The following is a 57,671-nucleotide window of genomic DNA, read 5'->3' as shown; positions in this document are numbered from 1 at the left end:
TCAATATTATGCGTCGTAAACATTGTCGCAATCCCCAAAACCAGAATCAGCATATAAACCGGCATAATATAGCTGCTTGCCTCTTTTGTATCTTTTGCAAAGACAGAAATCAGAACAATGATTCCGGAATACAGGAATGCGATCGCGATCAGCAAAAATGCCATCATCAGCACCTGCCCGACTTCCAGACTCAGTCCCAGCCCCTCACTTCCATAAGCCCCCATCATCTGTGGCAGAAAGCCTACCATAACCGCAACATATACAACCGAACTGATTCCTGAAATGATCATCAGCGCAAATACTTTTCCGAGTACGATCGAGCTTCTTTTGATCGGCGCTACCAGCATACTTGCCATGGTACCACGCTCTTTTTCACCTGCCACCATATCGGTTCCAAGTCCCATTGCTCCCGCAAAAAGTAAGATCGTCACAAAATACGGAAGCATCATGCCAAGTGCTTTGCCGCCGGCTTTCTGTTCATCCTGGATTACCATGTCCGGATTGTCTGAATTCACCGTAAATACTGTCAAAGACTGCATATCTCCGACACGCTCTGACAACAGTGCCTGCCGGTAAACCTCCAGACATCCGCCTGCCACACCTTCATAGGCAGCCTGCGAATACTCTTCGGACGGATTGTAATAAACTTTGATCTGAGGAATCTCATCCCCTGTCTTATAAACTTCTATCTGCTCCAGAAAATCCTGCGGAAAAGCAATCCACAAATCGGCTGATCCATCTCTGATTTCCTCTGTCACTTTCTGTTCGTCATCCACCGTGCGCAGATCCATCTTCTCATTATACGCCTTCAAGTACTGCTCCACACCCTCCGGGGCATTCTGCAGATAAACAATGGGCGCATGAGATTTGACATCATTCTCCAAATTTTTCGAAAAACTGGTCATTACATTCATTACGACCACCATGATGATCGCCGGCAGAAGAAATACAGAAAATAACATCTTTCTGTCTGTCAGCACTCTGGATAATTCTTTTTTACAGATCAATCGAATCTCACGCATCTTCCCCGCCTCCTTTTACCTGACTGTACAATTCAAAAAACGCATCCTCCAGATCTTCTGTCTGTGTCTCTCTTAAGATATCCTCCAGATGCCCTTCCATCACTTTCCTTCCGTCAATGATCACTCCGATCCGGTCACACAGCTTCTCTGCCTCTGACATGATATGTGTAGAAATAATGACCAGCTTTCCCTCCTCTTTCAGGCGCTTCAGATAGTCTGTCACACTCCTTGCCGTCACGACATCCAGACCGTTTGTCGGTTCATCAAAAATAACAATATCCGGATCATGTACCAGGCTGACTGCAATTGCAGCCTTCTGCCCCATTCCGGTTGACAGCTCTTTCATCTTTTTGTGCGCAAAATCCTTGATCCCAAAATAAGTAAACAGTTCCTCTTTTCGTTCTTTGAGCTTCTCCGGCTTCACTCCATGGATCTTCCCGAAAAAGTCAAACATATAATCCGGGGAAAACTGTGGATCCAGCTTGATATCTCCGGTCAGAAATCCGATCTTTTCCCGCACTTTCTCCGGCTCTTTGCGCACCTCATGCCCATCTACATAAATCTCGCCCTTTGTCGGCTTGATGATCGTGGAAATACAGCGCAGCGTAGTCGTCTTCCCTGCTCCATTGGGTCCCAAAAGGCCATAAATCTCACCTTTTTTCGCAGTCAGCGTAAGAGCATTGACTGCCGTCTTGATCGGATTTGTGGTTCTGGATTCTTTCATCTGCTTTTTATTCAACTTATACGTCTTTGTCAGATTCTTAATCTCAATCATACTTTTCCTCCCGGCTGTGTCTGGTGTGCTGTACACCTGTCGTATTATTGTATTATCTTCTTAATACAGCTATTATATTTCTTTTCCCTGTACCCGTCAATAGATTTTTTATAATCTGCCCTTTCCTTACAAGATAAAATCTATTACAATAAATGCAAAAAGATAGATAGGAGATTTCATCTGTATGAGAGAAAGTATTTTATTATTCCATATATCAGACAAAGAAGTAAAAAAGAAAGTGGAACGTGCACTGCTTCCGCTTCGTGTGCGTCTCCGCCACATTACACTCAAAGATTACAGCCAGCCTCTCGGTGTACTTGCAGGGCTGCCGGACATGACACCTTCTGAAGAAATTTATGACGGAGAAGAGCTCTCCGATACAATGATCGTATTCTGCGGACTTTCCAACCAGAAGCTGGATCAGGCGCTTCTTGCTTTGAAAAAAAGCGGTGCGGGACCGTTTCCGTACAAAGCGATCCTCACACCGACCAATCAGCACTGGCTCGCAAAAGACTGTCTTGCAGAATTAAAACGCGAGCATGAATATATGACCGCCCGGGGAAATGCATGATCTCCCCGGGCTTTTTTCTAAGACGCAAACTGGCTTTCATACAGATTTTTATAAAATCCGCCTTTTTCTAACAACTCCTCATGGCTGCCCTGTTCAATAATATTTCCATCCTTCATCACAAGGATCACATCTGCCTCCCGAATAGTAGAAAGCCGATGTGCCACAATAAAGCTGGTACGTCCCCTCATCATACTCTGAAACGCTTCCTGAATCTTCATTTCTGTACGGGTATCGATCGAAGAGGTTGCCTCGTCCAGAATCAACATATCCGGAATTCTGAGCATAACTCTGGCAATACACAAAAGCTGCTTCTGCCCCTGTGACAGGTTTCCGCCCTCTTCTTGAATCAGCGTATCATACCCCTGCTCCATTCTCCGGATAAACCCATGCGCATGAGCCGCCTTTGCCGCCGCAATGATTTCTTCCCTTGTGGCATCTTCTTTTCCATACGCAATATTCTCTGCGATCGTTCCTGCTTTCAGCCAGGTCTCCTGCAGAACCATTCCAAAGTTGGCCCGCAAACTGTCTCTTGTAATATTCTGAATTCCGGTATTGCCGACACGGATCTCTCCACTTTGAATATCATAAAAACGCATCAGAAGATTGATCAGCGTCGTCTTTCCGCATCCCGTCGGTCCTACAATCGCAATTTTCTGACCCGGCTTTACATTCAGGTTCAGATCCTGTAAAAGCTTAATCTCCGGATTATAAGAAAAACTGACATGTTCCAGTGTCATACTGCCGTCTGGATTTTTCAGTTCGATCGCCGATGCCGCATCCGGCTCTTCCGGTTGTTCCTCAATAAAGTCAAATACCCGCCGTGCGCATGCCAGTGCATTCTGAAGCTCTGTGACCACACTTGAGATTTCGTTAAACGGCTTTGTATACTGGTTTGCATAGCTTAAAAAGCAAGACAGCTGCCCCACCGTGATCCCGCCTCCGATTGCGGTAAACGCACCTGCAATACTAACCCCTGTATACACCAGTCCGTTGACAAACCGGGTACTCGGATTCGTAATGGACGAAAAGAAAATCGCCTGCAGGCTGACTTTCTGGAGCTTTTTGTTGATCGTATCAAACCTCTCCACTGCCCGGTCACCGTATCCAAATGCCTGCACAACCTTCTGATTTCCCACCATTTCATCGACAAGGGATGTCATCTGTGCTCTGGTCTCTGACTGTGCTTTAAAAAACACATAAGTTCTCTTCGCAATAAAGCTTGCCACAAACAAAGATACCGGCGTGATCAGGATTACAACCAACGCAATCTTCACATTGATCAGGAGCATAAATACCAGGGTTCCCAAAATCGTCACCACACCGGTAAAGAACTGAGTAAATCCCATGAGGAGTCCATCCGAAAACTGCTCCACATCGGTGATGATCCGACTGATGGTCTCTCCATATGCATGGCTGTCTACATATTTCAGAGGAAGCTTCTGCAGCTTTGCAAATGCCTTTGTACGGACATCCTTAACTACCCGATACGTAATGTGGTTGTTGCACAGATTCATCAGCCACTGCGCAGCGCTTGTTATAACAATAATCCCTGCCAGCCTGAACAGAATCCTGCCGATCGCGTCAAAATCCACACTTCCTTTTCCAATAATCAGATCCACAGCATTACCGATCAGAATCGGAGCATACAATGTCAGCAACGCAGAAATACCCGCAAATACGAATGATAGCATCAAAAAATGCAGATAGGGCCGAATCAGCCAGAGTATCTTTTTCCATACACTTTTTTTCTTTTTATGCATACTGAACCCCCTCCTCTTTCGAAAACTGAGACCGACAGATTTCCTGATAGACACCGCACGCTCCAAGCAGCTCTTCATGATTGCCGTATCCCACCATCTTTCCGTCATCCAATACCAGGATCTTATCGGCATGCATGACAGAGGATGCTCTCTGCGATACCAGAAATACGGTCATATTTTCCGTATCCTGGGACAATGCTTTTCGAAGTGCCGCATCTGTAGCGAAATCAAGCGCAGATGCACTGTCATCCAGAATCAGGATCTGTGGATTTTTCACCAGTGCTCTTGCGATCGTCAGCCTCTGTCTCTGCCCTCCCGACAGGTTTTTTCCGCCTTCGCTGACAGGAGCATTCAGCCTTCCCGGCTTCTCCTCCACAAACTCCAAAGCCTGTGCGGTTTTTAATGCCGCATACATCTCCTGTTCGGATGCCTGCTCATTTCCCATTTGAAGATTACTCTTTATAGTACCGGAAAACAGCACTGCCTTCTGCGGAACCACTCCAATCTGTTTTCGCAGAGCCTCTGTCCGGTATTTTGAAATCTCCAGTCCATCGATTTCGGCTTTTCCCTCTGTCACATCATAAAACCGGGGAATGAGATTGACCAGAGTTGTCTTGCCGGAACCTGTCCCTCCAATGATTCCAATCGTCTCTCCTGCTTTCGCGGTAAAAGAAATATCCTCCAGCGCCGACTCCTGACTGCCCGGATAGCAGAATGTCACGTGTTCCATCTTTACTTTCACGGCTTCCACTTTCGCCTCTGCTTTCTCCCACTCTCCGTCCACAAGCTCGGATTTGAGTGCAAACACCTCATTCAGGCGGGCTGCAGATGCTACTGCTTTTGTAAAGGAAACAATCAGATTCGCCAGAGCCACCAGCGCCAGAAGAATCTGGGACATATAATTGACCAGGGCGATTACCTCTCCCTGTGTCAGCAGCCCTTCATATACCTGTCCGCCCCCATACCAGACAACCGCAATAATCCCGGCGTTGACGATAATATATGTCATCGGATTCAACAGCGCTGAAATCCGTCCGGTCAGAAACTGTAGCTTCATCAGTATCTCACTCTTTGTATCAAACTCTTCCTGCTCTTTCTTCTGTGTACAAAACGCACGGATCACACGGATTCCCGCCAGATTTTCTCTGGTAGAGACAAGCACCTGATCCAGTGCTTTCTGTACTTTTTTATACAGCGGGATCGTCACGATCATAATACCGTAGATCACAAGCGCCAGAAGCGGAACTGTCACGACAAAGATCAATGCGGTCTTTACATTGATCGTAAATGCCATGACCATTGCACCTACCACAATAAACGGCGATCGCAGGAACAGACGAAGCACCAGATTGACACCGGACTGTACCTGATTGATATCACTTGTGATCCTGACAACCAGCGTGGCGCTGCCAGCCTTATCTACTGCCGCATAAGAAAGCTGTTCAATGTGGCAGAACAGATCATGCCGAAGTTCTGTTCCGAAACCGACAGCTGCTTTTGCCGCAAAATACTGCGCCAGCAGGGAACACAAAAGTCCCATTACACCAAACGCCACCAGCAATGCCGCCATCTTCCAGATATACGGGATATCCCGGTTCTGAATTCCGATATCAACAATTCTTGCAGTGACTAATGGCACAATCAATTCAAATACCGCCTCTAAAAGTTTAAACAGCGGTCCGATAATACTTTCCTTTTTATAGTTTTTCAAATAAGGAATCAATTTTCTCAACTTTTCATCCTCCTTGTTCTATGGTTACTGTTCACAGCAATCTAAATTTTAGCAGATTTCAGGTTCTGTTGACAAGGTGCAAATCTTCTTTGACAGTCTGGCGTGAAGCAACTATAATAGGTCTATCATCAGAATCGGAGGAATCCTGTTATGTGGACAAGAAAACATCTGAAACATCAGGCAAAAAAATCACTAAAGAGCAACTATCAGAAAATGGTATCTGTCTGTTTTCTGATCGCATTTTTAACGACCTCATTTGCATCTTCCACTTTTATTTTCCGGCAGTTTCGCCCGGGACTGCAAACAATTTTTGTTCAGACACATCTGAATTTTCCAGATGCCTCCAATTCCTCGATCGCAACAGACACGCTGCAGCACGTATTTCAGATTTCGTTTTCCGGTGCACCACTGGCAACTCTGTTCGAACACATCCTCAATATATATACCAGTGGAAGATCTTTTATCTTTGCCACTTTAAAGACTGTCAACGAGGCCTTCCTTGATCCGTTTTCCACCTCGTTTTTTCTGCTTCTCCTGGGGGTATTGCTCTCTTTTCTCTACACTGTCTTCATTCAAAACGTGCTGCTTGTCGGAGAAGCCCGTTTCTTTCTGGAGGCACGCACTTATCAGCAGACAACGATCAGTAAGCTTTTCTTTCTTTACAAAGTGAACTTCTTTTCCCACCCTGCATGGATCATGACCTGCCGTTGTGTTTTTCAGACTTTCTGGAACCTGACGTTCATCGGCGGCATCATCAAAAAGTACGAATACAGCATGATTCCTTATATACTGGCTGAGAACCCGACGATGGGACGAAAGGATGCATTCTTTTTATCCAGACAGCTGATGCGCGGAAACAAATGGCGGATGTTTCTTCTGCATCTGTCTTTTATCGGATGGAGCATTCTTTCTCTCCTTACATTCGGTATTCTGGATTTTCTGTTTGTCAATCCTTATCAGACAGCCACCGATGCTGAATTATATATGACCCTGCGAAAAAATTATATCCGGTCCCGCGCTCCCCGTTACGAACTGTTTAATGATCCACTTCTGGAACAGGAGCTTTCTGATGACGAGCTACTGATCCGCAAAGCGCTTTATGACGATTCCGAAGGACCTTATACAAAGATTGCCTATTTTGAACCACATCAGTATCCGGCCTTTCTGTTTTCTGTCCAGCCGCCGGTCCGTGCTGTGCATCAGCCTCTGGCTCCGACCGGTTTCTATCACTCGCTGACACTGGCCTCGCTGTTCTTTCTGTTTTCCATTCTTGGATGGATTCTGGAAACACTGAGCTATCTCACAATGGAAGGGGTCTTTTTGAACCGTAGTATTCTGCTTGGTCCATGGATTCCTCTTTATGGAATTTGCGGTGTTCTCAGCGTAACGATGCTGCACCGATTTGCAAAAAATCCGATTCTGGCATTCTGTATGAACGGGTTATTATACTCTGTGATTGGATACCTTTCAGATTTTACAGTCCAGATGATCTGGCACGCAGACCTGCACAAAATTTCTCAATACTTTCGTCCATCTCTGCTGCCTCCGTTTTTTGCGGATGCCGTGTTCCTGGGACTGATCGGATGCACCTGCCAGTATTTCATCGCACCAAAATGGAAACAGGTTACCAGAAAAATCCCGCTCTGGTTCCTGCTTTGCGTATGTGTTCTGCTGGGAATGCTGATGTTGCTGGATGTCTTCTTTGCCTTTTATCGATAATCCACAACTTCTGCGTGGAATAACGTTGCTTTTTTGTACGAAAAATAATATAATTTACTCATCACAATTATTTAACGAAAGGGATATGACTATGAAGAAAAGAGTTGTCGTTGCACTGGGACACCGTGCTCTTGGAACTACATTGCCGGAGCAGAAAGTCGCAGTAAAAAATACATCAAAAGTAATCGCAGATTTGATCGAAGCCGGATTTCAGGTTGCGATCACCCACAGCAATGCTCCACAGGTAGGGATGATCCACACTGCCATGAATGAATTCGGACAGCGTCATGAAAATTATACAGCTGCACCGATGTCTGTATGTTCTGCCATGAGCCAGGGCTATATCGGATACGATCTCCAGAACGGAATCCGGGAAGAACTGATGAACCGCGGAATCTACCGTACAGTCAGCACTGTATTGACACAGGTTATCGTAGATCCTTATGACGAGGCTTTCTATACACCAACCAAAGTTCTCGGACGTTACATGAGCGCAGAAGAAGCCAACGAAGAGCGTAAAAAAGGAAATTATGTGATCGAAGAAGCCGGAAAAGGATTCCGACGAGTCGTTTCCGCTCCGCATCCTGTGAAGATCGTGGAACTGGATGCAGTCAACGCACTTCTGGATGCTGATCAGGTCGTAATCGCTGCCGGTGGAGGCGGAATCCCTGTACTGGAACAGGATAATCACTTAAAAGGCGCCAGCGCAGTCATTGAAAAAGACCTGACTGCCGGAAAACTTGCAGAAGGTGTGGATGCCGATCAGTTGATCATCCTGACAAGTGTAGAGCAGGTATGTATCAATCTCGGAAAAGACAACGAAGAAAAACTGGGAGAAATCTCAGCTGCACAGGCAAAAGAATATATGGAACAGGGACATTTCGGAGTCTACAACATGCTCCCGAAATTCCAGGCTGCCGTTGAATTTGTAGAAGAAAGGGAAGGACGTACCGCTCTGATCACATCTTATGACAAGATCAATGATGCACTCAAGGGTAAGACCGGAACTACGATTCATGCTTAAGTAAAATAACCCCCAGGAGAATCATGTTGATTGAGATTCTCCTGGGGGTTTTGATTTTGAGACTCATCTTCTCCCAGATATTATCTTCCACACAGTCGGAAAATATGTTTTCATAAATAATTCCATAAAATAACAAAATACTACTACCACAACAGGTATGAACAGAAATATAATTCCACCTACATACATACTATTTCCAAAAAGCAAATTGGTTAGTTTATTAATAAAAAGTGCCATTATCTGATGAACTGCGTAAATAACAAATGTATTTTTCATCCATCCCGGAGCTTGTGCCAACTCTATTGCTGAAATGAAGTACCATAAAAAAGCAGCCCCACACATTTTATATATATAAATCCATCCATTCTCCCCGTAGACAAAAGATAATACAAAGCTGAAACACATACCAATCCCCAAAATCACTACAGGTAAATACTTCTTCTTTGGCATTATAATTTCTGTCCAGTGAATTCCAATATAGCCACCTGTCAAATAGTAGAAACTCCATCCCAAAATGTCACCTGTTTTCACTGGAATATAAGATACAAGTACTCCGGAAAAATTGATAACCAGAACCAGTATTACTACAAATAATCCCACCCATTTCTGCCGCAAAACCCCATAAATAATGGGACTCATAAATGAAAACAAAATCAAATATAACATAAACCAAAATACTGGATTATATTTGTAACAGAATACTGCATTTATGAATTCCTGTAACGAAAACGGTACTGCGGTATCGAACAATTGTCCAAAATACGGAATTCGCCGTGCTACAAAATGCAAAATATAGTATAAAAAATTCCATATCAAAAACGGAATGACAAGGCTAAACACTCTTTGTTTCAGTTTTTCTGTAACTTTTTTCCATGTCAAATTCCTATAAAACAGATATCCTGAACACATAAAAAATCCCGGAACTGCCAGACAGGCAATTCTCTCAACCAAAAACCAGATTGCATGATTAATCCACGCTACTGGTTCTATAAAAATATGCATATTCTGTGCATGAATGCACACAACAAGAATGCATAAAGTAAAATTGTACCATAAAACGTTATTCTTAAACTTTTCTTCTTTCATTTTTCTATCCCAGAATTATTCTCACTACTGCTGATATGAAGAAAGATCTATTTCTTCAATTTCATAGTTATCTTTCAGACTTGCTATCTCCTGTGTGTAGAATGAATCGAAATAGGCATATCCATTTGAAAATTTCATAGTTCCTATATCAAATTGTAAGTCTCCATCTTTCGTTAATATCAAATCTTCACAGGCAATGCGAATATAACAGTTCTGGTAATCTTCTTTCGGACCAAACACGTGCATTCCCGTCACGTTAAAAGAATACGTGATATACATCTTATTCTTAGTTTCCCACAAGGATGTAATCCCGTCTTTCATATGGCAAAAATATGACTTCTCTAATTGTAGCTCACTAATTGAATCAAACCGTTCCATTGTACCAGCCAGTTCATTCCCTTTGTAAAAGGACGTACTTAATTTACCGGTTTTTAAATTAGCTTCTACCATATCTTTTGCCTGATTCATTATTTTCTTTAAATCTTCTTCTGGCAAATCTTCAAACTTTTGCACATAGGAGTCTACTTTTTCCACCTTATATTCTTTGCTTGTATTCTCAAATACATATCCCTGCTCTTCCAATTCGCTTGGAATTGTTGCGGTCACAGTAACCGTGTCTCCTTTTTGTATATCACTTGTTTTATCTGCCTGAAAGCTTATTTCTGACAAAATCTTGTCTTTAGACATATTTCTGATTTGTACTGCGGCATCTGGTGATGCACCTGTAAATTCTACAATCACATCCTTAAATAACTCTTCTTGACTGATAACAATTGCTGTCTGCAATCCACTGACTTCCTTTTTTATTTCACTAAATTTAAATTGAACAAAATCGCTACGCGATGGCCTGCCGAGGCTGTGGCATAGCGATTTTCTGTTTTCTATAACAAAACAGTGGAAAGCAAGTCCTAAAAGTAGTATTGTTAAATCACCACAAAATAACAATCAAACAGGATCGACCTCTCCACTGCCTATGAAAAGAATACCACCCTTCCACTTGGTTGGCAAGCGGTTTTATGACCCCAATGCTCCTCCGTATAAAGCAGTGTTTCTGATAACTACTGATTTTATATGGAGGATTTTATTATGTATGAAAAATATTTAGAACAGCTTGAGGAAGCCGGGAAAATCCGTAACCTCAAAGATCGTTCCATCAGTTGCTATAAAAACTATGTTTCTTACTTTCTGAAATATCAGAATAAGAATCCCAAAGAACTTACCTGTCAGGATGTCAGGGTTTTTTTGCTTGCGAAAAAAGAGGAAGGACTGAAAGCCACAACTCTGAATCTTTACAATTCTGCCATCCGTTTTTTCTATCGAAATGTCCTGCATATCCTTTGGGATGACATCACAGTTCCACGTATGATCCTAGAACATAAGCTTCCTACTGTACTGACTGCCTCTGAGATTGACCGCCTGTTAGATGCTGTTGATGATATCAAATATAAGGCTATGTTCGCAGTCATGTATTCCTCAGGTATGAGAGTTTCTGAAGTGATCCATCTTCATTATGACGATATCTCCCGTTCAAATATGCAGATCCATGTCCGGGATACCAAGAATAGAATGGACCGTTATACCATTCTCTCCAAACGTTGTCTGGATATCCTTACACAATACTGGTTTGAGAAAGGTCGTCCCCGTGGCATCCTGTTTCCGAATAAATTTACCGGTAATTATCTAACAGTCAGTACTCTGGAACAGGTAATGCGACGGGCAGTAGCTGATACAGAACTTCCAAAGGCAGCAACCCCTCACTGTCTCCGCCATAGCTTTGCAACCCATCTGATGGAACAGGGCATAGAACGGCATAACATTCAAGCACTGCTTGGACACCGTGATCCGAAATCTACGGAAGTTTATCTTCATGTCAGCAACAAATCCCTCATGGGCATTCAAAGCCCTTTTGACAGGAAAGATGGTGCTGACCATGAATAAACCCACTGTCCAGGATATTTTTCGACATTTTTATACAGCATACCTTGAAAAGTATTCTCCATCCCCGGAACAGGCAAAAACTGCCCGGAACATCTTGAACTGTAAAACAGGAGCTTATGGTGCAAATATCAGTGTATGTGAAGACTGTGGTGCTGTCCAGATCCATTATAATTCCTGCCGTAACCGCTGTTGTCCCATGTGTCAGGCAGTCCCAAAGGAAATGTGGATGGATGCCCGCAGGGAAGATGTACTTGATGCACCTTATTTCCATCTGGTGTTTACAGTCCCTGATATTCTGAACCCAGTCATTTACAGTAATCAGAAACTGTTATATGACACGCTCTATCATGCAGCCTCTGCTACCATTCAAGAACTTACATCAGACCCAAAGCACCTTGGAGCTTCCGTTGGTTATATCTGCATCCTTCATACATGGGGCTCTGAAATGAACTTCCACCCTCACATTCATATGATACTGCTCGGCGGTGGACTGACACCGAAAAATGAGTGGAAAGATAATGGTACGGAGTTTTTTCTCCCTATATGGGCTATCTCCAAAGTATTTCGTGGGAAATATATGGATGAACTGAAAAATCTCTGGAATACAGATCAGCTTGAGTTTCATGGAACAGCAGAAAAATACCGTAATCATTATGAATTCAAAGAACTTATAGATTCCTGTTACGACACAGAATGGGTTCCTTACTGTAAGAAAACTTTTAACGGTGCACAATCTGTGATTGATTACCTTGGAAAGTATACCCATAGGATCGCTATCAGCAATCACCGCATCATCCATATGGATGATGAAAATGTTACTTTTTCTGTTAAGGATTACCGGAAAGAAGGACAATGGAAGGAACTGACCATTTCCGGCATTGAATTTATACGGCGTTTTCTGATGCATGTGCCCCCCAGACGTTTTGTCAGGATCCGGCATTATGGACTTCTATGTTCCCGCAGCAAACACAAAAAACTCACTTTATGCCGGAATCTTCTCGGATGCAAAAAATATCTTTCAAAGCTCAGGGATAAGGAAATGCCGGAAATACTGAAACAGCTATACAGGATAAACATCTGTGTATGTAAATCCTGCGGTGGACATCTTGGAAAACCACAACTGAGAATACCGCAAAGGTGTTAAAATCCAAATCTTTTATATGTTTTTTAAGCCTCAAAATCCTGAGGTTTTATTGTTGTATCTATTTATCTGAAAATCCTTGATTTCTGTAGCGTCTGCATAGGAAATCCTGTATAATCATGGATAAGAACAAAAGATTAAAAGTCCATAGGTAGTATCTACTCGGACGCTCACTTTGTTCAATTAGGTCAAATCGAAAATGGAGTAAACGAAGGGGCAGTTCACTGAAATGTCAAAACTGCTTTTTCGTTTACCCCATCATCGATTCTAACCTAAAGAATTTAATACCTAATTCTTTTGCTTTTTCCTCATCAATTATTGATTTTACTGTTATTTTATCTCCATTTTTTAAATTATCTGCCGGCTGCACCTGAAAATTAACACAATTTTCTGCCTGATCTATCTTCGATAATCCATCTACCGCACTTCCCAAATCTTCTATATTTTCTATATCCTTATCTTTCACCTCAATATTCAATTCTTTTGCAAGCAAAGTTTCCATCTTGTCATAATCAACTGTGACCTCAGCTTTTCCTTTCCCATCAATTCCGGAAACTTTCACCTCTACACAATCGTTTAGATCAACCGTTTTCCCACAACCTCCTATTACGAATGCACTTAAAATAATTCCTGAAATAAGCCCCGCTCTTTTCACTATTTTTTTCATACCCTTTTCTCCTTTTGTATTATTGTATTTTTATGATTACATCCTCTTAGACGTATCATTCTTTTCCGAGGTTTTATAATTTCCCATCTTTTTTATATTATTATTTAGCATATATTGCTTAATAATACAAATTTAGCATACATAGTTAAAAAAAGCAATACAGGAACAAAAATAGCTGTGAGGCATACTCCACAGCTATTTTTGTTCCCGTATTGTTTTTTTCGTCACCTCTAATATTCTGAGCAATAATTTTTTCTCTTGCACTGTACAATCAGATAACAACTTTTCAAAATCTTTGTCTAAATAGGACGAGGATATCGCCGAAAGACTGTCACAAAGAAGTGCATCAATCCCTATTTCTAAAACATTGCAAATCTTTATCAGTGTTTTGAGCGAAGGACTATGTGTGCCATTTTCCAGATGGGAAATAGAACTTGTGGCAGAATCAATTTTTTCGCTCAATTCCTCTTGCGTCATGTGTTTTTTTATACGTGCTTCTTTTAGTCGCTCCCCCAATTTGGTATAATCAAGTTCATTCTTCAATATCAATCCTCCTGCAAATGTTCTGTTGTTATTCTACAGCACATTATGCTATTATTTTAATATCTTATACAGCATAACATGCAGTATACTAACATTAAAATAATTTACTTTTTAAAACCTGTTGCCAACATCTATCGTCATCATTATAGAACGGAGGTAATAGGAATGAAGGATGACTATTTTACAATACTTTTTGCAAAATTAGTAGAAAGCGGACAACTAGATTCCGAAACCGCAAAAAAGCTCTTACAACAAATTTTAAAAATCCTTAATGAAGAAAATGAAACACCTGACAAACGTTAACAGAAATACACTATGCTATGGGAAGGAGAACTTATGAACTGTTATAAATGCGGAGAAAAGGTAAACGATGAAATCACTCTATGTCCAAACTGTGGTACATATTTACAAGCCACTCCTGAATTGATCCAACAGGCTATTTCTAATGATCAGTCTGCTATTGAATCACTTTATCATATCGCATACAGCAACGTATATTACACTGTACATGCTATGATAAAAGATCCGGACACTGTTCTTGACCTGGTCCAGGACAGTTTTATCAAAGGATTCAACAATTTATCACAATTAAAAAATCCTGAAAAGTATTGTTCCTGGATGAAAAGAATTGCACATAATCATACAATTGACTATTTAAGAAAAACAAAATCTGTTGCTTTCTCTTCTATCACTTATTCCAATTCTGATGAAATATTGGATTTTGAAGATGATAGAATTGAAAATATTCCAGAAATAGCCATTGATCAAAAAGAAACAGCTCGTCTGATAGACAACATTCTCAATTCTCTATCAGAAGAACAACGAGTTCCAATCGCCTTGTATTACTATGAGCAAATGTCCATAAAAGAGATTGCCCACTTGCTCAATTGTTCAGAAAACACCGTGAAATCGAGGCTTGCTTACGGACGAAAAAAAATTGAACTGCAAGTCAGAGAACTGGAAAAAAGAGGAACTAAGCTTTATGGTCTTGCACCACTTCCATTTTTCCTCTGCCTTTTCAAAAATGCAGCTACTCCAATACCACCCACGCTTTCTAGTGAGATCTGGCAGGCATTATCAATGGCAGATAAACCAACCGCCCTCAACAATGTAAAACCAACCACCGCATCTCTAACTGCTACTAAAGGCTTCATCACCAAAATCATTTTGGGAATTACAGCAGCTGTTACCATAGGTGGTGGTCTCTTTGCATCTTTTCAAAATAAGGAAACTCCATATGATTGGGAAAAGTATGTAAATGAGACAATGATTCCCTCTTATGGAACAATAGATGACGGAACCTATCAAATTGATACTATGGAACATGAGCGTTTTTTAACATGGGAAAAAGAAATACACGGTCTTTTGAACTACAGTATTTTGGACTTTGATCATGATGGAGAAAATGAACTTCTTGCCGTTTTTCTGGAACCATATGCAAATAATAACAGTGGAGTACAAACTCCTCAGAAGCAGCTTATACTTCGTATGTACGAACATGAGGATGGTACTATAAAAAATACTGCTGAGTATAAAACATTTGCTGACCCTGTTGATATCGGCGGTAGTATTACGGAAAATGGAGTATTTTTAAAAGAAGATAAAGATAAAACATATATTTGCATTAGTATTTACCGATATCAGTATAGAACAGCCTGGACAATTGCAGAAACTCACATTTTAACATATGATCGCTCATTCCAAGAATACACCGGAACTCAGGAACCTATCTGCTTCATAGGGGATAAAGCGAGTACTCCCACCGGGGATGTTTATTCCGAATCCCAACTCGCCGAGATGAAAAATGTAGTAGACCAAATGGCTCGCAAACTTGAGGATATCGGTCTTACAAACTCGGCCAAACAGATGCATGAAACATTTATGCAAAGATTGGATCTGACAGATGCATCCGATGATTTGCTTGTATATATCACCGGTCGTGATGACCGTGCTTATAAATACTATGGCCCTTACGAAGGAAATGAGTCCATAGCCTCTGAAGATGTGGAATATTACACCGCAATTTTTACTTACTCTGGTCACTAACAACCGCACACCGGCTAAACCATAGTCGGTGTGCCTAAAAATAATTTTTCTTATCCTTATTCCACCTCTTGTCTGCCCATTATTTTATTGGAATCGGATGATAAAAACAATATTTAGAAGCAATAGAAAACCCCAGATGAAGAAATTCATCTGATTTCTCCATCCAGGGTTTCACATTTCTCTATTTCAAATTTTGACTTCTTCTGTTTTTCTTACAATCTGCAGCATCCCGCTTTTTAACAACACCGGACGCAGTGCATTATACAGAACTGCCACCAGAATCGTAGATACAACTGCATTCACAAATGTGGTTGCTGTACTCCATTTTGCAAGTACTTCTGCCATCTGCTGCGGCTGTCCTAAAATATACTGTTTGTAAAAATATCCTACCAATGGGTCCGCGATCACGTTAAATCCCAGTCCTGCAACGGATGCAAGGACACTCCAGCGAAATACATATTTCTTATCTGTACTTTCATTAATTTTCCCGATACGATGTGCCACAAGTCCTACGATCAGACCAATACAGAGCTTCAACACAAATGTCTTTGGTGCTCCTACGATATAAATCGGATCCAGAACATCTGCGATCGTCATCCCAATTGCGCCGGCCAGTCCGCCGTACCAACCGCCTAAGAGCAATGCTCCCAGAACACAAAATGCATTCCCGATATGAAGGGATGTAGCATCTCCACCCGGCATCGGGATCTTAATCTGCAAAAATGTAAATGATACAAAGCAAAGTGCTGCCAAAAGTGCTGTCTGTGCCAGTTTTACTACTGTCTGCTTTCTCTTTTCCATCGTTTTCCCTCTTTTCATTTTTGATGGTCTTATCCTACCACCAAAGTGGATAGATGAAAATGTCCAGTTATTGTATTTTTAACCAGTCCAGTTTGATTATTTCTGATTTGCCGGCTCTACCGCAACAGATTTTCCTTTGATTTTCGTATGATTCATTGCATTGAGTACATCTCGTGCATATTCTCTCGGAACTTCTACAAATGTATACTTATCAAACATATCGATCGTTCCGATCAGTTTTCCCGGAATTCCGCTTTCACCGGCAATTGCGCCCACGATATCTCCCGGTTTTGCTTTGTTTTTCTTACCGATATTAATAAATAGACGAACCATTCCGGCTTCTTCTGCCCCGGTATCACCAAATTCCATATCTTTTTCTTCTGTCTCCTGCTGTCCGGAACAGTATTTTAAAAATGCTGCTGCCAGATCCATTGCAGTATAATCAGATTCATTGACACGTTCTTCAATGATCTGAAGGAATTTTGTCAGATCTTCATTTTCAATGATCTGTTCAATCTCTTCCAGCACATTTTCCATCTTTGTATTTGCAACATCGTTTAAAGACGGTACTTTCTGTGCATAAATTTTCGTCTTGCAGTAACGCTGAATCTCTTTCAGCTTATAAACTTCTCTTCCGGAAACAAAAGAGAACGAACGTCCCACGCGTCCGGCACGTCCGGTTCTTCCGATACGGTGCACATAATATTCATCATCCTGCGGAAGATCATAGTTAAATACCGCTTCCACATCATCCACATCGATTCCTCTTGCTGCTACGTCTGTACACACAAGAATATCTGTCTTTCCGGAACGGAATCCCTGCATCACACGGTCTCTCTGTGCCTGCTTCATGTCTCCATGAAGTCCTGCCGCAAAATATCCTCTTCCAAGCAGTCCATTCACAAGCAGATCTACCTGTTTCTTCGTATTACAAAATACAACGGAGAGTTTCGGTGTATAAATATCCAGAAGACGGGAAAGCACTTCCTCTTTATTCTTCGGTTTCACTTCATAGTAAAACTGTTCAATGTTCGGAACGGTCAGCTCTTTCTTCGTCACCTTCACCAGTTCCGCATTTGTCTGGAACTGTTTTGTGATCTCTAAGATTGCCTTTGGCATTGTCGCAGAAAAAAGCACTGTCTGGTGTTCCTGTGGAATTCCTTCCAAAATTGTCTCAATATCCTCACGGAATCCCATGTTGAGCATCTCATCCGCCTCATCCAGCACGATCGTATGCACATGATCCATTTTCATAGTTTTGCGGCGCATATGATCCATCACACGTCCCGGTGTTCCGATCACAAGCTGTGTGCCGCTTTTCAGAGAACGAATCTGTTTTACAATCTCCTGTCCTCCATAGATTGGCAGAACTTTTATCCCATGCATATATTTTGCAAGATTTCTGATTTCTTCTGCAACCTGGATTGCCAGCTCTCTTGTCGGGCAAAGAACAATCGCCTGAAGTTTTTTATTCTTCGGATCAATCTTTTCCAGAAGCGGGATTCCAAAGGCTGCTGTTTTTCCGGTTCCTGTCTGCGCCTGTCCGATCACATCTTTTCCGCTCATGATCACAGGAATCGCTTTGGACTGAATCGGTGATGCCTCTTCAAATCCCATATGTTTTACTGCTTTTAATATTTCAGGACACAACTCTAACTCTTCAAATTTTAATTCTTCCATAAATCTCCTTTTCTCAAAACAAAAATAGGGGACTGTATAACAGTCCCACAATACAATCTGAATTATCATATCAGAATTTTCTTTTTCTGTCAAAATTTCTTTGATTATAAAAATTTTTTAAAATCACTTGCATTCAAGGAATACAAGGTGTAATATACACATATACTTAATGTAGTTTTTAAAACTACATGCAATTTTCAAATTTTAAGGAGGAAGATATCAATGAACAAAACACAACATTTAAAAGACCCCGGCAGCGCGATCACACATTTTATTGGTATGCTTATGGCAATCTGCGGCGCGATTCCTCTGTTGATAAAGGCAGCCCATGAACCGGGCAGGGTATCTCTCATTTCCCTTGCCGTATATGCGATCAGCCTGATCCTGCTGTATGCTGCCAGCACGACCTACCATACATTTGATATTTCTGCAAAAGTAAATACGATATTGAAAAAGATCGATCACATGATGATCTTTATCCTTATCGCCGGAAGCTATACTCCAATCTGTCTGATCACTTTGAAAGGACGTACCGGACTGATTCTGCTTTCCATTGTTTGGGGGATCGCTATTGTAGGAATTCTGATCAAGGCCTTCTGGGTCTATTGCCCGAAATGGGTATCTTCCATTCTCTACATCGGGATGGGATGGACCTGCGTACTGGCTTTCACACAAATTTTCCACTCATTATCGCCGGCGGCATTTGGCTGGCTTTTAGCAGGGGGAATCATCTACACGATCGGCGGTATTATCTACGCATTAAAGCTTCCGATCTTCAATAGTAAACATAAGAATTTCGGAAGCCACGAGATTTTTCATCTTTTTGTTATGGCCGGAAGTGCCTGCCACTTTATTGTCATGTATTGCTACCTGATCTAATTCATCGGTTTTCCATTCAGCATCGCTTTCAATAGCTTTCCGTTTCCATCATAGATCAGTTTCAGAGAAAAGAATTCTTCCGATTCCTCCAGGAGTCGGAAGAATATTTTATCCCCTTCCCAGAGATTGAGTCGGTCAATTTCTTTTTTATCTACCCACTTAAGTTCTCCCTCGTCACAGGCAATCTGTTCTCCTGTAAATCCATCTGCTGTAAATAAGGACATATACTCTGTCACACCGTCACCTGACACAAATGTCACGATCGCACGATATTTCCAGGAAGTCAGAGTGTATCCTGTCTCCTCTTTCACTTCCCGCAGCAGACATTCCTCCGGACTTTCGTCTGCCTCAAAATGTCCACCCACACCGATCCATTTATCTTTATTGACATCATTCTTTTTTACTGTGCGATGCAGCATCAGATATTTTCCGTCTTTTTCGATATAACATAATGTACTTAATCCTGTCATTTTTTTATCCTTTCCCTTATCCAACCCGTTCTTCACTCCATTCCAGAAATGTTCCTGTGTTGGCGTCAATTTCAAAATCATATTCTTTTCCGTCATAAATAATGTCGCCTTCGTATTTCTGGACTCCATCGTCAAACTCCAGCTGAATTCTCAAATCCTGTGCAGATGCCCCCGGCACTCTTTCCAACGCAAGGTTTGTTGCTTCTTCCTCTGAAATTGCTACCTCTGTCTGATTTGCTGTGTTACTGCTTCCCTGCTGTGTGGAATTTTCAGAAGCGTTCTGATCCTGATTCTGCGTCGTACTCACACTTCCCTTGTCCATCTCTTTGTCAACCTGAAGTATGCTTCCATCTTCTGCTGAAATCTCATAATCATATTCTTCCCCTGTGGATGCAACTGTAAAATCAACCTCATAAATACTTCTTCCGTCATCGTGATCCTTGCTTACTTTCAGCCTTGTGATTTCGTCTTCTGTTACACCTGCATCTGAAAATGCTGCTGTTTTCGCTGCATCTTTTCCGATATCCTTTCCATCATTTCCTGCACATCCTGTAAACATGCTCATTGCCATCACACATACTGCTACCGCTGCAAAATATCTTTTCTTCATCATATTTTAATTCCTCTCTTTCTATCAACTGCATTTCTACACTGTTATTCTTTGTCTGTAAGGATAATATATTCCATGAAGATTAAAATAAGATTAGAATTTTAACTCAAATGTAAAGCAGCTGCCTTTTCCGAGCTCACTCTCCACCCGGACATTCCCTCCATGTGCCTGTGCGATCCATTTTACCATGGAAAGTCCAAGGCCGGAGTGCGAACCTTCTTCCTTTCCAGTCCGTGAGGCATCCACCCGGTAAAACCGCTCCCATATATGCACCTGATCATCTCTGCTGATTCCGATTCCGTCATCTTCTACCGTTCCCTGTACCCCTGACGGAATCTGATGAAGTGTCACTTTAATATTCCCACCTTCTTTTCCGTAAGAAACTGCATTCGAAATCAGATTATCCAACATACGGATATAAAAGGATTCATCCAGATAGCCTGTGATGTCTGGTTCTATCTCTGTATGAACCTCAATTTTACGCCTCTGCGCCAGCATCTTTTGTTCTTCCACAATTATTTCTGTCAATTCACTAATATTGATCTCTTCTTTATTTAACTGCTGCCGCCCCTGATCTGCCCGTGACAATAACAGAAGCTGAGAGATCATCTGAGACATTTCTCCTGCTTTTTTCCGGATCAGAAGAATTTCTTTCCTCTGCTCTTCTGACAAATCTGTGCGATTCAGAGATGCCTCGCACTGTGCCAGAATCACACTGACCGGTGTTCGCAGCTCATGGGAAACGTCCGATGTAAACTGCCGTTCCCTGAGAAACGCCTGTTCCAGACTTTCCAGCATACCGTCAAATGTTCCTGCCAGCTGATAAAATTCGTCTTTCCCGGTATCCTGACTGACTCCGATCCTGCGGCTTAAATCTCCGTCTTTTTGAATCTCCTGTACGGTCTCTGTCATCTGCCGTACCGGAAGAAGCGTTCGCCTGATCAAACGATACCCGATCAGCGCCGTTAAAATCACAGTCAAAGGCAGTAAAATCACCGCAAATCGGACTGCGATCAAAAACTCCTTCTGTGTCTCTGTAACAGAAACTACACCCCGGATATAGAATTCCTGACCATTTTCCATTTCATACTGCACATCATACACATACCACTGCTCTGTTCCACTTTTCACCGTCTGAATCTTTCCATCCTCGAATTGCGGAGCCTGTTCCAGTCCCGGCGGAACCTTTCCATATAAGAAGTTTCCACCTGTATCATAAAGCGCCAGATATACATTGTTATCCAGTGAATAAAAATCCGAATCAATTTCGAATTCCCCGTCTTCCAGCTCGATTTCATCTGCACTTTCCTGCACACGTTCTCTTAAGTGCATCTGTGCAGACGTCAGGATTTCATTTCCGCTCAGAGAAAAAAGGACTGCAAGGCAGAGACAGGTCACCAGTACCATAAAAAAGGAATACATCGCTGTCAATTTTAATTTCAAAGAAAATCGTTTCATGGTTCCGCCCTCATAACATATCCGGCACCCCGCACAGTATGGATCAGCTTCGTCTGTGACCCTTCGTCAATCTTCTTACGCAGATAACGGATATATACATCAATTACATTCGAGCCGCCTGCATAATCATAATTCCACAAATGCTGCTCCAGACGGTCTCTGGAGAGCACAATTCCCGTATTCTGGATTAGATAGCGCAGCAGCGCAAACTCCTTTCCGGAAAGCTTGATCTCATGCCCTGCACGCAGCACCTGATGGGTATCCAGATGTACTTCCAGATCATCCAGTTTGCAGACTGTCTGCGGCGCCTCCTTTGGTTTGCGCAGAAGTACCCGGATGCGCGCTAAAAGTTCTTCAAACGCGAACGGTTTCACCAGATAATCATTCGCTCCCGCATCCAGCCCGCGGACACGATCCTCCACACTGTCCTTCGCCGTCAAAAGCAAGACCGGAGTCTGACTCCCCTTTTGTCTCATCGTCTTTAAGACACTCAGACCGTCCAGAACCGGCATCATAATATCAAGGACCACCGCATCATATGGCGCCCCTTCCAGATAATCTAACGCCTCCTGTCCGTCAAAACAGGAGTCCACACTGTAATGCTCTGCTTTCAATCTGGTGCTCAGCAGACGGTTCAGGTCTTTTTCATCTTCTGCTACTAAAATCCGCATTGTTCTCACCTTCTTCTTTCTCTGAAAATCGTTTTACCTATTCCTTATGGTAACAGAATCACCGGCTCTTTTCAACGCCGCAGCCTCGTGCTAAAATAGACATTAGTTATGAATGTAGGAGGAAACAAAATATGTCAAATAAAATTACAACAGATTTACTGGAATTTATAGAGAACAGTCCCAGCTGCTTTCATGCAGTGCAGACTACGAAAGAGATTCTGACAAAACATGGATTTACAGAGCTGTCAGAAGATCAGACATGGAATTTAACACCTGGTAATGATTATTTTGTTACAAGAAACGGATCTTCTATCATTGCGTTCTCCATTCCGGAATCTGTAGTTCTTCAAAATGGATTCCGTATCATTGCAAGCCACAGTGATTCGCCTTCCTTTAAGATCAAAGAAAATCCGGAGATGGCCGTAGAGGATCATTACATCAAATTAAACGTAGAACGCTATGGCGGTATGCTCTGTGCCCCATGGTTTGATCGTCCGCTTTCTGTTGCCGGACGGGTGATCGTAAAAGAAAACGGTACCTACTGTGCGAAACTGATCAACGCAGACCGGGATCTCCTTCTGATCCCGAATCTTGCCATTCATATGAACCGGGATGCCAACAGCGGATACGCTTATAATGCACAGAAAGACTTGCTTCCATTATACGGGGATATTTCTGCAAAAGATACGTTCTTAGATACGATTTCAAAGTATGCCGGTGTCGAAAAAGAGGAAATTTTGAGTCACGACCTCTTCCTCTACAATCGTCAGAAGGGAACTCTCTGGGGAGCAAACGAGGAATTTCTCTCTGCTACACGTCTGGATGATCTCCAGTGTGCCTGTGCTTCTCTTTACGGACTGCTTGGCGCAGACCGCAAACAGGCGGTTTCCGTTCACTGCGTTCTGGATAACGAAGAAGTCGGAAGTACAACAAAACAGGGTGCTGCATCTACGTTCCTTAGAGATACGCTGTTCCGTATCTGTACGGTATTCGGCATGGATACACAGGATTACTTTATCGCACTGTCCAAGAGTTTTATGATCTCTGCGGACAATGCCCATGCAGTTCATCCAAACCATACAGATAAAGCGGATCCTGTCAACCGCCCGTATTTAAATGAAGGAATCGTCATCAAATATAACGCCAACCAGAAATACTGCACAGACGGCATTTCTGCCGCTATGTTCAAGGATATCTGCAAGCAGGTAGACGTTCCGTATCAGACATTTACCAACCGTTCCGACATGGCAGGCGGCTCCACACTGGGCAATATTTCCAACACGCAGGTCGCACTTAATACCGTAGATATCGGACTTCCTCAACTGGCAATGCATTCTCCATATGAAACTGCCGGAGTCAAGGATACCGAATATCTGCTCAAAGCTGCAAAAGCATTTTTTGCATAGATCACTGACCCAATCCAGGCTGCTGAAAAAGTACGCCTGGATTTTCTTGTTCTTCCTCGCTTTTTTCTGTTTTGTCCGCTTTCAAAAACAAGAAAAAGCCTGCCAGAAACATCACAGAAAGCGCTCCTACTCCCAGATTTACACTGCCTGTAATCTGGCTCACTGCAGACACCAGAATGGTTCCCATAAAAGAAGCTCCTTTTCCGCAAATATCATAAATTCCGAAGTATTCTCCGGATTTTTCTGCCGGAATGATCTTCGCATAGTAGGAACGGGACATGGACTGAACTGCTCCCTGAAAACATCCCACACAGACTGCCAGGATCCAGAACTGATACTGCCTGTGAAGTCCGATCCCATACAGAGCGATCAGAAAATACGCAGAAATACATACCAGAATCAGTCTCGATGCACTTACTTTTCTGGAAATCTTTCCAAACAACAGAGCCGCCGGAAATGCAACAATTTGTGTCAAAAGGAGTGCAAGCAAAAGACCTGTGGTATCCAGCCCCAAAGCAGTACCATATGCAGTTGCCATGTCAATGATCGTATATACCCCATCAATATAGAAGAAAAATGCTGCCAGAAAAAACAGCACTTTTTTGTCTTTTCTTAATTCAGAAACGATCTGTCCCAATCTTTGCACACCGGACTGTCCTGCGTGTACTGTCGGTTTCCGACTGTGTGTCTGACGGTATGATTTCAGAAGCGGAACCGTCAGTGCAATCCACCAGACCGCTACCAGAAAAAACGAAATCCCCATCGCTGTCTGCATCGAAATTCCCACTTTATCATAAAACAATACCAGCAACAGACTGCAAATAAACGGAACACAGCTTCCGATATACCCCCAGGCATATCCCTGCGCAGAGACTTCATCCATCCGTTCTTCCGATGTAATATCGGTAAGCATCGAATCGTAGATCACAAGACTTATAGAATACGCTGATTTTGCAAATACAAACAACAACAAAAACCAAATCCAGGACTGCATAAATCCAAGAAATACACAGCCAAATGCTCCCGCTAACAGTGCGATCATGAAGATTTTCTTTTTTCTTCCCGCTACATCAGAGACCGTTCCAAGGAGCGGCCCCAACACAGCTACGATTACGGTTGCCGCTGAGGTTGCATATCCCCAGTACGCCAGATAATTCACTTCTGAAATTCCGGCATCACCCGCCAGATAATTAAAATAAATCGGTATGATCGTAGAGATCAGAAGCGCAAATGCTGAATTCCCGATATCATAAAGAATCCATTTTTTCTCTATTGGCTTTAGTTTAAACTTCATTGCTCAAATCCTCCTGTCATGAGTCTGACGGAATAAAATTCCAATCGTTTTTTCTTGAGCAAGTTTAACATAAACAATTTCTGGTTATGATCAAGTTTGCTTTAAAAGTTTGTAAAATTTATTTTTAAGGTAGCTTTGGTTTCTGCTGTTAGGTTTATCCGCTGTCATCCGGAAGAAACAATCCATCCTGAAGAAACTTATAATCTATCTGCATAACGGTTTCAGAATTTCCAGGCAAAGCCTCCTGATCCCGTCCATCTATCACCGGCATTCCTGCCTCTAATCTTCCGTCCTGCCGGTATTGTACTTTATATCTTTCAAAATCCAATGCTTTCATTTGCGCAATAAATGGAATACGTTTCATCTGGCTGTCCAGATAATCTACTTCTGCATTGGGATCATACTGGGTTTTTGTGATACGCTTGCTGGTTTGCTTTGATTTCCTACTACCACTCCAGGGGGTATTTTTACTGTGACACAACAAAAAACCTCAGAAACATAAGTTTCTGAGGTTTCCCAAGAGGCGCAGACCGGATTTGAACCGGTGAATCAGGGTGTTGCAGACCCACGCCTTACCACTTGGCTACTGCGCCTTATTTTGATGTTAGTCCGAAGACTAATGACTCCAACGGGAATCGAACCCGTGTTACCGCCGTGAAAGGGCGATGTCTTAACCGCTTGACCATGGAGCCTTGTCTGTATCACTGCTTCAGTGATGACCGAGTTATATATTATCATAGCTCCATTAGAATTGCAAGTGTTTTTTGAAATTTTTTTTATTCTTTTTTTCTTTGGGAATTCAAAATTTAACTTGAACTAATTTTAGCTAATTAGAAATGTGCACAAAACCCTTGAAAACACTGGCTTTGTATTAGATTTGCTTTTCTTCTTTACATCTAATATTATACCATAAAAATAGCAAAAAGTGTAGTTATTTTTACCCGTTTTTATTGTTTTTTCTCTTTTTGTTAGACTTTCACAAATCCTAAGCTTCTTTACACACACTCTATCTTTCTGCTTTTCAATATCCTTTCTACTTCTTCCTCATACCGTTGATCTGCTGTTTTCCACCCCAGTGATTTTCTGTACATGGTATTGATCCAGTCCTCAATCCACTGAACTCTCTTTTTACTCTGCCCCTTCATTTCCACACCTTTCTGAATAAATCTCCGAATGATTCTGTTCGTATTTTCATTCAGACCTCGTTCCCAGGAACTATATGGATGCGCATAGAAGATAGATACTCCGGCACGCTTGCCCCATCGATGCAGTTTTGCAAATTCAGATCCATTATCTGTTGTAATACTTTTGAAGACCCAATTAAAATGGGGGATTTCTCTTTTTAGTTGATTTAACACTTTATGTACACTCTTTACATTTTTCTTTGGCATTTTACGAATGATCTCCTTCCGAGTCATCCGTTCTGTCAGAGTGAGCAACACTTTATCATCCGTCTTTTTTCCAATGACACAATCAATTTCCCAATGTCCAAACTCCGTTTTTTCATTGATGGTCTCAGGACGCTTTTCTATGCTTTCCCCCGTTAGACGCTTATGTTTTCTACAGTAAGATTTTCTCTTTTGTTTGCGTTTTACTTTTTCCGGCAGATCGATATTTTTTACTGCAATTTCTCCATTCTCTGCATAACTGTACAAAGTATCAACACTTACCACTTCTTCCCGTTTAAAGACACCTGTTTCCAATGCCTCTGCTCTGGCTGCAGCAAAAGAGCGTTTCCCTTTTTTCACTTTTTCCTCTACATAGTGTAAAAATGCTGCGCAAGAATTGAGTTTTTTCTTGCGTCCACATCCCTTTCTGTGTTTTTTATATACGATATCCCCGGTATCCGGGAAATAGATTTCCGCCTCTTTATATCCTACCACCTGTTTTACCGTTCCCCTTTTTAATTCGTTTCTGATCGTATTGCTTGCCCTCTTTAGTTTCTTTCCAATCTTATAAGGAGACCAGCCTTCCTTGTCCAGAATTGCGATTTGTCTTCTTTCCTCGATATTTAAATGTGATCCTTTTTTTCTTGTTTCCATATTTCCCTCTTTACTATACAGCATGATCAGAAAAATTTTTTTGACTTTTTTCATCCTATCTGTTATAGTAAAGATGTTTTTGGGGATTTTTATTTGTCAGACGATGAGTAAAGATCAAAAGAAGAGTCAGTAACTGCTGGCTCTTTTATTTTCTTTCTTCCATGCTGTTAAACATTTTCTATGTATTTCTCTTTTTTCTACTATTTTAAGGGAAAAATCTTCCTCCTGTCAAATTTTTCTTGTGTTTTTCTATTCGGAGCTTTATAATAGAAACAAGCCGATTAAGGCTTTCAATCACAAATCGAAGTAAAAGATGCAGAGCAAGGTCTACCCCTTTACACTGCATCTTTTACTTTGTTCCGAAATCCGGAACGCTACTCTAACTATTGACTGCTATTCTGTAACAAAAACGCTCTTTGATATTGATACATCTTTTCTGCTGGATAAAACATCAAGTGTTTCACCTGCTCTTCCGTTAGTCCTTTTTCCAGGCTCTCTATCATAATTTCTTTCTGTTCCTTGCTTAATATGGTATGATAACGTTCCATACAATCCAGAATGCTTCCTGACAGATCTCTCTCCTGTTTGTTTGAGTCCCTTTCTTCCTTTGGCGATTCCTGTCCTTCCATTTCCTGATATAGCTTCACGTCCTCTGGAAGTTCCTGCTGTTTTAACAAATCAATCCTCGCCTGACGTTCCACTTGAAATGCCTTTGTTATCTCTTCCTCTGTGGGCTTCGGATACTTTCGGAAATTCAGATAGAGAAAGGCCTCTTTTTCAATTTCTCGATAATAGATTGTATCATCCTTTTTCGCCATCTCTTTGTATGCTTCGCTTTGTTCTTTACTCAAAAATTGGATCTGCTTTTTCGTTTCAATCGTAAAATAGGTTCGTTTTTCTTCGTCAAATATCACTTTTACCGAATGATGATATCCGTCTTCCCCAGCTAATTTCTCCATTTCTTTCCATCGTGGTATCTGGAATGGAATTACCTTTTGATCAAAAACCGGATATTGTCCCTCAATGAAAAGAATACAATTCTCCCGACTCATTCTTTTGACAGCCGCCGGTGTCATCAGGCTTCTTCCCAATTTCTGATTCTGTATATTGACATTTCCATGGGCTCCATAGGTACGGCCATCATTGCGTACATCAATGGTCATTTCCCCAATCAGTTCTGAAATAAATTTATGGGTACTCTTTGCAGCTGGCCCCGACCCCATATAAATAAGCACGGCACAGTTTTCTATAAAAATTTCCCATTTATCCTGTGGAAATAATGCTTTTGCCTGTGCGATCGACTGCAGGATTGGGACAATGGACATATTTCTTCCCCGGATTGTTCCCATCAGCACTTCTGTCCTGGTTGGTTTCGGACCCGCATAGAATTCATCTGCCCACAGTCTGACATGAATCGGAAGTGCTCCTCTATACTCATGATCTGCAGCATGGATCAGTACATCAAACATGGTCGTATAAAACATCGAAATCAAAAAATTAAAAGACGGATCATTATCTGGCATGACCAAAAAGAGGGCTGTCTTTTTCCCTGGGATTCCATCCGCACCTGTTCCCAGACTCTTGATATCCATATCATCCGACTCTAGAATTCTCTTGATTGCAGGAATCTCGCAAAGGCGCAACATTGCGTTTACCATCAAAATAACGCAGCTGACGGTTTCCTGGGCTTCCATATTGCCTTTTAGTTTCCGGTAATCACGCACTGGAGGATAGTCTGCACCATAGTCTTTTGCAAGCCGATCCATCCTCTCCTTTAATCTTGTGCTGCCTTCTTCCGTTCCTGGCTGCATCTCTAAATTTGCCAACGCCAGAACTCTTGGTAATGTAGCTGCTTGATACTGTTCCGGATGCTCTTTTTTCTCCCGTTCTTGCCGCAGCCATTCATAGGAGAAAAGAGACATCAGATACAAGCTCACTGCCTGATCCCAGAAAGGATCTCCCTTCATCGCATCCGGCGGTTTTACCGCCTCCTGCAGATTGGTGATCAATTTTACCAACCCCACTTCATCTCGGATATAAACAAAGGGATTCCATCGATCCGATTCTTCCGGATTGATCAAATTAAAAACTTTAATCGTAACCCCCTGATTCTGTAAATACTTCCCTGTTTTTCGGAGCAGCTCTCCTTTGATGTCCAAAAATACATTGGTCATCGATGCCAGCAGTGCATTTGGAATAACTAACGTCGTCGATTTATAACTTCCGGAGTTCCCGATGACTAGCATATTCATGTTTGATAACTTTCCATTATCCACTGCTACATTTTGACTGAGCAACGTATTTTTTGTTTCCTCTTTATTCATTAACGTTCTCTGGATCTGTTTGATATCCGCCCACTGCTCCGATCCATACTCCACACCGACCTGTCGGTTGCGATAATAGTCCATAAGGTATGTTACAATGCCGATCCACACAATCAGAGCGATCCCCATAAATGTAAATGTCAGATCATTCCACCAGTTTTGAAGGGGATGGAGAATCACATACAGCAGTTTGTCCTGCCAGTTTGCCAATGTCACTCCATCTAATGTTGTCAAACCACTTAGAAAGTAAGAGATAACAAGCAATCCTACCAGAAGAGCTGCCAGCATCCCCCACGGTAATTTCCGCTTTTCTACCATACATTACATCCCCTTTCGTGGCATGGCTGGAAGTTTCTGCGGGACTTGTCCTGCCACTTTTTTGAGTGCTTCTTTCTGCACATTTTCTGTCTGCAGCAATTCTTTCTTTTTAAACATGCGATCCACTTTCTCATAGTTCGAAGCATACAGATCAGAACCCGTTGGCCGATGATCCGCAGAAACAGGTTTTCCATTGGCATCCAAAAGGATCTGTTTCTCATTTTTTGCTAAAAAGGCCAGATAGGTTTTCCCACCATCCGTTTGAAACACCTGGTCTGTTGGCAAGACCAGGGTTCTCTCCTTCTCTCCCCAGGTACCCGGAACTCGGCTGGCAAACATCCCTTTCGCTTCTACTTCCGGATTCTTTTCCCTGGCAATCCTGGATTGATCGATCAGGGTTTCTCTATTGATCGTAATTTCCACATAATCCGGATGACGATGGAGTTCCTGATACCGTTCATTACTGATGGATTTGATGGAATTTTCTGTTTCCAATACTTTTTCTTCCAGCTCTCCCCGTTCCTGCCCTTCGTATTTTTCCAGCTTTTCTTTCATTTCCCCGGATGCAGTATCCACATAAGCCTCTTCATTCATTGTCCCTGTTTCCCGATACTGTCCCATGTCGATTGTCTGGAAGTCTTTAATCTGCTTTCCTTCTGACAGACATTTTTCCTGCAACATCCGATACCAGTGTTCTACCTTGGGAAGATCTGCGTTTGCAACGACCACCTGGATTTCCCCATCTCCAATGTTCAAATCCGGAAGGATGGAATAATTGACCTGCAGCGTATCGAAATCTGCTTTTAAAAGATCTACTTCCTGTTCCATCGGAATACTGACAATGCTTGTTCTGCCATTGGTAAGGTTATTTAAGTTCTGCAGTTCATGCTCCCCGCCCTGCATTCTTGCCATCAGAAACCGGTCATACCATCCCTGAAAATTCAGCTGGTCTTCCCCATAAACAGCCAGCTGCACAAACCCATCCTTGTCATTCAGATCCGGCATCCGAATGTAGCGGACATTCCGTTCTTCCATCTGTGAGAGAAATCCACTTTTTTCCAGTTCTTTCCAACTTTCCACTGGCACATTTACAATCTGATAATTTCCTTCGGTCAGTTTTGCAAACTCCTGAAAATTTTGGAATTCTCGCCGATTCAGCATTCCTTCTTTATGCATCCGTGCGAAATGCTGGATCAATAGAATGGTTCCCGTTGCGGTCAGTTTAAACACCGGATCCATCATTAAGCTCATCCGCCCCATTCCCTGCAGTGCCATAAGTACGTCTTGTTGGTCTCTTTCATTTTCCATCTGTTTTCTCCTTCCCTGTTCCGAAATCCGGAACGTTACAACTTCTCCTTTTTCGTAAAAATCTGCTTGACATTCTATGTATATTGTTATACAATAGGTAACACAAAGGGCAAGGTGGCCCCGTCGCAATTGGAGCGACGCAAGCGCAAGCCCCTATCCTCTCTGGTTTTCCAGAGAGGATTTTTTTGTTCCGGATTTCGGAACACTAGAACCTTCGAATATGTTTCGGCTTGATTTGTTCCGATTCCGATAATGCCATCTTCTTTAAAATTTTGTCATATTCTGGTATCTGAGATTTCTGGTTCTCCAGATAATATCCTAGCTTTTCCCCATTTTCCTTATTCGCATAAAGTAACTTCCCTTGATCTAAGATCCTCTGACAGAACTCTGAAAAATTGTCTTTTCCATACATACTTGTAATAAAGTTGGAGTCTACTTTTCGCAATTCATACATGGCATTTCCATTCGGACGAACCGCTACAATCACTGGGTTTCCATCCTGTTCCCGATAATCCAGTACAGCTACTAAAGAATCATCCTTTGTCAAAGATTCTGCCAATATAACGGGGGATTCCAATGCTTCTGGAAGGCGCTTTAGCTCCTGCGTAGACAGTCCGTGATAATGAACATTATCCACTGTTTTTTCGTGTAAACAATCTAATACATGTTTTTGTGTAATATGCATTGGTAACTCTCTCAAACCCACATTTTGAATCATTTCAGGTGTATTGCATACTAAAATTGCTTCATGTCTTCTTTTCCCTTGATAATATTTTTCTTTTTCCAGTGGGTGAAGCACACGATCCACACTATTCCCAAAGTCCAGATATGCCTCACACTTCTTCCCATACGCTAAGATCTGTTCCGTGGATGCTTGGTTTATCATACTCTCTGTCCGTCCAATGCTCTTTTCATACGCTGCGATCTTCCTTTTCGCTTCCTCCAATTCCGGAGAGGCTTCCAGTCCATATCGTTCTACAATTTCCTGCAGATATGTCTGATTGTTCTCCAGCTGATCGATCTGACGGGTCATTTTATTGATTCCTTCTTTTAACTGATCTGCTGATGCCTGTTTTATAACCTTCCCTTCCCGTAATGCATCTACTGAAACTCCACAGGCATTGCAAAAAAGCTGCAAGGATTCCGGCTGCAGTTGCAACACTCCTTTTTCCACTGCTTTCACTTCCGGGACAGACACGTACATTTTTTCAGCCGCTTCTTCCAGACTCATTCCCTGTTGCTCTCGCAATGCTGTAAACGCACGCTGCAGCATGGGATGTTTCCCTTCCCCAGCTCTCCGGTTCAATTCCTGAACCTTCTTTGATGTTCCTGTCAGAAATCGCTCTCCATCCAGATACACCGTATAATGCTCTCCTTCTTTTGCAAGCCTCCATCCATCCGATTGTTTGAGATTCGGAAAAGACACCTGTTCCACCTGATTCTTCATTGCTTCCTGAATCAGGTCTTCATATAGGACTTCTTTCCATTCTGTTTTTTGGGAAATCGCAGTTCTCACTTGTTCAAGATTCCGATAAACGGTTCGATCTACCGGAGTCACAATCCCCTCTTCATTTAGAGAAACAATCCGATAATACGCTTCTCTTCCATATCCCTTTTCGTTATATCGGTTTACATGGAAATCCAAGTCCTCATAATCCATGGTGCTTTCGATCGCAACCTTCTTTGTCTCTTCCGTTCCGAATTTCGGAACAGGATCACGTGTTTGAGCTGCCGGTTCTACTTCGATTCCATAGGTCTGATATTCTTCCAATGTGATCAGTCCACCGTGATATTCCAAATAAACGGCGGCTTGTTCCGCATCTTTCACGGCACGGAATAGAGCATCCGGCTGCTCTTTAATTCCCTGGATCCAGCTCTGAACATACGCCTTGTGGTTCTGCAGATGTTCTTCTGTCTGTCCCATCGGAAGCTCACTGGACAGAAAACAGGAACTGATTTCCGCCACCAACTCTTCATAAGCATAGGGCTCTGTTCCAAATTCCCCACCCTGTTTCCGATTCAGACGATGTTCTGACCCTGTTGCATGGGACAGCTCATGGAGTGCCGTGGATGCGTAGGCATACTCGGAATGAAATTGCTGGCGGTACGGAAGATAGATCCGGTCTTCTACCGGACGGTAAAATGCCTGGTCACTTTTGTGATAAGAAATCGAAACTCCCATGCTCCCAGAAATGGTATCCACCAATTCTACTGGCTGTATTTCATTTTGTGTTACTTCCAACTTGGGGATTCCTACAATCATATCCCCATTGTAAACAGAATACACTCGGCTAAAAAGCTGATACCGATCATTGATCTGTCCACCAGCTTCCCGAAATTCTTGCCAGCTGATTGCCTTTTTCTGCTCCCGATCATAGGGATACCAGAATTCTATTTTGGCACTCTGTCCCTTTCCTGCTTTTAGTGTCCATCCCTGCTCTTTGATCTGTGCAAACGTACACCATCTGGGATCCTGATATCCTTTCGCCATGGATGTCAGCAGTAAAGAAAAATAATTGCTCCCATGGTAAACCGTCTTGGAAACCGGATTATAAGGTCTTCCTGAAAGTCCGCTCCATTCTTTTTTCCAGTCCAGTTTTTCCTCTTCCAAGATGTGTAAAAATTGTTCTGCTAATTGCTGTTGTAACTTTGTCATGTTTTCCACCTCCTGTTCTTCTGTACTTTATATTCCTGCAATACTGCCTCCGAGATTGCTTCCCGGATCCGTTTCGAAGTTGGCCGTACTACATCCCGGTACCCGTCTTTCTCACTGTAATACTGGGGCAGGTTACAAAAAAGTCCATCCTGTCCCTGTTTCACAGTGACTCCTTTGATTGTCAGACCACACACTTCTACCGTTGCAATCCCTACGATGCTTACTGTCTTTTTGGGCTGCACCGGAAACAGGCTCATACTCTGAACTACGATTTCTGGAAGTTCCAAGTCTTTTATGATTTCTTTTCGGATTTCCCGATTCACAACTTCGGCAATCCTCTCCCGCAGTTCTTGACTGGGGTGTACTACATCTTCCCACCGGCCTTGCACTTTTCGCCTGGGAAAGCTGACAAAGGATACCTCTTCCCCATTCTCTTTTTGATGTTTTAACACTCGAACTTGAAATGTAAATAAGCGTTCCACCGTGACTTCCCCGTATCCCCATACGTTTTCCAGTGGTTTTTCTGGCAGATAAATTCTGGCTTCTACGTCCATTTTTCTCCTTTCTGTTCCGAAATTCGGAACGCTCCTGCTTTAGTGCTTTTCCCGTTCCCAAAAGTACCGTTTCTTTTGTGTTTTCTGGCTGGTTGCTTCCATGCGCCGCTTCTGTTCCATCTTCCGCATCCGTTCCATATGCTCCACGGACAGACTTGGTTTTGCCAAATATAGCACATCCTCCACCTTGTCCCCTCTTTCCAGACAGGTTAAAAGATAATCACTCTGCTCTTCGGTAAACTCAGAGTTGTCCATGACTTCTTTGATAAATGTCTCCATCTCTTTTTTTCGCTGCTCCTCTTGTTCTTTCGCCATTTTCTGGTATCTGCGATTCTTCCAGTACCCTTTTTCCGGTTCCACGGTTGGAATCGTTTCCTTTGGCACCTGCCTTTTTTCTGCTTTCTGAAACTGTAAGAGCTCCCTGTGATAGGTGTCTGCTTTTTCGCTTAAGATCCGGGCATTTCCCTCGGCACTCTGTCGGTTCTCCTGTTCTTTGGTTAAACGCTGCTTCATTTGCTGCAGCTGAAATTCCAACTCCCGTTTTTCCTGTAACAACTGTTCTGACTTTTGCTTCAGTTCTTCTTTCTCTTTGGTCAAATCCTGGAGTACCTTTTCCAGTCCGTCCTGTACAACTGTAGTCAGCCGCTCACTATTGGCAGCCAGGATTTCCAGCCGATCCTGATTTTCTTTCATTGCCCGTTCCAATAAATCGATATCCTGAAATTTTTTCTGCAGGAATTCCATCCGCTCTCTTTGGATTTTTTCTAACTCCCATGTAGGCATTTTTTCTAAAATCTCTGCGGGCATCTGATCCAAAGCGCACAAATAGACCCATTCCCGGATGCGCCAGGGCAACTCCTGATTCAGAATGCCAATAATCTCTTCCGGGACTTGCATCCATTGTGCGATCACCAATTGCTGTTCTTTAATTTCTACTTCTGTTATAGCCTGGGCTTCCACTGTCTGTCTCCTTTCTTTCTGTTCCGAATTTCGGAACGTGTCTGTTCCGGATTCTTCCTCTGAATTGGATGTGCAAATTCATAAGTTGCCAGGTGTTCCTGATCCATCCGTTTGATCTGACGGATCAGCCGCTTTTCTTCCCGCAGTTTTTGTAACTGCTCTTTGGCATCTTTCATCAGCTCCATCCCTTTTGGCAACTGCTCCTGCAATTCTTCCATTTCATCCAGGACTGCTTCAAACCGGTCATCCCATACCGGAATCTGCCCCAGCTCTTGTTCCAGTTTCTGATATCTTCGATACCCTTCGTCCTCCTGCATGTTCCATTTCAAGCTACTTTGCTGCTTTAATCGTTTTTCCTCTTTCAGCACTTCCCGCTCTCTTTGTTCCAGCGCCTCTCTGCTTCGGATATCCATGGTTAATAAATATCTGCAGTCTGCCCGCAGCTTCTCAATCTCTGTTAAATGTTTCCGCATACTGCCCTGATTGATCGCATAAATATTTCCACGGGCATAGCGGTTCTGGATCTGGTAAATGTCTCGGACATGACTGGCTTGATATCCGGAGATCCCCCGGATGTTTTTCCGTCCGAAATGCATCTGGCAGCGTTGCAGCCTTGGAGGCTTTGGTACCGGATAGGATCTCCATTCTTTTCCGATCCGCTCCCGGATGGCAGCCACCGTATAGGCTTCTCCCAATGTTTTCTTTTTAGTACGGCAAGCCCGTCCTTGTCCAGGCAGTTTCAAGGATAAAATCGCCCCCTCTTCCCGGGACGTTCCTTCCTGGATCTGATAATGCATGGATCGCATCTGTTCTAAAAATTCTTCGTACGATTCCGAAAGAGAGATTGCATAATCAATATCTGCACGGATCAGATTTTTCCAACTGCTTTTTCCTTGATCTTTCCATTCTCCGTATGAGACTCCTTTCCGGTTTCCTTTTTCATATTCCAGTTTGGGAAGTCCATATTTCACACAAAGCTTGTCCGTGATCGGCTGCATAAATTTTTCCCAGTCCCCACGTTCATAACGATATTTATAACCAGTGACTCGATTCACTGAATTGAACACAATATGACCATGGCAATGTTTTCGATCGGTATGAATTCCAAACACATAATCATAGTTCTCTCCCAGATATTCCTGGCAGAATTCCTGGATGATCTGATAGGCTTTTTCCTCCGTACATTCTCCCGGTTTCCAACTGATGATGATATGGTATCCTTTCCTTCCATCCAGCTTTCCCCATGCCTGTTTGGTGTCCATCATGGTACGATACACCTCTTGTGTCGTACTACCGGAATTTCCACCGACCCATAACTGCTCTTTCGTTTTTTCCGGCTTCATAATGTAATCAATTGCATTGTAAAGGTTGGATTGTGATTTAATGTTTAATATCTTCGTGATTGCCATACGTTTGTTTCAATTCCTCTTTCATTTTTTCGAATTGCTGTTCTAACAGTTTCATATTTTTCTCCAGCCGATCTGCCGCAGCCGCCGGTTCATATCCGATATGTAATTGCTTCGTTGCCTGATTGATATTCGTTCCGATTTTTCGGAACTGATACACCAGTTCTTTTAGTTCCTTTTGGATCTGCAGCTCCTTCTGATATCCGGATTCCTGCAGTGTTTTTTTCCGGACATAAGCAGACAGGTTTTTGCTTCCTGTCCGCATCCGTGTTTCCGGATCTTTCTCTGCTTTTTCACAGAGAAATTCATATTCTTCCGGTTGGAATCGGACTCCAACAAAGATACTTCTTTTCACTTTGATCACACCCGTTTAATTCTGTTTCAAATGTTCTTTTCGTTGTTTCATCTGCCCGGATTGTTCCTGCATCACACGGCGAAATATTTCTAAATTAGAACCATCTACTTCCCCATAATTTTCTTCTACAATCTTTCGGATTTCCTCATTCTTTTTTGCTGCAGCCCTTGCTTCTTCCAGTTCCATTTTGGTCAGCAGTTCTTTCTCTTTTTGCTGCAATTCTTTTCTTCGTTCTTCAATTTTCTGCAGATCACTTTGTACCTTTTCTAATTGTTCCTGTATGCTCATTTTTCTTCTCCTTTTCCTTGTTTTCAGTGCAAAAAAAGAACACCCACTTTACGGATGTTCTACGCTAAATAATATCAGACGGCGGTGGTGTATAGGGGAGTCCTCCATACATCTTCGGTATTTCTTTTTTTTCGTTACTTTCTGACTTTTCTTGCAATTGTTCAGAAAGAATTTTTTCTATTTTTTCATTCAATTTTTTTAATTCTTCCAACACAGTTTCTATTGTTGGCTCGCTCTTTTCTTCCTGATTTAACAGCAGTGCTTCAACCAATCCCTGTCCTGTTGGATATCGCTGTCGGTCTCTTTGATCAATCACATCAATCGCTTCTTGAGATAATCGGAATGCTCGTTGTATTTTAGCCATGTTTTTCCTCCCTACTACAAACTTTTCTAATTCTATTTTACTACTTCTGAATTTGAATATCTAGGTTACTTTAGGTTACCCCAACATAGTTTGCCGGTAGCATTTGTATAGCATGTAGTACCAACTGTATAGCTTCCTGCTAACATTTGTATAGCACATGGTACCAACTGTATAGCTTCCTGCTAACATTTGTATAGCATGTGGTACCAACTGTATAGCTTTCTGCTAACATCTGTATAGCACATGGTACCAACTGTATAGCTTTCTGCTAACATCTGTATAGCACATGGTACCAACTGTATAACTTTCTGCTAACATTTGTATAGCAAATCCTACTTTTTGTCCGTCAAAACCCTGTTTTTCCATCAAAATTGCCCCTATCTGTACGCAATTCTCCGAGAGGAGAATTGGCAAGATACGCATAATGTTTAACAAACATCATGCCATCTTGTTAGGGGAACACCCCTAAGACCCCTGAATAATATATAAAAATAAAATATGTAAAATACTCCTCTTGATTTCCCAGGCTTTCTCAGATGCTTCCCCTTTCATTTCTTGCATCTGTCATGTGCTGCATGTTCCATTTTCAATGGCCCACATCCATTTTTTCAGAGCCAATTCCAAGGGCTCTTCCTCTTCTTTTTGATCCTGTATAAAGCGGTACGCATTTTCCAAAATGTGTCCTGTATACAACAAAATCTGGCACTGATCCGGCTCCTGTTTCAGCAGCCATCTGAGACTTTTGTAAATCTTTCTTTTCATCACAATCTCTTCCGATTTTGAAATGATTCCATCCTTACTAAGCGCATGACAATCCATGATAAAAAGTTCCAACTCTGCTTCCAATCTTCTCCCAATCATCTCCAAAATCTTCACCTCTTTTTTCCTGATTTTATTTATGAATCTGCAGCAACTTTTTCTCTTTAAAATAGTCCATCGTCAGTTTTGTTTGTACATCCTCCGGCTGAATTCCATTTCCGCCATCTGCAAAAATAAGCTGGCAATCCATAGTGTATTTTTCTTCTGAAAATCGTACCAGCATCGGCTCCAAAAACTGTGCTCCTGTGGCACTGGAAAATCCATGTTCCTGTGTCCAAGTTCTCAGTGCATCTGCCACTTCTTTTTTGGAAATTCCCATCATAGAAAGTGCATCTTCGTTTAATCCGGAAAGATCCATAGAAAGTGGTTCTTCCTCTTGTTTTTCTGGTTCACTTTCCAGCTCTCTTTCTTCCATTTCCTGCTTCGTATTTTCCTGTGTTTCTTTTGGTTTGATCTCCAATTCCTGTTCTACTTTTTCTGGTTTCTCTTCCGATTGTTTCTCAGGTTTCTGATCGGACAAAATGATACCGATCCCTGTCAAAATGCCACACAGAATCACCATGGCTGCAATCACAATTATGATTCTTTTTTTCAATGCTGTTTGGCTCCTTTCTTGCTTTTAATGGAATGGTAATTCTTCCTCGATTCCATCCGGGATATTCTGGAAACCATCAGCGTCCGGTGCTCCCATTGCCCCCTGATTTCCCCGTCCCTGTTCTGACTTGCTTTCGGCAAATTCCTGCTCTTCTACTACCACTTCTGTGGTATAAACCTTGATCCCATCTTTATTCGTATAACTGCCGGTCTGGATCCTTCCGGAAACCGAAATCCGTAGTCCCTGACGGAAATATTTCTCGGCAAATTCTGCGGATTTTCCGAAAACCACACAGGGAATAAAATCTGCCGTCTGCGCTCCTTCCCGTTGGAATCTTCGCTCCACTGCCAGAGTATATCTTGCCACCGCAGTTGCCGGCTCTCCCTGAGAATATCGTACTTCCGGATCCCGTGTCAGTCTCCCCATTAAAACTACTTTGTTCATATTGATTTTTCCTTTCTTTTTGTTCTAATTTGCCGGAACTCCACCTGGGAACACCCAGCCGATCCACCCCGTATGTCCCTGACAGGTTGCGGTCTGCCAACTGCACCATTCTTCCAGACTTTCCACGGAAAAATAGCCCCGGTTATTGGCCACCATTCCATTCCCAAGATAGATCCCGACATGTCCATATATGCTGCCCATAGTTCCGTATCCACTGCCACACACAATGGCTCCCGGCGGAATGTTTTCCATGCTGGTATTGCCCGTATTTTTATAGTTGTTCCACATATCGATGGCATTCCCATAAGGGATTGTTGGTGCTCCTGCAGCCTGATAAATTCCCGTCACCCACTGAGCGCACATATCCGGAGTACAAGGGTAAATTCCCTGATTATTAGCGGCATGATCCACGATGCTCTGCATCAGTGGCGTCACCGTTCCATCGTAGTTTCCCCCTCCGCTTTTTTGGTACTCTTCATAAGTCATGTTATCGAACCGATAGAGGTTATAATTGTCCATGTGCTGCACACATTTTTCCACATAAGAACTATCCGTTGCCCAGCCCGCCGCACGGATTCCATTCATAAATCCCCTGGCGGCTTCTTTGGTATACTTCTTGTCATTGTGGTTCCGATAAGGGGCAACTTTCCCTGCATAAGGTTCTCGGTTTAACATCCACCCTCGCTGCCGGATACAGGCTCCATAATCCGGATACACGGAGAACCCGGCAATGATGGTGGTATTCCCATTTCCGGTTTCCTCGCCCGTAGACATATCCACACCGCCAATGGCATATTTGTCTCCGGAAAAATACTTGATCCCAAACAGATTTTTATACTCGTACGCCAGCTGGGAGAGTCCCTGCCCATTGTCTCCTCCTGGCCCATATAACCCAAATCCGGATTCCGCAATCACCTGTGCGACTCCGGTAGAGACCGGAATCCCACTTTCTTCCTGCACAGCAAAAAATGCTTCCATCATATCTTCGGTAATAAAGGGCGGCAGTCCATGTCCGGTGGCCGGCTGTTGGTCTAAAAACCCACCGATCAGGGACATGATCACACTGACAATCAGAGAGATTGCCAATACCGCCACCAAAAGAAAGGCCAGCATGGTCACAAGCGCGGTCAAAAGTGCCGCTGCAAGCTGCAGTACCATTGCCGCACCTGCCAGTACTACACTTCCAATCGTTGCCCCCACATATTTTACAAAGGACGGCAGATCTCCAACCTGCGCATTCTGCTGTTTGGTGTCTTCCAGTTTTGCCCGTTCTTCCCCGATTGCTTGCTGGGCTGCCTGATTCACTTCCTGGACATAGTTTTTAAAGGTTTGTGCTGTTTTCTTTGCAGTTCTGGCGGCCAGTGTAGCTGGAGTAACCGTGGATGCGCTACCCGCAACAGAAGATGCCGCACTCTGCACTCCTGCAGCCGCTTGTTTTCCGGTTTTTGAATGTGTCTGTCTGGCACCCGGGGAACTGTGTCTCTGGGGATTGTGGGGAGCGGTTGGTCTCTCCTCCCCGAAGCCCTTTTTTCGTACCTTTTCTGGCTTCCAAATCCCATGTAACGGTGTCCCTGATCTTGTGCCTCTTTGTGTTCCTCTTCCCTGCAAAAAGACCAGCTCTTCCATGGAATCCGCTTTCCTTCCGCCACCAGCAGATCCCTTCCGCTCTCCTACTTTCCATGCCTGCAATACCTGTCTGGATTCTTTCTCCAGAAGTCGTTTCTGTTTGGACTTTGGCATCCGGTTCCATGCTTTCACTTCTTTTGGAGTCAGATACAAGGTAGGATCGCTATATTCCTCCAGATACACCTGCAGTTCTTTTTCACTCTGTTGCTCCTCTTCCTGGTCCAGCCAGGCATCCCAGTTTTTCTTCTTCCGGACAGAGCCCTGCAATTCTGCCTCTGCAAACAACTCTGCCAGAACTTCTTCCTGGGACGTTCTTTGTTTTCGTTTTGTTTCATTCAATCTCATTGATTTCACCTACTTCGCAATCTGATACCAGCCCTCTTTCTCTTCCAGAGCACCTGCTTGAAGCATGGCATCCAACAGCCTCTGTGCTTCCTCCGGGGCGATCTCCAACAAAGCAGTCACATCTCCCAGCCGGATGGGTGCAAACGCTGCCAGCTGTAGCACGGTCTCCCACTCTTGTTCTCCCCATCCCTGTTGCAGCACATCGGTCTTTTCTTCCTGCCAGTTCTGAGGCATCTCCGGTTCCGGTTTATACGCCACCTGCAGGGGCACCCGTTCCTCCCAACGTTCCGGTTCTTCCTCTGATTTCGTCACGTTTTCTTTTCTCACAGGGGAAGTGCTCCTAGCAGAATCACGTTCCTTCCGCTGCGCTTTTTCATGGAAGTTGGTGGAATACTTTTCGTATAAGATGTTGTCTTTCTCAATCCGGGCATTAAACAGCACCACTTTTTTATTCCAGACGATGACCCCCTCTCCCGGTTTTCCCGTTCCCAAGGCACGGAATTCCCGTTCAGATAACGGCTGGATTTCTGCCAGACTTTGGGCATCCACACCCCCCTGATCCAGGAAACATTTATAGGAGCAGTTCTGGAACAGTTCTACCATCTTTTTGTTGGCCAAAGCTGCCACTACGTTCTGCATCGCAAGGGTGACGATTCCTCCGAACTTTCGGAAGGTGATGACCGCATTGTTGAGCATCTCTGCGGATCCCGGTTTTTCGGAAACTACCTGCGCTTCATCTACCACTAAGTGCGTGGCTCTCTGTAATTTTTTGTTATAGTCCATCCGGGTAGACAGATAATGCAGCACCGTATCCATGACAGCTTCCCAGTTGTTTTCCGGCACGTTGCACATCCCAAATCCCACCAGACGGTTCTGGAATTCGATATTGGTCGGATGTGCCAGCATGTCACAGGAGCCCGTGGTATACTCTTCCAGGGAGTTGTAGATGGGACGGATGATGGCTTCATCGTGAGCGTGCCGTACCTGTTCCAGTTCCTTTCCAATCTCTTCCCGCAGCCAGAGTAAGGTGGGCTGTTTCTTTAACCGCTTCTGGGCAAAGACCTGGGCAAACATCTGCTCCGTACAACGGCTCACCACGGAATCGTGCTCCTGGGTGACCAGGATATTTTTCATGATCGCCTGCACCAGTCCTTTGGCATACTCACACTGTTTGGCCACAAATTCCGCTTTCAGCTCTTTACTGCCGGAAAAGACTTCCTGGGTCACTTCAAATCCATTGAGGTAGATTCCGCTTTTGGGAGTCAGGTCAAAATACACCCCCTGATATTCCCTGCAGATATCTTCAAATTCATTCTGTGGGTCTAACACAATGATGTCATCTTCGCTTCCAAGCAAAGTCTGGGAAATCTCGGTCAGCTTGATCAGCATGGATTTTCCAGAACCGGAATATCCCACAATGATCCCGTGAGGGTTTGGAAGGAGTTTCCGGTTGGCAATGAGATATCGTCCCGTTGTTTTATTGATCCCCAGCATCTTTCCGCCCGGCTCCAGGATATCCTGGGCATGATAGGGATTAAATGTCACCAAAGAAGAGGTGAGAAAGAACCGCATATAATCCACCTGTCTCCCACCGATTGGAAGTGCCGTATTTAAGGCTTTCAGTTGTCGAAAATCACAAGGCTCCAAAAAGGCGCCCACTTTATCAGAACGTCCGATGGCGCAGACCTCTTCCATCCGCTCTTGCAACAGCTCCACGCCTTCCTTCACCGGAGCCGTCAACACCACCAGAAGGTTTAAAAAGACCCCTTTCTCATCGTTGGCATCTACCATTTCAATGTATTCCTCAATCTCATCCCGCCGTTTCTTTTTGGTATAAGAAGGGGAGGTCACGATCTGCCCTGCCTGCCGCTTCTGCTCGATCTCGTCATTGATCTCCCGCTCATTGTTCATATGCATCGCTACCAGCTTGTCATTGATGACCTCCTGCTGTACCGGAGCAAAGTCCAGCGTCACAAAAGACGGATAAGGAAGGCTGCTTAAGGTATGTAAAAAGGTGTCCGTATCCAGAGATTTCCGATACTGGGTCGCCGTCAGAACCGTCACCATGGTATCTCCCAGGATTATATAATCATTAAACTGCTGGATGCTCCGTGGCAGTATGTCACTTTTCCAGTCCTGCAGGGTTTCCCGAAGCACAACCTGTGGAAATTCTTCCCCGGGACGCAGCATCCCATGGAGCACCCGGAACCGATCCAGGGTTCCCAACACAGCAATGTCACTGCCCCATCCTGCAAAGGCATCCTCGATCATGGGCTCCAATGCCCGGAAATAGATGTTCGCCTGCGCCAGACTGTCTGCCCTGCAGGTAATGGTCAGGTACCGGAGTGTCCGTACCGTGGAGTTGGCATCCGCCAGTTTCGATTCCTGCCACTGCCGGATCCCTTTTGCAATGTCTGGATATTCCCTCTCATTGCGTTCATTCCGGATCGATGCCAGAAACTTTTCTACCGACTGATATTCATTACACAATGTGATCTTATAAGACGCATCCATGGAATTGAGCCAGAACATCAGTTCTGACAGAAAGTTCTTCTTCTCCGTCCGGTTCTTGTTAATGTAATTGATATCTTCAAATACATAGCACCGATCATACAGTGTATCCTTTTTCTTGGTTTCCAACTGGAACACCCCGTTTGCATAGGCTTTATGGATGTTGAATGCCTGACGCACGTTCTTGGGTACTGGAACCAAAGGCTGGGACAGCTCCCTTTTCTTGGAAAATTCCTTATTTCCATTAAAAATTGCCATTTCTTTTTATCGCTCCTTTCTCGATGGATGCATGGTAAATACTCGGTGTTTCTGACCGGCTTCAGTTTCTGTTTCCCCACAAAGTTTCTTTGTTTTCTGTAGATACTTCCATTCTTTGCATAACATCGGGATAGACATTCCCCGGTATTTGAACAGTCCCAAAAACGGGATCGGCAGTGCTGCCAGAATTCCAATGTAAACGCCTCCCTGCGGCGGAACGTTTAAAAAATACCAAAGGGCAACCATAATCCCGATCACCGTCGGCAAAAAGCAGCCTACCGTAATCAGCTGTTTCAGATCCAGCCCTTTCCAGATGGATTGCTGATATGCCGTTTCAAAATCTTTGTTGATATCGATTTTCATATCCTTTCTTTCTACTCCTTTCCGTTCCGAATTTCGGAACAAGTTGTTTATAAGTGGAAGGTCTCTTTCATAAAGCTCCTTGCACCCCGTACCGACACTGCCATTCCGATCATATAGATCGTAGAGGTCAGTGCCTGCCCAAATCCGTCAAAGAAATCTGCAAAGCTGTCCCCCTGGATATCCATGCCTCCGATGATCCGCCCGGAGATCGACATCACCAGAGCGATCACCACGATCTCAAACACATTTCCTAAAAAACTTCTCACCCAGCTCTTCGCCGTTTCATCAATCCCACGTCCGGACACCATACTCGGCATGGCCAGTGGGAAGGTCACGGTCAAAAGATACAGCTTGACATAACGGCTGAACAGAGTCAAAAAGATCAGCATTCCACAGATCAGTGCGATAAAGAAATATAAAAATCCCATGAACCACCAGAACAGAACACTTCCGGCATCCACTTCGCCGGTGAAAAAATCTGGTGCCTGGAAATCCAATACCATTCCTCCCATCAGGGATGCCATGGAAAACAGGGTCTTCATCAACTGCATTCCCATCTGCATCAACACATTTAAGGCCACCAGCCGGATCATCCCTTCGATACACAGTTCCAACGTGATATTTTCTTTTAAGTTGGAGGCTGCTTTTAGAAATACGCAGATGAAAAATACATTCATCATGGATAAACCGATTCCCATTGCCCAGGGATACAGAGTATCTGTTACAAATTTCCAAGTGGCCGGGGAAAAGTGCTGGGGGTCTTGACTAATGACCCCCGTGCTCAATCCGATGCACCAATCCCAGACGACTTTTGCCAGCTGATAAAACGGGCCATAGAACATTTCCTTCAACAGGTCTTCTACCCATCCTGGCATTTGCCATCACCTCCTAGCTTGGCAGTCCTGTCCGGATGACCGCAATGATCTGTGGTGCCAGGGTTGCTACCAGACCACTTCCGATTCGTTTAAATGCAATGGACTGTGCCCCACCATCCTGTGTATTGAGGGACTGCGCCCACTCGAACAGTCCCCACAACAGAAAGATGGTACCGGTCGAAGATACAATCGCTGCGATTACCTGATAAATCGCATCAAATCCTCCGGTGATCTGGGATGTGTCCACATTTCCCGCCGCAAACACCGGAACGTTTCCTGCAAAAAATAAGAGGAGGCAGCCCACACCGAACTGTGCCACGTGCCATCGCCATTCCTTTTTTGTTGGGTTCACTAGTTTCCTCTGGTTTGTTCTTTCATTCTGCATCTTGTTTTGTTTCATCATTTTTTCCTCCTACTCTCCAATGCGAAACACACGGATCATCAAAAACATTAAGATTCCTGCCACCAATGGCATGGTAATAAAAAATGCCAGTCCAATATAAGCGGCACCAAATTTCTGATTCACAACATAAGCGGCAGCTAATCCACATAAAATTCCAATGACCACTGCGATCACAACGACCAGTTTAGATTTCCAATTACTTCTTCTCATAACAATCTCCTTTTCCTGTTCCGAAATCCGGAACATCTCTTTCATTTTGAGTACAAAAAAAGCACGAACCATCCGTGCTTAGTGACAAGTTAATGCGGTTGTCTTTTGAATTTCCCGCTTTAACACCTCCCTGATTTGTTTTTCACAAACAGCACTGGAATCTGACAGATAAGCCAGTGCCGTTTCATAGTCCCGGTACCGACTGTGTTCCAGGTAATCCAGGGCTGCTTTTGCCCGTCCATTTTCTTTGGGACACTGCTCCACCAAAAGCGTCAGCATCCCCCGTAATGTACCGGCAGATTCATAGGCTCTGGGAACGGCATCCAGAAACGCCTGGGAATACGGCTTTTGGAATTTTCTTTTCCCAGGAAGGGGCTTCCCTACTTTATGGTCTCGGACTTCAAACACCACCATACATGCAATGGTCACTGCTGATAACAGAAGCAGGGCAATCCCGATGATACTATAAAACATTGATTCTCCTTTCCTGTTCCGAAATTCGGAACATTCCGTTTTTATTCCCGGAAATAATCCGCAATCTCAAAGACCTGTTTCATGGCCTGTTCTGGTGTCAGATCTTTGGTCAAAAAGCCGCTGGCATACACACGCCCCTCACCCTTGGAATATTGGAACTGTACACCCGGCACCTTTTTCCCGATCCGCTCTAATTTCTCTTCCAGTTCCTTTCCACCTTTGCGTTTTGCAGAAATGTCAAACTGGATCAAGTCTTCGAAAAACAAAAAGGCATAGGACAGTTTTCCCACTTCCCCATGAATCTGTTCGCCCTGCTCCGAATGCCGGATTTCCAGCTGCTCAAACTCCGGATGGTTGTTCTGCAGATACCGCTGTAAGACCGTTGCAGTCAATTCCTCTCTGGTAATCTCCTGTTCTTTTACGGAAACCCGCAAAGGTCGCTGTCTCCATTCATTCTCTTCGGCTGCATTCATCTCTTCCGGGATTACTTCCGCTGAATCCAGTTCGGTTTCCACCTCCGGCAGCACTTCCCTCTCTTTTTCTGGTTCCTGTGGCGGTTCCTGTTTGGATTCCAGCAGCTTTTTCAGCAAGGAGGTTCTCTCCTCCCCCAATTGTTTCAACAGAAGCTCTTTCTGCTCCAACTGGATAGCCAGGTGTTGGTTCTCCTCCCGCAATTGCGTCTTTTCTTGGAACAGAGTATCCCGTTCCTGTTTCACTGCCTCGTATTCCAATTTCGGCACATATGCGGACAAATCCGGAAGGGACGGTGGGATTCCGCATTCCTGTTGGCCGATCTTATATTCATACTCCCGTTTCAGATCTTCCGCTTCCATCCGCTCATTGCGCAGCTGTTCCAGTTCCAGTCGGCTCTTCATCAGCAGTTCCTGTTGCTGTCCTTCATAGAGCTTCTTAGTCTGTTCAAAGTCCTGTTTTTCACGCTGCAGCTCTTCCTGTTCTTCCCTGTGTGCCACTTTCTGTTCTGCCAGCTTCTGTTGGGCAGATGCCAGCTCCTGTTTCTGTCCTTCCAGGCTTTGGTATTGTCTTCCAAGCTCGGTCTGAATCTTCTGCAGTTCCTGGCTTTTCTGTTCATACTCTTGTTTCCGCTTCTGGTAGGTCTCTTCCCTTGCCGCAAAAATGCGCTGCATCTCTTCCAGATACTGTTCGGTTCCAGATCCCTCCGGCTTTGGAACTCCCATTGTTTTCTCCATTTCCATCAACCTCTCCTTTTCTTTTTTTACCACCAGGAATCCCCGGTCTTAGGAACCGGCACTGTTTGTGCCGGTACAACCGGTTCCTCCTCCTTTTTGGGTTCCTGGGTTTCTTCGAAATCCGGATCCTTTGTTTCGGATTCTTCCACCTGTTCTGTTTGGGGGCATTCCTTTCCGGGTAGAGTCGTCAGGGAACGTCCCAGACAAAGGCTGCCACAGGCAGCCAGAACCATGCTGGTTATCAGCAACATCTTATTTCGTTTCTTCATGGATTCGCACTCCTTTCTAAAAGGCAGTGCGTTCTTCCACTACCTTTGTATTCACTGCCAGCCGCTTTGGGGTCTGAAAATATCCCACACAGGTCACAAGCGTGACTCTGGCAGTCTCCTGACTTTCCCGACTGGAAAAGCAGGGATCATCCGCCTGCAGATACGTCCAGTCTTCCACCTGCAGTTTCCGGACACGCTCCGGTGTATACAGATAGGCTTGCGGATTTGCTGCCAGAAACGCATCGTTCGTGAATTGTTTCAGGCTCCCGAACATCTGTCCGGAAGCCATGTTGTGGGCAAACAGATACACCTGACTGTCCGAAAGCCTGGCTCCTGCAAAGGTAAAAATACTCCCCAGTGGGCTGTATGCCCCTTCAAAATCTTTGGTCAGGTATTCCGTATCTGTCTGTCCCGTCAGGATGGGGCTGTCTACCCCGATCTGGGGTACATACAGCCATCCCACGATTTCCGGATTGATGCGCTGCAGTGCTGCAAAATCAATGGTACGTTCCATGGGATCTGCCTCCTGGCTGACAGTCTCTTGTACCACCAGTTTCTGCAGCGCTTCCCCTTTCACCTTGATTTCTTGGAATGGTTTCTGTTCCCGGTATGCCAGATAAAAGCAGCCCACACCCAGCAGCACTAACAAAAAGACCAATCCCAAAAGTCCCTTACTTTTTCTCATGTCGTTTTGCTGCAATTACCAGTCCCCCGGCAAGCACCAGAAGGAGGACTCCCCCTTCTACATACCAAATGGTGGCATCAAACAGTCCGGTCTGGGGTGCCGTATGCTCGGCTGGTCTCGGGGTGTGCTTCGGTTCCACTTTGATGTCGTAATGTAAGGTTTCGTCTGTTTCCATGGTAGGGATGCTTAAGAGGGTCGGGGATACCAGGTCGTACCCCGGCTGGTCTTTGGCCGTTAAAAGATACACTCCCAGCTCCTGTTTTTCAAACACCACCTGTCCGGTTCCATCCGTTTTTTTACCCGGCTCCTGTTTGGCGGTCTCTGCCAACTTCTTTGCTGCACTTTCCAACTGCTCTGCAGTGGTCAGCGTATTCAAATCGATCTTTGTGGATTCATATTCCGGAAGCAGCGTATAGGTGCTGTCCTGGATCTCCCCTACTTTCGTCAGGAAAAACTCCACATCCGCTACGCTGGTTCCCTCTTTTCCCGGTGTCAGTTGGACGGTCACGCTTCCCATCTGTACCGTCTGCTCTGGACTTTGCCCGGTATTCGGTTCTGCTGGTTCCTGAGCTGCCTGCACACTGCAGACGCTCCCAAAGGTCAATAGCAGTGCCAGACATCCGGCACTAAATCTTGTCATCATATTTCGCTTCATTGATTGTCCGTCTCCTTTCTCTCCAGATATACAGGAGGAATAATAATAAGAACGCAAACGGCAACAGGGTAAACACCAATTCCCTTGCAGAGGGCAGTTCTTCTCCCATGCTGTTTGCTTGTTTTGCCTCATAAGGCACCCGCTTTCCAGTTACGATCAGGCGGTGTGTGTTTAACCCGTAAGGAGTACAGGTAATGATCGATGCCAGATCCTGCCCTTCCTGAATCTTTAATACAGAGACTTCTTCGGGCTTTACCACCTGGATCTCTGTCACCTGATAGGCCAGGGTTTCGTCCAACACATGGAAGAAGAAGTAATCCCCTTTTTCCAATTCATCCAGCCTGGTCAGAAGCTTCGACTGGGGAAGTCCCCGATGTCCGGTTAAAATGCTATGGGTAGATTCCCCTCCCACCGGAAGGCTGCTTCCCTGCAGATGCCCGATCCCTTTCGATAATACTTCTTCACTCGTTCCATGATAGATTGGAAGTTCCACTCCGATTTTTGGGATATCCAGACTTCCCATGACCCCTGTCCCGGTCGTATCTAGCAGGGATGCGTAAGACGCATCCCCCAAAAGAAGTGCATCCTCCCCAGATAAGGCTGCCCCATTGGTCTGGTAGAGGATGCTGTTGTAATGTTCTGCCTGTTTCCGTAGTTCTTTTACATCCCGTTTCTGTTCCCGGATGGTCTTCTGATAGGTTGCAATCACCTTTTCCTGCTCTTTCTGACTGTACAGATGTGCCAGAAGGGGCAGACAGCAACAAAGGAATCCAAGTACAAACAACACCCAGATTCCCCATCGTTTCCGCATTCCTTATTCCTTCTTTCTTGCTTTTGTAACTGCCACTGCCATCAGCCCGGCTCCTGTTACCAGGAGGATTGCCATTGCCGGAGTACCGGTAACCGGAAGTTTGCTTCCCACTTTGTTGACAACGGTCAGGTTCGCATTTCCCTGTTCCGGATCGGTTTCCAGCTGCAGGTCATTTTCTTCCGTTGCCCCGTCATAGAAGCTCTTGATATGTGCCGTTGCCTGCAGCTCCTTCAAGGTTTCTGCAGTGGCTCCCTGACCCTTGATGTAATTGTTTCGGTCATCCGTATAGGTTGGGATGATCTTGATCTCGATGGGGTCTTTTAACAACCGGTATCCGTCCGGGGCTTTGGTCTCTTTCAGCCAATACGTTCCCTGATCCAGACCGATGAGGATCACCTGTCCATCCGCTCCGGATACCATCTCCACCGCATCCTGTGGTTGGCTGCCACCTGTGTGATCCGTACCTCCGGCAGAATCCCGGTTGATCACATGATAGCCTGTATCCCCCTGTTTCACGTAGACTTCGTTTTTACAGTCTTTGTCACTGTATAACCGGAAATGTGCACCCTGCAGCACCTTGTCATGGTCATTGGTTTTCACAATGTCAATCCGATAGGTGAAGCAGACGACCGTATCCCATGGGGTAAATCCTGTTTTCCCGTCTCCGTTGGAATCTGCATCGTTGGAGAATTCCAGACGCACGTCATTTTCGAATCCTGGACGTCCCGTATCGTTGGCCGCCAGATCATTCAACGTTGCCTCGTAAGTCAGCGTCACTTTCTGTCCATAGGTATTTTCCTGTTTCGCATTAAAATTCGGGAACTGTCTGTCCACGATTGCTTTGATATCCTGGACAACCACCTGGAAAGTATCTTCCCCTCCTGAATTGGTGTTCACAGTAAATTCCCCTTTTTTCAAAGTGTAGCTTTTCCCCTTTTCATCGGAAATGGTGATCTTCACACTTTCCGGCTGGAATGTCAGGGCTTTGTCCATCTTGTCATGCCATGCGTAGTAATAGGTCTTGTATCCGTTCATGTTTGGAATGTTGGACTCGTATTTGTAAGGAACGGTCTGACCGATCTCATAGTCCCCAATGTCATTCCACCCGTTTTTATCCGGAATGTTCTGGGGCAGATCATCCTCCTGGATTTTTTTGATCACACTTGGATAATCGGATTTGATCTGCATTTCTGCCGTTGGGTTTGCTGTACTCACCATACAAAGAGATCCTGCAGAGTGTGTCCCTTCCACATCCGTAATTTCATCCACCAGATAATAGCCGAACGCTAAGCCTGTCAGCTGGACAGAATTGTCAGCTTTTACATCCTTTACATTTACCACCTCGGACTGCACACCCTGTTTTTCGATTTCATCTCGTAAATCCTCTACGAAATACCGAAACTTGCTGTAGCGTCCTTCCAGTTCCTGTTCCGTCTGCGCTCCTTCCACTTTGTAGGAGTTCAGAGACTGGATGTAATCGATTACCATATATTCTGTCACATCATCCACTGGAACAGACAGTGCCTTTGCTGCCACATTCTTTAATGCCTGTTCGTAGGCTGGATTGAAGGTGTAATTGATGGATTCCATGCCCTGTGCATTCTGCGCCAGGAACAGCTTGTACACATGGAATTTCTTCCCTACCAGCGTCTGGCCTGCATTTCCCTTGATGGTAATGTTTGCCGTGCCGCTTCCCATGTTGGCAATTCCGCCCTGGGTGTTATATTCCTTTGCTGCCACGGTTGCTTCTTCTGCAGCCTGTACTGTCAACAGCGGAGCCCCTACGGTACTTACACTGATTCCACCCAATGCTAAGAGTGTTGCGAACATCCACACTTTATTTCTCTTCATCTTCCTGTTTCCCCTTTCTCTTCATAAAGTATCCTGCCACTATCAGACAGCCGATTCCCACCAAAACGATTCCCAATGTCCAAGGGCTTCCGGTTTCCGGCATCTGCATTCCCACAAAATTTACTACTTTTAGATGCACTTCCCGTTCTGCTTTCGTTCCGGTAATGGCAAAATCCCCGGTTGTATCCGTATACTTCTTTCCATTCACATAGTATTCAAAGAGATCTTTTTGCGGATCACTTTTGGTGTAGATTTCATACACGATATCCGTGCCGTCCGAATTCACCGGGATCCGGTAACCCTCCGGTGCTTTGGTCTCTTTCAGATAATACTTCGTTTCCACTTCCAGATCTTGAAACCGCAGGATTCCATCTTTTCCACTGGTCGCTTTCTGCAATTCCTGCTTGCACTCCTCGTCTTTATAGAGGGTAAATTCTGCCCCTTCCAGTACTTTTGCATGATCATTGACCTTGTGGACGATCAGCTCATAGGGGGCTAATACATCCTCTACAGAAAGCTGTGCCGTTCCATCCTCACGAACCGTAAATTTCATGGTTCCGGTTTTGTCTGTTGCCGTATTTTCCAGCAGCGTGATCTTGTTGTTTTCATCCACCGAAAACTTCAAAACACCTGGATTTTTGGTATATCCATCCGGTACGCTTTTCTCCTGAATGGTATGGGTGCCACGGGTCAGCCCCTTCAACACGGCCTGTCCCTTGTCATCCGTTGTCACTTCCTCCTGGTTTCCTTTGGAATCCGTGTGTAGGAATACCACGCCTGAGATTGGCGTATCTTTGCCTCTTAAGACTTTCACGATATCCAGTGTCAGCAAGGTTTCTGGAATTTTGGGTTGATTGTAAGTATACACAAACTCACTGCCGTCATTGTTACTGGTAATCTTGACTACATAAATTTCCGAGTTCAGCAAATATCCTTCTGGAGCTTTTGTTTCCTGAATTGTGATTGTTCCCAATGGTAAAGACGGAACTCCAGACGGTGCTAAGTACAGTTCGCCTCCTGAGACTAAATATTGTGTGTTGTATTCACAAAATCCATCTTTATCTGTTCGGAACACCCAAGTGCGCTCCGGCGACTGTCCTGCCTGCCCTGGATCACTATCAGAAATTGTCTGATAATATTTCACTGTAAACTCTGCACCTTCCAATGAAGCACTTCCCTGTGGTTTATTCTGGTTGGTTTCTTTGTCGATTTTTCCTAAAAGCACACCAACTGGATCCAACGTTGGAATATCCTTGACTTTCATAATAGAAGTCCGTCCGGCTGTGACCATCACCGGATGTACTTTTTTATCCAGGACAAACCCTTTGGGAGCCTTGATCTCTTTGACAAAATAGGTACCGGCATCCACTTCCACAGTATTGGAGTTTCCCTGCGCATCGGTGGTCAAATCTGCAATCTTTGTGGTGCAAGCCTGCTCTTTATAAACACCATAGATTGCACCCTCCTTACTATAACAACTGTTTCCATCTGTCATCTCCGGGTTAGCCGACTCTTTTTTAAGGTTTAAACTGCCTTTCTGATCTTTTTCAATCCACACAATATCCTGTTTATCGTTATACGCAACATAAGCGGTATACTGATCCATCAGACCACGATCTCGGACAACCTTTACCCACCGTTCTTTCAGTTCCACGGAAATGTTATACACCCATGCCAGCTGGTTGTAATTCAGTCCTGTGGTATATCCGCCATACAGGTAGCCAATCACAGCATGACAGCATCCGTAAATATCCGGAATGTGCGCCTGCACAGATGGTGATTCAAAATAGGGCTTGCTGACATCATATGCCGGTCCACCTATGGAGACCAACAGCATTGCCTTAATCAGGTCATTCTCTAATTTTGAGACCTGAAATACGCCTGATGGAGTGGGACTGTTTGGTTCTGCACAGTATCCCAAATGGGTACCCGTTTCCGTCTGTACACTAAATTCCGTTGTATTCCAGGAGCCGTAAGCATGGGGTGTCCCCGGCCGGATCGTTGCCTGTGATCCCACTGCCGAAAAAAAGCTGCTCCGATCCTGTGTTTCCCCTTCTACACGTGCCTCTCCGATTGGTTCCTTTTTTGTATACTTCCCAAGCTCTTCTTCGGGGATCAGTCCTTCCAGCTTTTCTTTGAGTTCCTGGATGTCTCCTGCCTGTTCGTCTGGATCCACTGTCTCTGCCGCCCATACAGGCATACTTCCTGACAGCAGCAAGACCGCCAGAACTGCAGACAGGATCCGTTTCCATTTTTTCATGCAAGTTTCCCTCCTTTTTTCTTTTTGTTCTTCCTGCAATAGTTCCTGTTAGGAAGAATCCGCAATCCGGATTCGGTTCCGATATCGTCTCATTTTTGCTCCCTCCCTTCAAAATGGGCGCAAAAAAAGAACACTCTTTCGAATGTCCTTTTTCTTTCCTGTCTTTTGTTTATTTGCCTTCCCAAAACTCTGCTCGGATATATGCATCCTGTTCCTCTTCTGTCATAGCCTCCCACATGTCATTCCAGGCATTCTCCGCTTCCAGCTGCTCTAAGGGAAACGGCAGTTCTTCATTGGGATCAATCAGATTCCCCTGATACCAGAATGGCTGCATTCGCTCTTTCTCTGCCATATGTACTCCTCCCTGCTATTTCTTTGCTCCACATCCAGTACAGAAAAATCCATCACTGACAGTCTCTGTCCAGGCTGGGGTATCGACTACATAGCGTGTTCCATACTCTGCCGGATGTTCCACCGTTCTCGTCACTGTTTTGTAATACTCTGTATGGCGTCCTCCACCTTCTCCTGCTAAGGCGTGCTGTTTCATGTGGCCGGATGGATCCGCTGTACAGTCCGCTCCGCAGACGTTGCAGCACTCCCATGGATCATAGACATCTTCTGTGACTGTCTCTGTCCAGGCTTCTTTTACCACATACTGCTCGTTATGTCCCACTTCCGGATGATTGACTGTATGGGTCTTCTCCTGCCAGGTGTGGGTATGCTGTGGTTTTTCTGGTTTCGACTCTGGCTGGCTCGGCTTCTGTTCCGGCTTACTCGGTTTTTGTTCCGGCTTAGATTCCGGCTGACTCGGCTTCGTCTGTGGTTTGTTGGGCTTCTGTTCTGGTTTGGATCCCGGTTGACTCGGTTTCTGCTCCGATTTGGAAGAAGATTCTGTTTTTCCTGTTTCTTTCTCTGCTTTTACCGATTCTTTCTTATCCGCCTTTTCTGTAGATTTCTTATTGTCAGAATTTTCTGACTTTTTTGCTATGGTTTCCTCTTTTTCCCCTGTCTTTTCAGACTTGGTTTCTTCCTTTTTTCCAGTATCCTGTTTCGGATCCGTTTTCTTCGCAGAAGCTGTATCTTTCGAATTCGTTTTTGCAATCTTCTGATTGGAGGACTTTGCCTCCTGTTTTGTCTCTACCTTTGTCTGCACAGTGGTATCCTGATTCGCTGCTACATATCCGCCGATCCCCAATGCTGCGATCAAACAGATTCCCCCACCAATCTGGATCTGTCGTTTGTATTTTTTCCACATTTCTTTCATTCCTCTTCGCTCCTTTTCTATACTTTTCTAATTTTAGTATACCACCTTTGCAAGGTGCTTTCTAGGTTACTTTACGTTACTTTAGGTTACCCTGCGTCCGCCTTAAAGCCGTTTTTTCATCCGCAGATATTGAAAAATACTGACCTTTCTGGATGTCGGCTTTATTTCTAACATAGGATCCTTCTTTAATCGATACACCAGTTCATACTCTGACCTCTTATCTTCATACAACCGTTCCAGACAATGTGTAAAACTAAAATCTGTTGTTTTTCTCGCCTGTTCTATTTCTTCTTTTAATAAACATAAATCCGTTTCATAATGGGACTTCGACAATGCTCTGTCCGCCCGGAAGGCCGACAGATAAATTTCCCATGCCATAGACCCTCGCAATTCCTCTTTGGGAATTTCCCAAAGCCTTATTTCTGCGGATAACAGTTTTTCTATATAGGGATTATGAAAAATTGAATCCGATTCCATCCTGTGATCTCCTTTTTTCCAATTTTAGTATATCACCTTTGTAAGGTGCTTTCTAGGTTACTTTACGTTACTTTAGGTTACCCTGAGTCCGCAAACTTTACTTCCGGAACCGTTTTTCCTGAACCGCTTTTCGGAACATCTCTGCAGATATTTCCGGTTGTTCTGTCTGTTTCTTTACAAATCCATCAATGGATGTATCATAAACAAAGCGTTTCACTTCTCTCATATCCCCTGTTTCATAATATCCAATCAGCTTTGCGAAAAATTCCTTCTGACACTCTACCGGAATACGGAGAACACCTGCACCGCCTTGAATCATGATCTGATTGGCTGCAAGCTGCGCCGTCCGCTTATTTCCATCAAAAAACATCTGGGAACGCATGATATAAAGCATGATCGTAATCGCTCTTTCAGTCACGGACAGATCCGCATTCATAATCGCCTGAATCTCCGATTCTATTTTTTCATAAATTGGAATCTCTGGCTTCCAAGATGTTCCACCAATACTGACATCTGAATTTCTCAAATCCCCAGCATTTGTTACGATTCCTACACCAATTTCTTTGTTTAATTGACGCACATAACGCAAATCTAATGGATAATCTACTGTATCAAACAAAAATTCCCATCCATGTTTTAGGTTATTTACTTTTACGATATCCTCCACACTTAATCCGGCAACGCTACGTCCCTCATAGATTTCCTGTGTATCTGGAAAGGTAACCGCAATTCCTTCTAATTTTGACTGGGAATAAATACTATCTACAATGTTTCGCTTTGCATAAAAAATATTGTCTTGTTGCTCCATTGAGAATTTATCTTGAATCATCTTCTTTTTCCTTTCTTAACTCGCATAAATCTGACGAATTTCCTGTTGTTCCTTTTCTGGAAGTTCCGTTATCAATCTGGCCGTGTTTCCTTGCACCATTGTACCAGTCGGTGCATCCGCTTCCTCGCATTTTAGGAAAAACAGCTGTCCTTCCTTTTTCAAAATTGCTTTTTCCTGATAGTAGCCAGATACATAGTATGACATAAAACCGTCTCCTTTTTTCTTGATAATTCTACCACTATTTTATCCAAAGCATATGGATTATTCAAGTCTTTCAAAGCCAGCATTTCTAAGAGTTAGAAATCATACTTGTTCAGATATTCTCGAATCATATCCCTCCTGTTATTTGCGATGTTCCGAATTTCGGAACAAACTTAATTTTCCTTGTAATCATCAGGTTTTGCATTTTCTCCCTTAGTTTTTTGGGTCTGTAGTACTGTTTCCACGCCTGAAAAAACGAACAGGAAAAGCACCGCATAACCAGCAATCGTATACAGATCCTTCCACAGATGAAATTTCATAAACAATACTACAATTAGGAGCAAATAAAAACTCTCCAAGAAGGGAACCT

Annotated in this window: 58 protein-coding genes and 2 tRNA genes (2 of these 60 only partly in view); 9 read left to right on the top strand and 51 right to left on the bottom strand. The window is 43.9% G+C overall.

Annotated elements, in window-relative coordinates; genetic code table 11:
• Both FXV78_RS08270 and FXV78_RS08265 read right to left on the bottom strand, forming a co-directional pair.
• A protein-coding gene (locus FXV78_RS08270; RefSeq protein WP_004841127.1) for an ABC transporter permease crosses the window boundary here: on the bottom strand, positions 1–1,022 show its 5' portion. Its footprint begins 178 nt before the window's first position; only the first 1,022 of its 1,200 coding nucleotides appear in the window; the start codon lies at positions 1,020–1,022; its stop codon lies off the left edge, out of view.
• Positions 1,015–1,797 (bottom strand): ABC transporter ATP-binding protein, encoded by a 783-nt coding sequence (locus FXV78_RS08265; protein ID WP_004841128.1) that lies wholly within the window; start codon positions 1,795–1,797, stop codon positions 1,015–1,017. The genes FXV78_RS08270 and FXV78_RS08265 overlap by 8 nt, the downstream gene beginning before the upstream one ends.
• Before the next feature lie 184 nt (positions 1,798–1,981).
• Here FXV78_RS08265 and FXV78_RS08260 point away from each other — a divergent pair, with 184 nt between their 5' ends.
• Complete coding sequence (locus FXV78_RS08260; RefSeq protein ID WP_004841129.1) at positions 1,982–2,368, top strand: DUF3783 domain-containing protein; 387 nt, start codon at positions 1,982–1,984, stop codon at positions 2,366–2,368.
• A gap of 17 nt (positions 2,369–2,385) precedes the next feature.
• Here FXV78_RS08260 and FXV78_RS08255 read toward each other — a convergent pair whose 3' ends face one another.
• Positions 2,386–4,128, bottom strand: a complete 1,743-nt coding sequence (locus FXV78_RS08255; RefSeq protein WP_004841131.1) for an ABC transporter ATP-binding protein — start codon at positions 4,126–4,128, stop codon at positions 2,386–2,388.
• The gene (locus FXV78_RS08250; protein WP_039959361.1) at positions 4,121–5,860 is read right to left on the bottom strand and encodes an ABC transporter ATP-binding protein; all 1,740 of its coding nucleotides are present in this window, start codon (positions 5,858–5,860) and stop codon (positions 4,121–4,123) included. The genes FXV78_RS08255 and FXV78_RS08250 overlap by 8 nt, the downstream gene beginning before the upstream one ends.
• Before the next feature lie 150 nt (positions 5,861–6,010).
• Between FXV78_RS08250 and FXV78_RS08245 the strand changes: the two genes are divergently transcribed.
• Complete coding sequence (locus FXV78_RS08245) at positions 6,011–7,579, top strand: DUF975 family protein (protein WP_004841135.1); 1,569 nt, start codon at positions 6,011–6,013, stop codon at positions 7,577–7,579.
• 91 nt (positions 7,580–7,670) lie between these two features.
• Positions 7,671–8,603, top strand: coding sequence for a carbamate kinase (arcC, locus tag FXV78_RS08240; protein ID WP_009245371.1), 933 nt, complete (start codon positions 7,671–7,673; stop codon positions 8,601–8,603).
• A gap of 63 nt (positions 8,604–8,666) precedes the next feature.
• Here arcC and FXV78_RS08235 read toward each other — a convergent pair whose 3' ends face one another.
• Both FXV78_RS08235 and FXV78_RS08230 read right to left on the bottom strand, forming a co-directional pair.
• Entirely contained in the window at positions 8,667–9,689 is a 1,023-nt protein-coding gene (locus FXV78_RS08235; protein WP_004841139.1) for an acyltransferase family protein, read from the bottom strand.
• Positions 9,690–9,713: 24 nt separating this feature from the next.
• Positions 9,714–10,475, bottom strand: a complete 762-nt coding sequence (locus FXV78_RS08230; RefSeq protein WP_039959363.1) for a hypothetical protein — start codon at positions 10,473–10,475, stop codon at positions 9,714–9,716.
• Between the two features lie 300 nt (positions 10,476–10,775).
• Between FXV78_RS08230 and FXV78_RS08225 the strand changes: the two genes are divergently transcribed.
• The gene (locus FXV78_RS08225) at positions 10,776–11,627 is read left to right on the top strand and encodes a tyrosine-type recombinase/integrase (protein ID WP_039959762.1); all 852 of its coding nucleotides are present in this window, start codon (positions 10,776–10,778) and stop codon (positions 11,625–11,627) included.
• Positions 11,620–12,771, top strand: a complete 1,152-nt coding sequence (locus FXV78_RS08220; RefSeq protein ID WP_004843169.1) for an IS91 family transposase — start codon at positions 11,620–11,622, stop codon at positions 12,769–12,771. The genes FXV78_RS08225 and FXV78_RS08220 overlap by 8 nt, the downstream gene beginning before the upstream one ends.
• Positions 12,772–13,018: 247 nt before the next feature.
• Here FXV78_RS08220 and FXV78_RS08215 read toward each other — a convergent pair whose 3' ends face one another.
• Positions 13,019–13,435 (bottom strand): hypothetical protein, encoded by a 417-nt coding sequence (locus tag FXV78_RS08215; RefSeq protein WP_004843170.1) that lies wholly within the window; start codon positions 13,433–13,435, stop codon positions 13,019–13,021.
• A 195-nt stretch (positions 13,436–13,630) separates the two neighbouring features.
• The gene (locus FXV78_RS08210; RefSeq protein ID WP_225084383.1) at positions 13,631–13,978 is read right to left on the bottom strand and encodes a helix-turn-helix domain-containing protein; all 348 of its coding nucleotides are present in this window, start codon (positions 13,976–13,978) and stop codon (positions 13,631–13,633) included.
• 165 nt (positions 13,979–14,143) lie between these two features.
• Between FXV78_RS08210 and FXV78_RS17870 the strand changes: the two genes are divergently transcribed.
• Together FXV78_RS17870 and FXV78_RS08205 are read left to right on the top strand one after the other, a co-directional pair.
• Positions 14,144–14,281, top strand: a complete 138-nt coding sequence (locus FXV78_RS17870) for a hypothetical protein (protein WP_156734734.1) — start codon at positions 14,144–14,146, stop codon at positions 14,279–14,281.
• Between the two features lie 33 nt (positions 14,282–14,314).
• Positions 14,315–16,024, top strand: a complete 1,710-nt coding sequence (locus FXV78_RS08205; RefSeq protein ID WP_039959764.1) for an RNA polymerase sigma factor — start codon at positions 14,315–14,317, stop codon at positions 16,022–16,024.
• A gap of 186 nt (positions 16,025–16,210) precedes the next feature.
• On the opposite strand, the gene FXV78_RS08200 is transcribed toward FXV78_RS08205, so the two are convergent.
• Positions 16,211–16,825, bottom strand: coding sequence for an ECF transporter S component (locus FXV78_RS08200; protein ID WP_009245372.1), 615 nt, complete (start codon positions 16,823–16,825; stop codon positions 16,211–16,213).
• Between the two features lie 96 nt (positions 16,826–16,921).
• A complete protein-coding gene (locus tag FXV78_RS08195; protein ID WP_009245373.1) occupies positions 16,922–18,505 on the bottom strand; it encodes a DEAD/DEAH box helicase in 1,584 nt (527 codons plus the stop codon).
• Positions 18,506–18,727: 222 nt separating this feature from the next.
• Between FXV78_RS08195 and trhA the strand changes: the two genes are divergently transcribed.
• Positions 18,728–19,384: a PAQR family membrane homeostasis protein TrhA gene (gene trhA / locus FXV78_RS08190; RefSeq protein WP_004843176.1), complete on the top strand. Its 657-nt coding sequence runs from the start codon at positions 18,728–18,730 to the stop codon at positions 19,382–19,384.
• Here trhA and FXV78_RS08185 read toward each other — a convergent pair.
• The 4 genes from FXV78_RS08185 to FXV78_RS08170 all read right to left on the bottom strand — a co-directional run bounded on the left by FXV78_RS08185 (position 19,381) and on the right by FXV78_RS08170 (position 22,593).
• The gene (locus tag FXV78_RS08185) at positions 19,381–19,854 is read right to left on the bottom strand and encodes an NUDIX hydrolase (protein ID WP_009245374.1); all 474 of its coding nucleotides are present in this window, start codon (positions 19,852–19,854) and stop codon (positions 19,381–19,383) included. The two genes, trhA and FXV78_RS08185, sit on opposite strands and share 4 nt — an antisense overlap.
• A gap of 16 nt (positions 19,855–19,870) precedes the next feature.
• Positions 19,871–20,467, bottom strand: coding sequence for a PepSY domain-containing protein (locus FXV78_RS08180; RefSeq protein WP_004843178.1), 597 nt, complete (start codon positions 20,465–20,467; stop codon positions 19,871–19,873).
• A gap of 90 nt (positions 20,468–20,557) precedes the next feature.
• Positions 20,558–21,922: a sensor histidine kinase gene (locus FXV78_RS08175; RefSeq protein ID WP_004843179.1), complete on the bottom strand. Its 1,365-nt coding sequence runs from the start codon at positions 21,920–21,922 to the stop codon at positions 20,558–20,560.
• The gene (locus FXV78_RS08170; RefSeq protein WP_004843180.1) at positions 21,919–22,593 is read right to left on the bottom strand and encodes a response regulator transcription factor; all 675 of its coding nucleotides are present in this window, start codon (positions 22,591–22,593) and stop codon (positions 21,919–21,921) included. Before FXV78_RS08170 ends, FXV78_RS08175 begins: the two co-directional genes overlap by 4 nt.
• Before the next feature lie 131 nt (positions 22,594–22,724).
• On the opposite strand from FXV78_RS08170, the gene FXV78_RS08165 reads away from it, so the two are divergent.
• Positions 22,725–23,999 carry a M18 family aminopeptidase gene (locus FXV78_RS08165; protein ID WP_004843181.1) on the top strand — a complete coding sequence of 425 codons (1,275 nt, stop codon included), beginning with the start codon at positions 22,725–22,727 and terminating at the stop codon, positions 23,997–23,999.
• A gap of 1 nt (position 24,000) precedes the next feature.
• Here FXV78_RS08165 and FXV78_RS08160 read toward each other — a convergent pair whose 3' ends face one another.
• From FXV78_RS08160 to FXV78_RS07975, 37 genes are all read right to left on the bottom strand, one after another.
• Positions 24,001–25,293 (bottom strand): MFS transporter, encoded by a 1,293-nt coding sequence (locus FXV78_RS08160; RefSeq protein ID WP_004843182.1) that lies wholly within the window; start codon positions 25,291–25,293, stop codon positions 24,001–24,003.
• Positions 25,294–25,447: 154 nt separating this feature from the next.
• Positions 25,448–25,774 (bottom strand): hypothetical protein, encoded by a 327-nt coding sequence (locus tag FXV78_RS08155; RefSeq protein ID WP_004843183.1) that lies wholly within the window; start codon positions 25,772–25,774, stop codon positions 25,448–25,450.
• A 40-nt stretch (positions 25,775–25,814) separates the two neighbouring features.
• Positions 25,815–25,886 (bottom strand) — tRNA-Cys (locus tag FXV78_RS08150).
• 27 nt (positions 25,887–25,913) lie between these two features.
• A tRNA-Glu gene (locus tag FXV78_RS08145) sits at positions 25,914–25,985 on the bottom strand.
• A 303-nt stretch (positions 25,986–26,288) separates the two neighbouring features.
• Complete coding sequence (locus tag FXV78_RS08140) at positions 26,289–27,335, bottom strand: IS30 family transposase (RefSeq protein ID WP_050785339.1); 1,047 nt, start codon at positions 27,333–27,335, stop codon at positions 26,289–26,291.
• A gap of 383 nt (positions 27,336–27,718) precedes the next feature.
• The gene (locus FXV78_RS08135; RefSeq protein ID WP_004843186.1) at positions 27,719–29,977 is read right to left on the bottom strand and encodes a VirD4-like conjugal transfer protein, CD1115 family; all 2,259 of its coding nucleotides are present in this window, start codon (positions 29,975–29,977) and stop codon (positions 27,719–27,721) included.
• Between the two features lie 3 nt (positions 29,978–29,980).
• The gene (locus tag FXV78_RS08130; RefSeq protein ID WP_004843187.1) at positions 29,981–31,285 is read right to left on the bottom strand and encodes a hypothetical protein; all 1,305 of its coding nucleotides are present in this window, start codon (positions 31,283–31,285) and stop codon (positions 29,981–29,983) included.
• 205 nt (positions 31,286–31,490) lie between these two features.
• Complete coding sequence (locus tag FXV78_RS08125) at positions 31,491–33,941, bottom strand: zincin-like metallopeptidase domain-containing protein (RefSeq protein ID WP_004843188.1); 2,451 nt, start codon at positions 33,939–33,941, stop codon at positions 31,491–31,493.
• Positions 33,938–34,495 (bottom strand): septation protein SpoVG family protein, encoded by a 558-nt coding sequence (locus FXV78_RS08120; RefSeq protein WP_004843189.1) that lies wholly within the window; start codon positions 34,493–34,495, stop codon positions 33,938–33,940. The genes FXV78_RS08125 and FXV78_RS08120 overlap by 4 nt, the downstream gene beginning before the upstream one ends.
• 39 nt (positions 34,496–34,534) lie before the next feature.
• Complete coding sequence (locus FXV78_RS08115) at positions 34,535–35,455, bottom strand: hypothetical protein (protein ID WP_004843190.1); 921 nt, start codon at positions 35,453–35,455, stop codon at positions 34,535–34,537.
• Positions 35,437–36,864 (bottom strand): relaxase/mobilization nuclease domain-containing protein, encoded by a 1,428-nt coding sequence (locus tag FXV78_RS08110; protein ID WP_004843191.1) that lies wholly within the window; start codon positions 36,862–36,864, stop codon positions 35,437–35,439. Before FXV78_RS08110 ends, FXV78_RS08115 begins: the two co-directional genes overlap by 19 nt.
• Complete coding sequence (locus FXV78_RS08105; RefSeq protein ID WP_131588776.1) at positions 36,836–37,216, bottom strand: MobC family plasmid mobilization relaxosome protein; 381 nt, start codon at positions 37,214–37,216, stop codon at positions 36,836–36,838. The genes FXV78_RS08110 and FXV78_RS08105 overlap by 29 nt, the downstream gene beginning before the upstream one ends.
• Before the next feature lie 15 nt (positions 37,217–37,231).
• Positions 37,232–37,504, bottom strand: coding sequence for a hypothetical protein (locus tag FXV78_RS08100; RefSeq protein WP_004843193.1), 273 nt, complete (start codon positions 37,502–37,504; stop codon positions 37,232–37,234).
• Between the two features lie 64 nt (positions 37,505–37,568).
• Complete coding sequence (locus FXV78_RS08095; RefSeq protein ID WP_004843194.1) at positions 37,569–37,868, bottom strand: hypothetical protein; 300 nt, start codon at positions 37,866–37,868, stop codon at positions 37,569–37,571.
• Positions 37,869–38,432: 564 nt separating this feature from the next.
• Positions 38,433–38,735, bottom strand: coding sequence for a hypothetical protein (locus tag FXV78_RS08090; protein WP_131588777.1), 303 nt, complete (start codon positions 38,733–38,735; stop codon positions 38,433–38,435).
• A gap of 25 nt (positions 38,736–38,760) precedes the next feature.
• Positions 38,761–39,282: a hypothetical protein gene (locus FXV78_RS08085; protein ID WP_004843197.1), complete on the bottom strand. Its 522-nt coding sequence runs from the start codon at positions 39,280–39,282 to the stop codon at positions 38,761–38,763.
• A 24-nt stretch (positions 39,283–39,306) separates the two neighbouring features.
• Entirely contained in the window at positions 39,307–39,726 is a 420-nt protein-coding gene (locus FXV78_RS08080) for a single-stranded DNA-binding protein (RefSeq protein WP_004843198.1), read from the bottom strand.
• A gap of 24 nt (positions 39,727–39,750) precedes the next feature.
• Positions 39,751–41,697: a glucosaminidase domain-containing protein gene (locus FXV78_RS08075; protein WP_039959768.1), complete on the bottom strand. Its 1,947-nt coding sequence runs from the start codon at positions 41,695–41,697 to the stop codon at positions 39,751–39,753.
• A 9-nt stretch (positions 41,698–41,706) separates the two neighbouring features.
• On the bottom strand, positions 41,707–44,466 hold the full coding sequence (locus tag FXV78_RS08070; RefSeq protein WP_004843200.1) for a VirB4-like conjugal transfer ATPase, CD1110 family: 2,760 nt from the start codon (positions 44,464–44,466) through the stop codon (positions 41,707–41,709).
• A gap of 6 nt (positions 44,467–44,472) precedes the next feature.
• Positions 44,473–44,829 carry a PrgI family protein gene (locus FXV78_RS08065; protein WP_004843201.1) on the bottom strand — a complete coding sequence of 119 codons (357 nt, stop codon included), beginning with the start codon at positions 44,827–44,829 and terminating at the stop codon, positions 44,473–44,475.
• A gap of 47 nt (positions 44,830–44,876) precedes the next feature.
• On the bottom strand, positions 44,877–45,704 hold the full coding sequence (locus FXV78_RS08060; protein ID WP_004843202.1) for a hypothetical protein: 828 nt from the start codon (positions 45,702–45,704) through the stop codon (positions 44,877–44,879).
• 13 nt (positions 45,705–45,717) lie between these two features.
• On the bottom strand, positions 45,718–46,104 hold the full coding sequence (locus FXV78_RS08055; protein ID WP_039959772.1) for a hypothetical protein: 387 nt from the start codon (positions 46,102–46,104) through the stop codon (positions 45,718–45,720).
• A 12-nt stretch (positions 46,105–46,116) separates the two neighbouring features.
• Positions 46,117–46,317, bottom strand: a complete 201-nt coding sequence (locus tag FXV78_RS08050) for a hypothetical protein (RefSeq protein WP_131588778.1) — start codon at positions 46,315–46,317, stop codon at positions 46,117–46,119.
• Positions 46,318–46,395: 78 nt separating this feature from the next.
• Entirely contained in the window at positions 46,396–46,791 is a 396-nt protein-coding gene (locus tag FXV78_RS08045; RefSeq protein ID WP_004843205.1) for a hypothetical protein, read from the bottom strand.
• Between the two features lie 41 nt (positions 46,792–46,832).
• The gene (locus FXV78_RS08040) at positions 46,833–48,005 is read right to left on the bottom strand and encodes a coiled-coil domain-containing protein (RefSeq protein WP_039959774.1); all 1,173 of its coding nucleotides are present in this window, start codon (positions 48,003–48,005) and stop codon (positions 46,833–46,835) included.
• A gap of 20 nt (positions 48,006–48,025) precedes the next feature.
• Positions 48,026–48,268: a hypothetical protein gene (locus tag FXV78_RS08035; RefSeq protein ID WP_004843207.1), complete on the bottom strand. Its 243-nt coding sequence runs from the start codon at positions 48,266–48,268 to the stop codon at positions 48,026–48,028.
• Between the two features lie 16 nt (positions 48,269–48,284).
• The gene (locus tag FXV78_RS08030; RefSeq protein WP_004843208.1) at positions 48,285–48,953 is read right to left on the bottom strand and encodes a class B sortase; all 669 of its coding nucleotides are present in this window, start codon (positions 48,951–48,953) and stop codon (positions 48,285–48,287) included.
• Positions 48,940–49,608, bottom strand: a complete 669-nt coding sequence (locus FXV78_RS08025) for an isopeptide-forming domain-containing protein (RefSeq protein ID WP_050785336.1) — start codon at positions 49,606–49,608, stop codon at positions 48,940–48,942. The genes FXV78_RS08030 and FXV78_RS08025 overlap by 14 nt, the downstream gene beginning before the upstream one ends.
• Positions 49,580–50,419, bottom strand: a complete 840-nt coding sequence (locus FXV78_RS08020) for a class C sortase (RefSeq protein ID WP_004843210.1) — start codon at positions 50,417–50,419, stop codon at positions 49,580–49,582. The genes FXV78_RS08025 and FXV78_RS08020 overlap by 29 nt, the downstream gene beginning before the upstream one ends.
• Positions 50,420–50,422: 3 nt before the next feature.
• Positions 50,423–52,270 (bottom strand): isopeptide-forming domain-containing fimbrial protein, encoded by a 1,848-nt coding sequence (locus FXV78_RS08015; RefSeq protein ID WP_004843211.1) that lies wholly within the window; start codon positions 52,268–52,270, stop codon positions 50,423–50,425.
• A complete protein-coding gene (locus tag FXV78_RS08010; RefSeq protein WP_050785337.1) occupies positions 52,257–54,530 on the bottom strand; it encodes an MSCRAMM family protein in 2,274 nt (757 codons plus the stop codon). The genes FXV78_RS08015 and FXV78_RS08010 overlap by 14 nt, the downstream gene beginning before the upstream one ends.
• A 169-nt stretch (positions 54,531–54,699) precedes the next feature.
• Positions 54,700–54,882 carry a hypothetical protein gene (locus FXV78_RS08005; protein ID WP_004843213.1) on the bottom strand — a complete coding sequence of 61 codons (183 nt, stop codon included), beginning with the start codon at positions 54,880–54,882 and terminating at the stop codon, positions 54,700–54,702.
• Between the two features lie 15 nt (positions 54,883–54,897).
• The gene (locus FXV78_RS17865) at positions 54,898–55,794 is read right to left on the bottom strand and encodes a hypothetical protein (protein WP_004843214.1); all 897 of its coding nucleotides are present in this window, start codon (positions 55,792–55,794) and stop codon (positions 54,898–54,900) included.
• Between the two features lie 102 nt (positions 55,795–55,896).
• A complete protein-coding gene (locus FXV78_RS07990; protein WP_004843215.1) occupies positions 55,897–56,271 on the bottom strand; it encodes a hypothetical protein in 375 nt (124 codons plus the stop codon).
• 97 nt (positions 56,272–56,368) lie between these two features.
• Entirely contained in the window at positions 56,369–57,100 is a 732-nt protein-coding gene (locus FXV78_RS07985; protein ID WP_004843216.1) for a Fic family protein, read from the bottom strand.
• Between the two features lie 15 nt (positions 57,101–57,115).
• A complete protein-coding gene (locus tag FXV78_RS07980; protein WP_004843217.1) occupies positions 57,116–57,304 on the bottom strand; it encodes a hypothetical protein in 189 nt (62 codons plus the stop codon).
• 170 nt (positions 57,305–57,474) lie between these two features.
• On the bottom strand, positions 57,475–57,671 hold the final stretch of the coding sequence (locus FXV78_RS07975; protein WP_039959777.1) for a hypothetical protein. 472 nt of this gene lie beyond the right edge of the window; 197 of the gene's 669 nt are visible here — the last part of the coding sequence; its start codon lies beyond the right edge, outside the window — the gene reads right to left on this strand; it ends in the stop codon at positions 57,475–57,477.

This window comes from Mediterraneibacter gnavus ATCC 29149 (assembly GCF_008121495.1).
Taxonomy (GTDB): domain Bacteria; phylum Bacillota; class Clostridia; order Lachnospirales; family Lachnospiraceae; genus Mediterraneibacter; species Mediterraneibacter gnavus.
Note: the sequence above shows the minus strand (reverse complement) of the source record. Positions and strands in the feature narration are given on the sequence as shown.

Bases quoted from the DNA above. Each gene is read 5' to 3' on its own strand.
- FXV78_RS08120 (WP_004843189.1), bottom strand. From the start codon at position 34,495: ATGGACGTAGAAGCCAGAATTTATCTGCCAGAAAAACCACTGGAAAAC.
- FXV78_RS08205 (WP_039959764.1), top strand. From the start codon at position 14,315: ATGAACTGTTATAAATGCGGAGAAAAGGTAAACGATGAAATCACTCTA.
- FXV78_RS08045 (WP_004843205.1), bottom strand. From the start codon at position 46,791: ATGTTTTATAGTATCATCGGGATTGCCCTGCTTCTGTTATCAGCAGTG.
- FXV78_RS08070 (WP_004843200.1), bottom strand. From the start codon at position 44,466: ATGGCAATTTTTAATGGAAATAAGGAATTTTCCAAGAAAAGGGAGCTG.
- FXV78_RS08235 (WP_004841139.1), bottom strand. From the start codon at position 9,689: ATGAAAGAAGAAAAGTTTAAGAATAACGTTTTATGGTACAATTTTACT.
- FXV78_RS17865 (WP_004843214.1), bottom strand. From the start codon at position 55,794: ATGAAAGAAATGTGGAAAAAATACAAACGACAGATCCAGATTGGTGGG.
- FXV78_RS08035 (WP_004843207.1), bottom strand. From the start codon at position 48,268: ATGAAGAAACGAAATAAGATGTTGCTGATAACCAGCATGGTTCTGGCT.
- FXV78_RS08050 (WP_131588778.1), bottom strand. From the start codon at position 46,317: ATGAGAAGAAGTAATTGGAAATCTAAACTGGTCGTTGTGATCGCAGTG.
- FXV78_RS08020 (WP_004843210.1), bottom strand. From the start codon at position 50,419: ATGCGGAAACGATGGGGAATCTGGGTGTTGTTTGTACTTGGATTCCTT.
- FXV78_RS08095 (WP_004843194.1), bottom strand. From the start codon at position 37,868: ATGGCTAAAATACAACGAGCATTCCGATTATCTCAAGAAGCGATTGAT.
- FXV78_RS08010 (WP_050785337.1), bottom strand. From the start codon at position 54,530: ATGAAAAAATGGAAACGGATCCTGTCTGCAGTTCTGGCGGTCTTGCTG.
- FXV78_RS08015 (WP_004843211.1), bottom strand. From the start codon at position 52,270: ATGAAGAGAAATAAAGTGTGGATGTTCGCAACACTCTTAGCATTGGGT.
- FXV78_RS08170 (WP_004843180.1), bottom strand. From the start codon at position 22,593: ATGCGGATTTTAGTAGCAGAAGATGAAAAAGACCTGAACCGTCTGCTG.
- FXV78_RS08040 (WP_039959774.1), bottom strand. From the start codon at position 48,005: ATGGAAATGGAGAAAACAATGGGAGTTCCAAAGCCGGAGGGATCTGGA.
- FXV78_RS08200 (WP_009245372.1), bottom strand. From the start codon at position 16,825: ATGGAAAAGAGAAAGCAGACAGTAGTAAAACTGGCACAGACAGCACTT.
- FXV78_RS08125 (WP_004843188.1), bottom strand. From the start codon at position 33,941: ATGACAAAGTTACAACAGCAATTAGCAGAACAATTTTTACACATCTTG.
- FXV78_RS08215 (WP_004843170.1), bottom strand. From the start codon at position 13,435: ATGAAAAAAATAGTGAAAAGAGCGGGGCTTATTTCAGGAATTATTTTA.
- FXV78_RS08185 (WP_009245374.1), bottom strand. From the start codon at position 19,854: ATGACAGGATTAAGTACATTATGTTATATCGAAAAAGACGGAAAATAT.
- FXV78_RS08180 (WP_004843178.1), bottom strand. From the start codon at position 20,467: ATGATGAAGAAAAGATATTTTGCAGCGGTAGCAGTATGTGTGATGGCA.
- FXV78_RS08135 (WP_004843186.1), bottom strand. From the start codon at position 29,977: ATGGTAGAAAAGCGGAAATTACCGTGGGGGATGCTGGCAGCTCTTCTG.
- FXV78_RS08055 (WP_039959772.1), bottom strand. From the start codon at position 46,104: ATGAAACAAAACAAGATGCAGAATGAAAGAACAAACCAGAGGAAACTA.
- FXV78_RS08260 (WP_004841129.1), top strand. From the start codon at position 1,982: ATGAGAGAAAGTATTTTATTATTCCATATATCAGACAAAGAAGTAAAA.
- FXV78_RS07985 (WP_004843216.1), bottom strand. From the start codon at position 57,100: ATGATTCAAGATAAATTCTCAATGGAGCAACAAGACAATATTTTTTAT.
- FXV78_RS08165 (WP_004843181.1), top strand. From the start codon at position 22,725: ATGTCAAATAAAATTACAACAGATTTACTGGAATTTATAGAGAACAGT.
- FXV78_RS08100 (WP_004843193.1), bottom strand. From the start codon at position 37,504: ATGAGCATACAGGAACAATTAGAAAAGGTACAAAGTGATCTGCAGAAA.
- FXV78_RS08195 (WP_009245373.1), bottom strand. From the start codon at position 18,505: ATGGAAGAATTAAAATTTGAAGAGTTAGAGTTGTGTCCTGAAATATTA.
- FXV78_RS08080 (WP_004843198.1), bottom strand. From the start codon at position 39,726: ATGAACAAAGTAGTTTTAATGGGGAGACTGACACGGGATCCGGAAGTA.
- FXV78_RS17870 (WP_156734734.1), top strand. From the start codon at position 14,144: ATGAAGGATGACTATTTTACAATACTTTTTGCAAAATTAGTAGAAAGC.
- FXV78_RS08065 (WP_004843201.1), bottom strand. From the start codon at position 44,829: ATGAAAATCGATATCAACAAAGATTTTGAAACGGCATATCAGCAATCC.
- FXV78_RS08130 (WP_004843187.1), bottom strand. From the start codon at position 31,285: ATGGAAAATGAAAGAGACCAACAAGACGTACTTATGGCACTGCAGGGA.
- FXV78_RS08140 (WP_050785339.1), bottom strand. From the start codon at position 27,335: ATGGAAACAAGAAAAAAAGGATCACATTTAAATATCGAGGAAAGAAGA.
- FXV78_RS07980 (WP_004843217.1), bottom strand. From the start codon at position 57,304: ATGTCATACTATGTATCTGGCTACTATCAGGAAAAAGCAATTTTGAAA.
- FXV78_RS08075 (WP_039959768.1), bottom strand. From the start codon at position 41,697: ATGAGATTGAATGAAACAAAACGAAAACAAAGAACGTCCCAGGAAGAA.
- FXV78_RS08255 (WP_004841131.1), bottom strand. From the start codon at position 4,128: ATGCATAAAAAGAAAAAAAGTGTATGGAAAAAGATACTCTGGCTGATT.
- FXV78_RS08160 (WP_004843182.1), bottom strand. From the start codon at position 25,293: ATGAAGTTTAAACTAAAGCCAATAGAGAAAAAATGGATTCTTTATGAT.
- FXV78_RS08265 (WP_004841128.1), bottom strand. From the start codon at position 1,797: ATGATTGAGATTAAGAATCTGACAAAGACGTATAAGTTGAATAAAAAG.
- FXV78_RS08060 (WP_004843202.1), bottom strand. From the start codon at position 45,704: ATGCCAGGATGGGTAGAAGACCTGTTGAAGGAAATGTTCTATGGCCCG.
- FXV78_RS08025 (WP_050785336.1), bottom strand. From the start codon at position 49,608: ATGAAGCGAAATATGATGACAAGATTTAGTGCCGGATGTCTGGCACTG.
- FXV78_RS08175 (WP_004843179.1), bottom strand. From the start codon at position 21,922: ATGAAACGATTTTCTTTGAAATTAAAATTGACAGCGATGTATTCCTTT.
- FXV78_RS08225 (WP_039959762.1), top strand. From the start codon at position 10,776: ATGTATGAAAAATATTTAGAACAGCTTGAGGAAGCCGGGAAAATCCGT.
- FXV78_RS07990 (WP_004843215.1), bottom strand. From the start codon at position 56,271: ATGGAATCGGATTCAATTTTTCATAATCCCTATATAGAAAAACTGTTA.
- FXV78_RS08005 (WP_004843213.1), bottom strand. From the start codon at position 54,882: ATGGCAGAGAAAGAGCGAATGCAGCCATTCTGGTATCAGGGGAATCTG.
- FXV78_RS08030 (WP_004843208.1), bottom strand. From the start codon at position 48,953: ATGAGAAAAAGTAAGGGACTTTTGGGATTGGTCTTTTTGTTAGTGCTG.
- FXV78_RS08220 (WP_004843169.1), top strand. From the start codon at position 11,620: ATGAATAAACCCACTGTCCAGGATATTTTTCGACATTTTTATACAGCA.
- FXV78_RS08245 (WP_004841135.1), top strand. From the start codon at position 6,011: ATGTGGACAAGAAAACATCTGAAACATCAGGCAAAAAAATCACTAAAG.
- FXV78_RS08110 (WP_004843191.1), bottom strand. From the start codon at position 36,864: ATGGCAATCACGAAGATATTAAACATTAAATCACAATCCAACCTTTAC.
- arcC (WP_009245371.1), top strand. From the start codon at position 7,671: ATGAAGAAAAGAGTTGTCGTTGCACTGGGACACCGTGCTCTTGGAACT.
- trhA (WP_004843176.1), top strand. From the start codon at position 18,728: ATGAACAAAACACAACATTTAAAAGACCCCGGCAGCGCGATCACACAT.